Here is a 56,123-nt window from a genome sequence, read left to right on the forward strand (position 1 = left end):
GTCACCGTGCAGCTCAAGGACGCCAGCGGCAACAACCTGACCACCGGCGGGGCGACCGTGGTGATCACCACCGACCTCGGCACGGTCTCCGGGGTCACCGACAACGACAACGGCACCTACACCGCCACGTTGACCTCGGCCACCAGCGTCGGCACGGCCACGCTCGGCTTCACCGTCGCCGGCACCGCGGGCACCGCCACCGCCACCGTGGCCTTCGTGCCCGGGCCGGCCGACCCGGGCACCTCGACCATCGCGGCCGACCCCGGCTCGATCGTCGCCGACGGCGTCACGACCTCGACGGTCACCGTGCGGCTCAAGGACGCGCAGGGCAACAACCTGACCACCGGCGGCGCGACCGTGGTGATCAGCACCGACCTCGGCACGCTGAGCGCCACCACCGACAACGGGGACGGGACCTACACCGCAACGCTCACCTCGGGCACCGCCGGCGGCACGGCCACCCTCGGCTTCAGTGTGAACGCCGTGCAGGGGGTCGACACCGCCACCGTGGCGTTCGTGCCCGGCCCGAGCGCGATCACCTCGACCATCACGGCCGACCCCAGCTCGATCACCGCCGACGGCGCCTCGACCTCGACGATCACCGTCCAATCGAAGGACGCGGAGGGCAACGACCTGACCATCGGCGGGGCCACCGTGGTGATCAGCACCGACCTGGGCACCGTCTCCGGGGTCACCGACAACGACAACGGCACCTACACCGCCACGCTCACCTCGGGCACCACCGCCGGCACCGCCACGCTCGGCTTCACCATCGGCGGCACCCAGGCCGTCGCCACCGTCGCCGTCGCGCTCACGGCCGGCCCGGCGGACCCCGGCTCCTCGACGATCTCGGCCGCCCCAGGGTCGATCGTCGCCGACGGAGTCGCCACGTCCACGGTCACGGTCCAGCTCCGGGACGCGCTGGGCAACCCGCTGACCTCCTCCGGGGGGACCGTGGTCATCAGCACCGACGCCGGCACCATCTCCGTCACCACCGACAACGGCGACGGGACCTACACCGCGTCGCTCACCTCGGTCGCCCTCGGGACGGCCACGCTCTCGTACACCCTGGGCGGCACGCCCGGCGCCGCCACCGCCACCGTCGCCTTCGTGGTCGGGCCGCCCGACGCCACGACATCGGAGATCACCGCCTCGACCACGACCATCACCGCCGACGGCACGTCGACAACCACGATCACCCTGCGCGCCAAGGATTCCCAGGGCAACGACGTGGGCACCGGCGGAGCGGCCGTCGCGCTGGCCACGACGGCGGGGACACTCTCGGCGGTGACCGACAACGGCGACGGCACCTACACCGCCACCCTCACCGCGCCCACCACGGCCGGATCGGCGACCGTATCGTTCACCCTCAACGGCACGCCGGGCGCGAACTCCGTGGTGATCACGCTCGAGCCGGGTGTCGCGTCGCCGGCCACGTCCCGGATCACGGCGGACCCGACCGGCATCGCCGCCGACGGCAACGCGACGTCGACGGTCACGGTCCGGCTCATCGACGCCTACGGCAATCAGATCCCCACCGGCGGGCCGGCCGTGGTGATCGCGACCGACCTGGGCACGATCGGCGCCACGACCGACAACGGGGACGGGACCTACACCGCCACGCTCACCTCGGCCACGACCGCCGGCACCGCCACGCTGTCGTTCACCATCGCCGCCGTCGCCGCCACCGCGACCGCAACGGTCGAGTTCCAACCCGGCGCGGCGGTGGCGAGCACCTCAGAAGTCACCGCGTCGCCCGCGTTCATCGCGGCCGACGGAACGTCGACGTCGGCGATCACCGTGCAGGCGAAGGACGCGTTCGGCAACGACGTCACCACCGGCGGGGCCGTGGTCGTGATCGCCACCGACGCCGGCACCATCTCCGGCGTCACCGACAACGGCAACGGCACCTACACCGCCACGCTGACCTCGGCCACCACGCTCGGCACCGCCACCCTCACCTTCACCATGAACGGCGCCGCGGGCACCGACACCGCCACCGTGCGGTTCGTCCCCGGCCTCGCCGACCCGGCCCTGTCCGAGATCACCGCCGACCCGCCCGCCGCCGAAGCCGACGGCGTCACCATCGCGACGATTCTCGTGCGGTTGCGCGACTCCCGAGGTTTCCAACTGGAGGGCGGCGGCGCGACCGTCACCATCACCACGACCGCGGGCACGCTGTCGGCCGTGACCGGCAACGGCGACGGCACCTACCGGGCCACCCTCACGGCACCCAGGGCACCGGGGATCGCCACGATCGGCTTCACCGTCAACGGCAGCACCGGCCACCGCACCGCCACGGTGACCTTCACCGACACCGTGGCGCCCGCCCCGCCGGTCATCACCTCCCCGGCCGCCAACGCGTTCGTCCGGCCCAACACTCAGCTCGCCGGCACCGGTGAGCCCGGGGTGACCGTCACCGTGCGGGACGGCACCGGCAACGACGTGTGCGCCACCGTCGTGACCGAGGCCGGCGACTGGTCCTGCTTCCCGGGCTCGCCGCTGCCCGCCGGGGAGGTCGACCTCGTCGCCGTCGCCACCGACCTCGGTGCCAACGTGAGCCCGCCGTCCACGGCGATCACCGTCACGGTGGTGGACACCACGCCGGCCGTCGTCCTCAGCCTCACCGACGCTGCGCCCGGCGACACCCAGACCGCCCTCGGCACGGGATTCCTGCCCGGCGAGACGATCTCCGGCCTCCTCGAGTCGACCCCCGTCGCGCTCGGAACCCAGTCCGCGGGCGGCGACGGCCGGGTGACGTTCAGCATCACGATCCCGACCGACATCACGGTCGGGACGCACCGGGTCACCCTGACCGGCCAGGCCAGCGGGGCGGTCTGGGCGACGTTCGACGTCGTGCTGGTGGCGACCCCGGAGTCACCCGAGCTCGCGGCCACCGGGTCGGGGGAGGGTGATCTCGCGTTCACCGGCACGAACCTCGGCGCCCTGCTGCTCCTGGCGATCGTCGCCTTCGCGTTGGGTGCCCGGCTGGTGCTCGCCGCCCGGGTCCGGCGCCGGCGCACCGGGCCATGACCCGAATGCCGTCCAGGACGTCAGTCCGGTACCGGCTCCGGGCCGGTCTGCTCGACCAGAGTGGCGGTGACGATATAGCGGTTCGGCGTCGTGTAGCGCGCGTTCAGTGGCCAGCAGGTCACCAGGGCCAGGCTCGGAACGTGACCCCGGTACACCGGATGACCGACTGGGACAACCTGTTGCTCGGCGACCTGGTACACCCAGGTTCCGCAGGAACCGGCGAGCACGATCCGGTCGGCCGGCCGGAGCCGGTCGAGGACGCGGAAGTGGGTGATGTTGTGCCCGGCCAGCACGACCGCCGTGCCCTCTCCCGGCCAGTCGCTGCCGGGCACGTGGCCAACCACCCTGGCCAGGATGGCCCGGCCCACGCCCTCGCGCACCGGGACCGTCACGCCCAGCCGCGGAATCCGCAGCGTGATCGAACCGTCCCCGGCCGGCCGGCCGGTGCAGGACTCGAGCTCGTACCCGCGGACCGTGCCCGGGTACGGCTCGGCGTCGGACCCGGTCGCCGTCCGGTCCTCTTCGGACAACAGGTGCGCCGCCGTGGCCGGGTCGGCCGCGGACCCCACGCCGAGCAGGACCACGCCCAGGGTCACGGCCAGCCCGATCCTGGCCACGCCGGCCGGCGGCGGTCGCCGGTGGCGCCCGTTCATGTCGGCCCCTCGCAAGCTCGGTGCCGCCGAACCCGGCCGCCTCGCAGGCTCGGCTGCCGGGCAGTGCCCGATGGTTGGCTCGCAAGCTCGCTCATGTCGGCCCCTCCGACCAGAGCACCGGGACGATCTCCGAGTAGCCGAACGGGTGCGTGCCGGCCTCGTCGATCCACGCCTGGAAGTAGATGGGCCGGGCCTGGGCCTGGGTGCAGATGAGCTGGAACAAGGCGGTGCCGTCCGGCCCGGTGGTCGCGAACGCGGGGCTGCGGCCCTGGTCGAGGCCGTTGATCCGGGCCTCACCGGCCAGCGGTCCGCCCTGCGCGTAGCTGACCTGGCCGAGCGCGACCCGGACCCCGGCGCGGTGCACCGGACCACCCGCCGGCGACCGGAGCGCGGCGCTGACCGTGATCGCCTGGCCGGGCCGCAGCGGCACGTTCACGTACCCGGGCAGCAGCGCGACCCTGTACGGCTGCGGGGTGGCCAGCGGCGACGAGCTGACCGTGCGCGGACTGGCGGTGAACGCGTGCACCACGAAGGGGGTGGTCAGGCCGGGCATCGATCCGATGTTGGGCGCGACCAACTGGTATTCCGCGGTGTCGCCGCCGGGCAGTTCCACAGGGCCCTCGATGATGTTCCACCGGGTGCTGGCCTGCCCCGAGGGGTTGGTCGCGAAGTGCGGGTGCAATGTCCCCGGCGTGGTGTTGGTGGCCCTGACCCGCAGTTGCCACACCGACTGCAACTGCCCCCCGGTCTGCACCCCGATCACCTCCAACCGCAACGGTTGCGGTGTGCTCATCGCGACCGCGGAGGCGGCCAGGCACGGGGCGAACACGACGAGGCAGATCACCGCGGGCTTGCGCGTCCACGCCCAGCCGAGCCGTGGCAACGGCAGGCGCGCGGCTCGGGCGAACTCCTCCCGGTTGGTGGTGAGCACGGAAACCAGCCAGATCGGGGCAAGGATCATGAAATACCCGGCAAGGGACCGGCCCGACGGGAAGAAGGCCAGCCACGGCAGGATCCAGGCGGCCATCCCCAACCGCCGGAACCACGCCAGGTACAGCACGAACACGCCGAGCCCGGCGCACGCTCCGGCGTAGTTGAACCAGTCCACCGCGCCGCCGCCGATGCCGAAGAACAGGCTCAGCCCGACCAGGCCCTGGCCGTACGGGATGGCGTGCTGGGACAGCGTCTCGCCCACCCCGCCCCACCACAACCCGGCGTCCCACACCAGGAACGGCAGGTTCACCACGGCGAACGCGCCCGCCGCGACGAGCAGGTAGCGCAACGTCAGCGCGGTGGCCCACCGGGCGGGCAACTGCCCCCGGCGCAGCAGCCACAACCCGCTGATCGCGAACGGAACCGCGAACCAGACCAGCGGCTGGGTCGCCGCGGCCAGACCAAGGCAGGCCGCGCGGACAACGCCCGACCGGCCGAGCGCTCCGCTTTCGCCGACCCGGGTCCACCCGGCCACGGCCACGGTCAGGAACGGCAGTGCGATCAGCGCGGTCAGGCCTCCGATGGCCAGCCAGAACATCACCGGCAGGCCCACGCAGCTGACCACCGCCGCCGGCCGCCACGCAACGGGCAGCAGCAGGAACGCGAGCACCGCGGTGACGCCGAGCGCGGCCACCGTCACCAGCGGCACGGTCTGCACCCCGCCGGTCAGCGGGATGGCCACCGCGGTGATCAGGACGGACAGCGCGGGATAGCTCAGCGTGTCGACGGTCTGGCCGTCCATGGTCATCGTGGCGAAGTGGATCGGCACGTGGAACCGGCTCAGCGCGTCGGAAAGGTCGACGCCGTACGGGTTGACGCCCTGGAGCAGCAGCTCCGCGGACTGATGCACGAACGCGGCCTCGTCGGTGCCGTAGCCCACGTTGTAGAACAGGTGCGTCCGGGTCCACCCGGCGAGCACGCACAGCGCGGTCACCAGGGTGACGACGTCGATCCGGCCAAGCTGCCGGGAGGTGGACGCCGCCGCGGTCAGGACACCGAGCACCATGCCGGCGAGCATGGCGCCCATGCCCACCACCCCGGTCCAGTGCAGTTGGATCGTGGTCTGCCAAGCAATCCATGCCCCGCCGAACAGGCTGATCGCCGCCAGCAAGCTCAGCGCCTGGTGACCTCGCAGGCTCCGGTCCGGCGCCTCGGGCGTCGGCGGACCGGCGGTGGGGACGGGGCGGGTGGCCGCGGGTGCGCTCAATGCGCAACCTCGCTTACCGGAGCCGATGGGCCGGCCGGCGGCGCAGCGCCAGCGCGGCCACGGCGCACCCGGCAGCGGCGGTCGCCAGGATCAGGCCCACCGCGGCTCCGTTCCACGGCCCGGGCCAGGAGCCCGTCTGCGCCGTGGTGGCATCGGGGACCGCGCCGCCCGGCGCCTTGACCACGGCGAACGCCGGGTCCGCCGTGATGGTGATCTCGGCCCGGCCGTCGGTCACCGTCGCCGGCTCCGGGGTTGCCGAGGTGGTCGAGTCCATGCGCAGCACCACCTGGCCGGCGGTGATGGACGGGCCGGTGACGACGACCGTGACCGGACCGGAGAACAAGGCGGTGTTCTTGGTGCCGTCCGCGTTGTAGACCGCGACCCCCAACGTCGCCGAGACGCTGTAACCCGGATATCCCACGTCGTCGAGCCCGGCCGTCACCTCGGCGATGCTGGCGGTCGTGAGCCGCAGTTGCGAGCCGGCGGGCAGCGCGCCCGCGGGTGCCTGCACCTCGACGGTCCCACCTTCGACGGTGCCGGTGACCGTGCCGCCCTCCGGGCCCACCGTCGCCGCGGCCACCACCTGGGTGTAGCCGCCGAGCACCACCGCCCCCGCGCCCGGACCGGTCGGCGCGTACCCACCCCCGGGCTGTGCCGCCGCGCCCGCACCCGCGAACCCGCACACGGCGAGCCCCGCGACACCAACCACAAGCAAGCCTCGACTAGGAAAACGCACGGGAACCTCCCTGGTTCGGGGATATCCAGCCATCGACAGTAGGCCGGTCCCAAACCACGGCATCGCGATTACATTCGTTCGAGGCAGGAAGATCACTCCACCGTGCGAAGCTCCTCCGACCGGTGACCCTCTGCGCAGTCAACGAATCTGCGGAAACACTGGTTCCGTTGAAACAATCCGCGATACGGCGAAATCCGTTCCCGGATCGTGTCCACGATGGACCGGCACAAGCAAACCCAACAGTACCCGCCGCCCAGCGTTCGGCAAGCCTAGCCAGCACCAACCAGCAGCACCCGCCCCCTCGCCAATCAGTCCAATTCGGCCCGTCATCGATCGCGCGTTCGGGTTGCTGGCTCTGCTCCGCCATCCTCGCGCCCCTGCAAGGTGATTCCCCCCGATCGCAGCGTGTTCGGACACCTGGCACCAGACGTGAATGGATTGGCACCATCGCGCTGGGTCAGCGCCATCAACGCCGATTAAACCCTCCCTCGCCCGCACCACACCATCGTTGACGTTACAGCGCAGACGGGGGAAACCCGACCAGAGATCGCCCGCTACACCCACATCCAGTGACCACACATCAGCCAAGAGGTCACGTCGGCCAGGAATTGCCGTCCTAATTGAGGGGTGCTTCCATGGCAGGCGCCTTAACGCCCAACCAGGAAGGTCGTCTGTCATGGCTCGCCCCACCACCGTTGGAAAGCCCGGCGACGATCGCGAACTGCAAGTGGAGCGTTCCCTCCACTCAGGTGGCTGTCGGCCATAGGTATGGCCGCCATTGTCCTGCTGTCGACCGCCGCACCTGCCACGGCAGTTTCCCCACCCAGCACCGGAACCGATGCTGCCCAACCGAACGTGGCGACCGCGCCCCGAACACCCAGCCACCAGCGGAAGACAACCCCGCCCCACCCCCGTCCGAACCGGCCCCCACCCCAGCCGACCCCCAACCCGCCCCCACCCCCAGAGCCCAAGTCGAACCAACAGTGGCAGTCTCGGGCCCATCGACCTCCGGCCCATCAGGTGAGATCACCTTCACTGCCACCGTCACCGGCACCAACGACATCCGTCCAACCGGAACAGTCACCCCTCACCAGCTCACCCGACATCGGCACCTGCACCACCGACCCCCTGACCCCCGGACCCACCCCCAACGACGCCACCGGTTCCTGCACCCTCACCACCACCCCGGGTCAAGCCGTCACCGTCACCGCCACCTACACCGGCGACACCACCTACGACCCCGCCACAGCCACCACCACCTACCAGGCCGCCCAAGCCACCCCCACCGTGACCATCACCGGCCCCACCTCACCAGGCCCGTCCGGTGAGACCACCTTCACCGCAACCGTCACCGGCAGCGGCAGCATCCGTCCAACCGGGACGGTCACGCTCACCAGTATCCCCGCCTACCAGGCCGAGCGGCTCACGCCAACCGTGATCATTGTCAGGCCGGCCCTGCCGGTACCGACGGGCCCTCCTCAGGAAGTGCGGTTCGCCGCGACGGTGATCGGCAGCGGCGGGATCCGCCCGACCGGGACGATCACCTTCACCGGCTCGCCCGGGGACGCCAGCTGCACCTCCGGCCCGATCACGGCCGGTCCCGGTAGCAGTGAGGCCACCGGATCCTGTGTACTGCGGATCCGGCCCGGCGAGCGGCTCACCGTGACCGCCCGCTACAGCGGGGACATGGCCTACACCCCCGCCTCCTCGGTTTCGGTCATCTACGAGACCGCCAGGCGCACCCCGACGGTGGCGGTCACCGGACCCACCTCGCCGGGACCGTCGGGGGCGGTCACGTTCACCGCGACGGTCACCGGCAGCGATGGCATCCCGCCGACCGGAACGGTCACCTTCACCAGCTCACCCGACGTCGGCAGCTGCAGCACCGATCCCCTGACACCCGGGCCGGGCACCAGCGCCGCCACCGGATCCTGTGCGCTGACCATCGCACCCGGTCAGAGCGTCACGGTCACCGCCATCTATCTCGGGGATGTCGTCTACACCCCCGCCGCCTCGGCGCCGGCCACCTACCAGACTGTCCGGTTGACGCCCGCGGTGGCGGTCACCGGCCCCGCCTCGGGCCCGCCGGGACCGGTCACCTTCACCGTCGCGGTCACCGGCAGCGGCGGGATCCGTCCAACCGGGACGGTCACCCTCACCACGGTGCCCGGAGACAGCGCCTGCACCACCGATCCGCTCATCCCCGGACTGGGAACCAGTGACGCCACCGGATCCTGCGCGGTGACCATCGCGCCCGGTCAGCTCGTCACGATCGTCGCTACCTACAACGGCGACAGCGTCTACAGTCCGGCCAGTTCGACTCCCACCTACCAGGCCGGTCAACTGACCCCGACGGTGACCGTGGCGGGTCCGGCCGCGTCCGGCCCGTCGGGATTGGTGCCGTTCACGGCCACCGTCACCGGCAGCGGCGGGGTCCGGCCGACCGGGACGGTCATCCTCACCGGCTCATCCGACACCGTTAGCTGCACCATCGATCTCGACACGCCCGGACCCGGCACCAGCGACGCCACCGGAACCTGTGCGCTGCAGATCGGACCCGGGCAGGCCGTCACCGTGACGGCCGGCTATTCCGGTGACGCCGGCTACCTGTCCGCCACCGGTGAGACCACCTACCAGGCCGACTCAGCGCGCCGGGCCACCCTGGCGATGGGTCACCAGCAGCCATGACCGTTGGTACTGACAGCGGACCGGCCACCCCGCACCGCGACTGACCCCGGGCCGCGGGCGCACGCCAGCCACGCCACCGAAACGGCGACCGACAGCGCTGCCCGGTCCTGAGCCGAGTGCGCGCGACCCATCGGCGGCGGGGACAATTTCGGCGCGGGTGTCGAGTTCGGGTGGGTCTGTTCGTCATCCTCCGTGGACGGCCATCTGGGCCGTTCGACGTGACCGGGATGATGGGGCCGGGAGGGTCTGTGAAGTACCTGCTGTTGATCTACAACTGTGAGCCGCCGGAGCCGGGCGATCCGGGGTTTGCCGAGGCGGTGGCGAGGGTGAACGCGTTCGCCGATGAGTGCCGGGCACGCGGTGCGCTGGTGGCCGCGGACAAGGTGGCCGCTGAGCACACCGCGACCACGGTCAGCGTCCGGGAGGGCCGCACGATCGTCACCGATGGCCCGTTCGTGGAGACCCACGAGCACCTGGGCGGCTTCTACGTGCTCGACTGCGCCGACTTGGACGAGGCGCTGGAGCTGGCGGCGCTGTGTCCGTTCGCCGAGTTGGGCACGATCGAGGTCCGGCCGCTGGTCGTAGTGCCCGGAGTTGATCACCGGGTGGCGGTCCGGCCGGTCGACCGGGCGGCGGGTGCCGGCTGACCCGGATGAGCGGTCCGGTGACCGAGCCGGCGATGCTGGTGGAGCGGATCTTCCGGGAGCACCGGGCGCGGATGCTCGCCGCCCTGGTGCGGGTCCTGGGGGATTTCGAGCTGGCCGAGGATGCGCTGCAGGAAGCCTGCGCCGTGGCGTTGACGCACTGGCGGACGCGCACGCCGGACGACCCGATTGCGTGGCTGCTCACCGCGGCCCGCAACCGCGCGATCGATCGGTTGCGGCGCGCCCGGCTGGGCGCGGCGAAGCAGGAGCAGGTCGCGGGTGAGCCGAGGGCCGAGACGATGACCGGGTTCGACGAGAATCTGCTGGACGCCGTGGGGGACGAGCGGCTGAGCCTGATCTTCACCTGCTGCCACCCGGCGTTGGCCCCCGAGGCGCGGATCGCGTTGACCCTGCAAGCGGTGGTCGGGCTGACCGCCGGGCAGATCGCCCGGGTGTTCCTGGTCAGCGAGGCCACCCTGGCCCAGCGCCTGGTCCGGGCCAAACGCAAGATCCGCGACGCCGGCATCCGCCTCGCGGTTCCGGCCGACCATCGGCTGCCCGAGCGGCTGGCCGAGGTGCTGACGGTGGTGTATCTGATCTTCACCCAGGGCTACACCGCCACCGCCGACACCGCCGAGTACCGGCAGTTGCGGGCCGAGGCGATCCGGCTGGGCAAGCTGATCGCCGCGCTCATGCCCGACGAACCCGAAGCCCTCGGCCTGGTCGCGCTGCTGCTCCTGCACGACTCGCGGGCCGCCGCCCGCTACGGCCCGTCCGGCGAGGTGGTGCTGCTGGCCGATCAGGACCGCACCCGCTGGGACCGCGCCGAGATCACCGAAGCCATCGGGCTGCTCGGTAGGGCGCTGCGGCACGACCGACCCGGCCCGTACCAGTTGCAGGCCGCGATCGCCGCGCTGCACGCCCAGGCGGCCTCGGCCGCGACCACCGACTGGCCGCGCATCGCCGCCCTGTACGAAGAGTTGCTCGCGGTGGCGCCGTCACCGGTCATCGCCCTCAACCACGCCGTCGCGGTCGCCATGACCGACGGCCCGGCGGCCGGGCTGACGCTGATCGAGCAGATCGACGGCCTGGCCGGCTACCACCTGTTCCACGCCGCCCGCGCCGACCTGCTGCGCCGCCTCGACCGCACCGACGAGGCCGCCACCGCCTACCGGGCCGCCCACGAACTCGCCACCAACCCGGCCGACCGCCGCTTCCTGGCCGGCCGGCTGCTCGCCCTCGACACCTGAGGAGTCGCCGTGCGACTGTCCATTCTCGACCACGGTCACCGCCTGCGGGCCCGACTGTTCCTCTCCGCCACCTCGCGAGACGCGCCGGACGTGCCGCGCATGCTGCTCTACCGCCCGGACTTCGTCGCCCGACCACTGCTGGCCATCACCGCCCCGGCGATGCGCGGACCCTCCTACTGGACCGCCGCCGAACGCGAGTACCTGGCCATGACCACCGCCGCGCGCCACGAGTGCCCGTTCTGCGTGACCACCCACACCGAACTGATCCGCATCGCCGGCCACGGCGAGATCGACCCCGACGACCCGACCAGCCCCCGCCCCGAACTACGCGCGGTCCGCGCCTTCCTCGACACCCTGCACACCGCGCCGGACACCGCCACCCCACCCGCCGATCTCCCCGAGGAAGCGGTGCGCGAGGCGCTGCGGGTGGGCCTGGTGTGGGACATCGTCAACCGGCTGGCCAACGCCTTCGGCTTCACCCTGCGCGGCGACCAACTGCACAGCGGCACCCGCGCCCTGCACCGCTTCGGCTATCGCTTCCCCGGCTTCCTGCTCGCCGGCGGCGACCGCACCGACCACGGCGACCCGATCGCCACCCTGCGCCACGCCGTGTTCACCGCCCCCGCCACCACCGGCCCGGCCCTGCGCACCGCCGCCGGCACCGGCACCGAACTCGCCGAACCCTGGCAGACCTACACCGCGCTCGTGCGTGAGACCTCCCACCAGATCACCGACGCCGACCTCGACCGCCTCACCGCCGCCGGGCACACCGAGGACGAGATCTTCGAGGTGACCGTCGCCGCCGCAGTCGGCGCCGCCCTGGCCACCTACGACACCGGTGACCGGCTGCTGGCCCGGAAATCCTGACCCCGGGACGGTCGAGATCGCCGAGCACCGGGCCCCCGACCGGTCAGGCCAGGACCGGCCGCCAGGCCGCCCGCCCGAGATAGGCGAGCAAGCGGGTCTGCTCATCCGCCCCGTCCGGTGGGTCCAGTTCGGGCCCGAAGAACCCCGGCCGGCGCACCACGGAGGACCGGGCCCAGTCGAAGGCCACCGCCACCAACCGCGGATCCAACTCGACCGCCATCCCCAGCGCATGCCCGATATCCCAGGTATGCGCCACGGTGTCGGTCACCAACAACGGAACGACCGCGATCAACGGCACCTGCCCGATCCCGGTGATCGACACCGTCCGGCCCAACGCCTCGTCGGTCAACGCCGCCACCGACTCCGCCCGCGCCGCCCGCCAGGCCGCCACGGGGTCATCCCCGGCAACCGGCGCCGGATGCGGTGAGCCGGGCGCCCCGGTCGGCGGCGGATCCGCCTCCCCCGTGGCCCATGCCCGCAGCTGCCACTGCGCCCAGATCACGTGCCCGGCCACATCCCGCACCGTCCACTCCGCACACGCCGACGACGACTCCCACCGATCGGCCGGCACCGCGGCCAGCACCCCGTCGAACCCGTCCTGCGCCAACCGGTACCGCTCCATCGAGTCCGCACCATCCCTGATCACCACAGCACCCTTTCCTCGAAGGTCCGCACGACTCGAGGACGATCGACCACGGGCGAACTCGACACCCTCCAACCAACATTCAGCACAAGCCATACAACGCTGTTCCTTACGGCTGAACGTGCTCGTTGTGGTCGAGGCGGTTGGTCGGCGCCGGGCAGCAGTCGCAGCCGGGCCCGCACCCGCAGGCATCGGCATCCCGTTCGGCGGCCGTGGCACCGGCGTCGGCCAGGACCGGCACCGCGCAGCATGCCTCGCCGCGCCAGGCGTCGCGGCCTTCCTTGAGCGCGATCGCGGCGATGACCAGGGCGGCCACCGGGTCGGCCCAGGACCAGCCGAACAGGCTGTTGAGGCCGAGCCCGACCAGCAACACCGCGGACAGGTAGGTGCACAGCAGGGTTTGCTTGGAGTCGGCCACCGCCGAGGCCGAGCCCAGTTCGCGGCCGGCGCGCCGCTGGGCAGCGGACAGCACGGGCATCACGGCGAGGCTGACCGCGGCCAGGATCAACCCGACGGTGGAGTGGTCGGCCTGGGCGGCACCGAGCAGGGTGCGGATCGATTCGATGGTGATGTAGGCGGCCAGGACGAAGAACGACACCGCGATGATCCGCAGCGTGGTCTTCTCCCGCACCTGCCGCACGGCGTGCTCACGGGCCGAGAACTGCCAGGCGACCGCGGCGGCCGAGGACACCTCGATCACCGAGTCCAGCCCGAACCCGATCAGCGCGGTGGAGGAGGCGATGGTGCCGGCGGTGATCGCCACGACGGCTTCGATGACGTTGTAGGTGATGGTCGCGGCGACCAGCCACCGCACCCGCCGGGCCAGCACCGACCGCCGCGCCGGCGAGGTGGTGACCTGGGCAGTGGCGGCCATCAGCAGCACTCCTCGGTCTCGGCCGTGGGGCACGCCTGGGGGTCGACGGTCAACACGAGGCCGAGCAGGTCGCCAAGCGCATGGGCCAGCTTCGGCTCGGCCAGCTCGTAGCGGGTCCGGCGACCCTCGGGGACCGCGACGACCAGCCCGCAGCCGCGCAGACAGGCCAGGTGGTTGGACAAATTGGGGCGCGTCACAGCGAGGGTGTCGGCCAGCACGGCCGGGTAGGCCGGACCGTCCCGCAACACCAGCAGAATCCGGGCGCGGGTCGGATCCGACAGAGCGTGGCCGAACCGGGCCAACACCTCAGCATGGGTCGCGACTCTCAACACCCCGCGACAGTACATCAAACGCTGAACTCAGGAAGGGCTGAACAAGCTGACCGGACAGGCATGGGAGAGGTTCCTTCCGAGCGGGTCGGGTTACCTCATGTCATAACCGACCGCCGGAGCCCATACATGATCAATTCCAATATCGGGAAAATACTGGGCTCCACCACGGCTCCTGCGCTCGGCCGATTGTCCACTATTCGGGAAAGCCACGTGATTGCCTGCTGCGCCGCCCGGGTCGGCCGTTGATTCACCCCCGGGGGATGAGGAAGACCCGATGTGGCATCGCGACGATCGTCTGCACGTCCGGATCCGCACGGCTGGTCGCCGGCCCGGCCTAGTCCCAGGAGGCGCCCGATGCCCGCAGGCAGGCAGGGCCGGTGATGGGTGGATGACCAGGATTCGGATCCACGTTCCGGGAAGCAGCGCGGCTGTTGAGGCGGTCGGGGTTACATGACCGACGATGCGGGCACGGGCGGCGCTGGGCGGGAAGACGGTCACCAGCGGCGGCTTGCGCTCCTCCTGGCGATGGCGATGTTCGTGCTCGTCGTCGATACCTCGCTGATGAACGTGTCGATCTCGTCGGTGGTCCGTGATCTGGACGCGACCGCCAGCGGTGTCCAGTCGGCGATCGCGCTCGAGGCGCTGGTATCGGCCGCGTTCATCCTGATCGGCGGCAAGGTCGGCGATCTCATCGGTCGCAAGCGGGCGTACGTGTTGGGTCTGCTCGGCTATGCGATCGGCGCGCTGGCGATGGCGTTCGCCCAGAGTCTCGTTGCGGTGATCGTCTTCTGGGCGGTGCTGGGTGGAATCGGCGCATCGCTTCTGCTGCCGGGAATGCAGTCCCTCATCCACGGCAACTTCGTCGGCGCGGCGCAAACGAGGGTCTATGCCCTGGTCGGGGCGGCGGCAGCGATCGCCGCCGCGGTCGGACCGCTGCTCGGCGGGTTCATCACCACCTTCCTCTCCTGGCGGGTCGCGTTTGGACTCGAGTTCGTCATCATCGCGATCGTGCTGTCCGGTATCGGCCTGATCCGCGACGTGCCCTACACCGGCCCGCGCGCCATCGACACGGTTGGGGCGCTGCTGTCGGTCCTGGGCATGGGCGGCATCGTGCTGGGCATCCTGGTGTGGCAGGAAGGCGGGGAATACGTCCTGGCGCTCATCGGGATCGGAGTGATCGCGATGGGCGCACTGGTGTGGTGGCTGGCGCGGCGCAAGCGTCGAGGGAAGCCGACACTGCTTGACCCGGATTTGTTCACCTCAAGCATGTTCAAGCTGGGGATCTCCCAGCAGATGCTCCAACAGATCGCCCTGGGCGGCACGATGATCGCGCTGCCGATCTACCTGCAGATGGTGCTCGAGTACAACGCGTTGCAGGCCGGCCTGTCCCTCGCTCCGCTCTCCCTGAGCATGTTCGGCATCGCATTGCTCGCCGGGAAGAGAGCAGGAAAACGCCGCCCCAGCAGCATCATCCGGATGGGATTCCTGCTGCTCACCGTCGGCATCGCCCTGCTGATCCCGATCGTCCCCCGGGCCGAGTTCGGCTGGGCACTCGTGCTCCCGCTCGTGATCGCGGGATCAGGTCTGGGACTGCTGGTGTCCCAACTCAACAACTACACGCTGTCCCCGATCTCGGATGAGCGGGTCAGTGAGGCCGCCGGCACGAACTCCGCGGCCGGTTCGTTCGGGCTGTCCTTCGGCCTGGCGTTCGCCGGCGCGATCATGCTCGCGACCCTGTCCATCGGATTCACCGCGATGGCCGAAGACAGCACCGTGCTGCCCGCAGCCGACCAGCACCAGGTCGCACAGCGACTGGAAGAAGACGCGCAAGTCATGAGCAACACGCAACTCCAAGGACTGCTCGTCGACCAGCCACAGGAGATTCAGGACGAGATCATCCGCATCAACACCGCCACCCGACCGCTCGCCCTGCAGGTGGCCTTGCTCATTCCCCTCCTGGCCGGCCTCATCGGCTTCCTCAACTCATTCCGCATGATGCGCCTACCCGACCCCGCCTCCTCAAGTTCCAGCGAGGGAAAGACCCTCGGCTGACTCCGCGCCCGCACCCGGTCGGGTCAAACGGCGGTGAGCAGCGCGTCGAGCGGCCGAGGCAAGGTGTCCCGGCCCACCGCCGCCTCGACCAGCAGCCGGGCGTAGCGCAGGTTGCGGACCGAACTGCTGCGCACGAACCGGTACAGCTGCGCTCCGGGCTGCCGGCCGCGCCAGGCCGGCTGGCTTTGAAAAGACCGGAACGAGCGGAGGTCACCCTGCGCGTCGAAGAGTGCTTCCACTCCGGCGGTGCCCACCGCGCGAATCAGCTCCTCCTCCAGATCGTTGACGCAGCAGTAGAACCCGAGCTGCTCCAGGTCGGTCCGGGTGCGGGGGGAGCCGACCTGCAGCGCGACCAGACCGCGCCGGAATACCTCCTCCTCACGAAGGTCGTACAGACCGGCGAGTCGCACCCGGGTGCCCAGCGGGCCCAAATTCGTCAGCACCCGGCCGATCGCGTGCGCCCCGCCGATCGGCATGACCACGATCCGCTCCGCCTCGAGATCCCGGCCGCGGCCCACGGCGGCCGTTTCCAGTGCGATCTGGTCGCTGATGCCCTCGACGAGCACCACGGCCACGGCGTTGTCGACCTTCGCCACGGCCCGGGCCGTGGCGCGAACCGTGGCGTCAGGACCACTGTCGTAGCCGTCGAGCACCCTGCGGGCCAGCTCACGGCGCGTGGGGCGATCCATCATGACTCCGCTCCGGTTTGGCCAGGCTTGGGCTGGTCAGATGTTCGGGGTTCTTCGTGCGTCCTCTCTGTCGCTACCAGTGGATTCAACACTTGTGAAACGTTTCGCGCACCGCCGGTGGGCATGCTCTGGATCACCGCCGGCTCGCGGAGCGGGCTGCGGCACAGTCGCGTATTCGATTTCGGGAGACAAGGTATGACGTCCACACCTGACCGCCGCAGCTCCGGCCGTGCGCAGGCGACGGACGAGGGCTGGCGGCGCGGGTTCGCCGAGCCGGACTTCGAGGAGGACGAGGGCCGGCGCGGTGGCGCGAGGGCGGCGGCAGCGCGGTCCGATGTGGACGATGTCGGTCCCGGTGTGTTCGAGGGCGTCGACGACCACGGCGTCATCACGGTGACCGTCGACCGATCCGGTCGGGTGGCCGATGTGGTGGTCCCGCCGACCTGGCGCGGCGGCGGCGCCCTCGAACCACGCGAGCTGGGTCACGCCCTGTGCACCGCCGCGAACAACGCGCTATTGAGCCAACTCGCCGACACGCTGCGACGCCTGGATGCCGGTCCGGTCGCGCCGAAGAGAACGAGCCTGGTGCCGCCCGAGGTGTCGATGAGTGAGGTTGCCGACCTGTTCAACCGGTTCGAGCGGGACTTCGAGACCTACCGCACGCGGCTCGAGGAGGCGCTGAACGTCACCGGCGTCGGGACGGGCCCCAACGGCCGGGTGACGGTGACCATGGAACCGGGACGGGTCGTCGAGGTGACGGCCGACCCGCGGTGGGCGTCGCACTCCAGGCACACCGAGATCCGCGCCGAAGCCCTCCGGGCCTTCCGGTCCGCCGTTGCCAAGCTCGGCAACCCCGACCCGAACGCGGTCCCGCTCCCGCCGTCGCTCGCGAGACTCCGGGAACTGGCGCGGGGACCGGTCAACTGAGTCCGGACGACAGCCGAAGGGAAGGCGTATGACGCCGCCTGTTCAAGTCGCGTGTGACGCACTGGTGGGGGACGCGGACAAATGGAAGGCCGCCTCCGACGCGATGGCGGGCGCGGCGCGGGCCGCCGGGAACCTCGCCATGAACGAGGGCCAGTTCGGCCAGTGGGCCGAGCGGCGCGGGGTGATCCGGGCGTATTTGGCGCTGCAGCAGAAGTTCACCGCCTTGGCCCAGGGCGCGTCTGCCGAGTTCGACGCGATCTCCACGACGCTGAGGGAGGTCGCCCGCACTTATCTCGCGGAGGACGAGGCCGGCGCGCACGACATGCGCCGAATCGAGGAGCACCTCTGATGAGCGCCATCGACGCCGCCTACGACGAGGCCGTCAAGACGGTCGAGTCCTGCGCGAGGAAGATCGATCGGGCCTGCACCGACATCGCCAACAAGGTGAACTGGGCGCTGAAGTTCGTTCCGGACCCGCTTGACGGGCGGATCAGAGCGGAAATGGCCAAGCTCACCGAGAAGCAAAAGGACAGCGAGGTGATGTTCTCGGATCTGTGGCTGGAACGTGGTTCGGCCGGTGCGCTGCGCGACGCGGCCAGTGCCTGGACCGCCAACGTCGGTGCCGTGGCGAGCGAGCACAGCTTCCAGCTTCAGTTCGCGACGCTGCCGAGCAACGGCAAGTGGACCGGTCCCGCACAGCAGGCGTACCGGCCGATCGTGGACCTGAACAGCAGGGTGCTCGGCGATTTCAAGAACTGGACCGACGACCTGAACAGCACTCTGAACGACCTCGCCGACGCGCTCAAGGCCTACTGGATCGCGATCGGCATCGAGGCCGTGGGTTGCGCCGCGACGCTCGCCGGGTGCGCCATCGCCTCGGGTGCCGTGGCCACGTTGCCGGCGACGATCGCCACCGCGGTCGGGGCGATCATCGCGTTCTGGTTGGCCGTCGGCGGCGCCACCGTCCTGTACCACAACGTGCTGGACGCCATGCAGGCCAAGCTGGAGAAGATCACGGCCATCAACGGCACCCAGGGCCGCTGGCCGCATGCCGGGGCAGACCTGAGCGACGCCTCCGTCCTCGACGACGACGAGAGCGACTGGGAGCCCGTCCCCTGAGCCGATCCCGGGACCCGTGCGGTGTCCCGTGGCGTGGCCCGGTTCCGGGCAGCACGGCGCGGTCGGCCGCGACCGGCCATCGGTGGTGCGAACTTGTCCACTTCCCCGGGATCGTTGTGCGATGCTTCCGCCCGGGGGTGAGGCCGCGATGGACCTACGGCTTCTCGGCAGCGTCGACGCTCGCCACGCCGGTGCGGTGGTCGAAGTCGGACCGGATCGCCAGCGGTGCGTGCTGGTCGCGCTGGTCGCCGACGCCAACCGGGTGATCTCGGCCGAAGAGCTGATCGACCGCGTCTGGGGCGAGAATCTCCCGCTCAGATGCCGCGGCACACTGCGGACCTACCTGTCCCGGTTGCGGCAGGTGCTCGACCCGGACGCGGAGATCGGTCGCCGGGCCGGTGGATACCTGCTCACCATCGACCCGCTCGCGGTGGACCTGCACCGGTTCCGCGCGCTGGTGCGACGGGCGTCGGCAACTGAGCGCGACGCCGATGCCCTCGCGTTGCTCGACGAGGCACTGGGCCTGTGGCGCGGCGAAGCGTTCGCCGGCCTGGACACTCCATGGATCAACACCCTGCGGGACGCCGTGGCCGCCGAGCGACGGTCCGCCGAACTCGACCGGATCGACCTGCGGCTGCGCCTCGGCGACCACAACACGCTCGCGGCCGAGCTGTCCGGTCAGGTCGCCGAGCGTCCGCTGGACGAGCGCCTGGCCGGCCAGTACATGCTCGCGCTCTACCGCGCCGGGCGGCAGGCCGACGCGCTGCTGCACTACGGCGAGGTCCGCCGCCGGCTCGGCGATGCGCTGGGCGCCGACCCGACACCGCAGCTCGCCGCGCTGCACCGCCAGATCCTGGCCGCCGATCCGGCGCTGCGCCTGACGCATACGGCGGCCCCGCCCGCAGGCCTCGCCTGGCGACCCGTTCCCCGGCAGTTGCCGCCGGCGCCGGGACGGCTCAGCGGCAGGCGCCGGGAGTTGGCCCGCATCGACGAGGTGCTCTCGGGCGGCGGGCCGGGGACGATCGCGATCATCTCCGGCGTCGGGGGCGTCGGAAAGACCTGGCTCGTCCTGCACTGGGCGCATCGCAACGCGCACCGGTTCCCGGACGGGCAGCTGTTCGTCGACCTGCGCGGGTTCGCACCGGACGGGGAACCGATGCGGACCGAGCTGGCGGTGCGCGCGTTTCTGGACGCGCTCGGCGTCGGGCCGGACCGGATCCCGCTGGACCCACCGGCGCAGGTGGGCATGTACCGCAGTCTGGTCGCCGACCGTCAGCTGCTGGTCGTGCTGGACAACGCGCGGGACAGCCGGCAGGTGGTCCGCCTGCTGCCGGGCGGGTCGGGGTGCAGCGTGTTGGTGACCAGTCGGGACCGGTTGCCAGGTTTGATCACCGGCCACGGTGCCCGGCCACTGACCCTGACCGGGTTGCCGGACACCGACGCCCGGCAGCTGCTGGTCGACCGGCTCGGCGTTCGACGGGTCGACGCCGAACCGGACGCGGTCGCCGAGCTGATCGGCTATTGCGCCGGACTGCCGCTGGCCCTCGCCATCATCGCCGGGCGCGCCATCGTCGATCCTGGCCCGCGGCTGCGGACCTGGGCGGCGCAGATCGGTGACACCGCGACCCGGCTGACCGCGCTGAACGCCGGTGACGAGCTCGCCAGCCTGACCGCCGCGTTGTCCTGGTCCTCGGCCGCGCTCGACCCGGCCGAGGCGCGAGCGTTCCAGCTGCTCGGCTTCGCCGCCGGCGCCGACATCGGACTGCCGGCCGCGGCCGCGCTGCTGGGTGAGTCGGACGGTCGGGCGACCGCTCGGCTGCGGGCCCTGCACCGGATGTCGCTGCTTGACGAGCACGTCGCGGGCCGGTGGCGGATGCACGACCTGGTCCGGTTGCACGCGAGCGACGCGGCGCGGTGTCACCGCGGCGAAGACGAGCGGTTCGCCGCACTGCACCGGCTGACCGGCCACCACGTCCACGCCGCGGCGGCCGCCGACCGGCTGCTCGATCCGCACCGGCCGGCGATCGCCCTCGCCGCAGCGGACTGTCACGACGGCCGGCACGCCTTCGCCGACGAGGCGGCCGCGCTGGCCTACTTCACGGCCGAGTTGGACGGCCTGCTCGCGATTCAGCGGCAGGCCGCCGAGGTGGGCCTGCTACCCGCGGTATGGCAGCTCGCCTGGGGGCTGAGCACGTTCACCTGCCGGCAGGGCCGCCGGCAGGACTTGCTGACCGCCTGGCAGCTCGGGCTTGCCGCGGCCCGTGAGCTTGGCGACGCCCACGCCGAGCTCCTCGCCTGCCACCAGTTGGGCCGTGCCCACACCGAACTCGGCCAGCACGCCGAGGCGGTCGCCCACCTCGACCACGCACTCACCCTGGCCGAGCGGGCCGGGGATCCTGTCGGGCAGTCCTACGTGCTGTTGACGCTGGCCCGCACCTGGCAGGTGCACGGCGACGGGCACCGGGCGGTCGAACATGCCGAGCGGTCCCTGCGCGTGCTGGACGGCGTTGCCGAAGCGAACCCGGTGTGGCTTTCCCGGGTACTCAACGCGGTCGGCTGGTACCTGGCGCAGCTGGGCCGGTTCGAACCCGCGGCCGCCCACTGCCTGGCCGCGCTCGACATCTACCGCACGCATCCCGACCGCAACGCCGAGGCGGACACCCTGGACAGTCTCGGCTTCATCGCCCACGGTGCCGGCCGGTACGCCGAAGCGCTCGACTGGTACCGGCAGGCGCTGAATCTGCTGCGCGAGACGGGAGACACCTCAGGCGAGGCGGACACCCTGGACCGCACCGCGGGTTCGCTGGCCGCCCTCGGCGAACCCAGGGAGGCCGAACGCACCTGGCAGCAGGCCCTGTCCCACTACCAGGACCAGGGCCGCGCCGAAGACGCCGACCGGGTCCAGCGGGAACTCGATCAGTTGGCTGTCCCCGTCGCAGACTAACCACGGCCAGGCCGAGGGAAGTCGTGATCAGCAGACCGATCCGCCCGATGCGACGGTATCCGGCCGCGAGCATCCTCCCGACGACGCTCCAGAGCGCCATGACCGCGGCATAGTTCGGCAGGATCCGGTCCAGCGCCAAGAAAAATCCGCACCGAGCGGCGCCGGCCCGGTCCCGAAAGACGTCGTCGACCCGACCGTACAGCGTGGCGGACTTGTTCGGTCCCAACGACTTCGCACCGAGCACCCGCCACCCGTCGATCAGCCGGTCGACCTCGTCCGCGGGCGCAGTCACCGCGATCCCTTGGGAACGCAGGATGTCGGCGTCGTCGTGCAGGACCAGCCCACCTTCGTCGATGATCAGCCCCCGTTCGAACAGCGAGCCGATCTCCCCGATCAGGTGCGTGGCCAGCCGGATCCTGCACGGGTCCTATTCCCCGACGGCACCCACACTGAGACCCCTGACCTGCGGGTTTGTCGAGCCATCCCACCTGTCGCTTGGCTGCAAGCGTCTGACCTGCAGATACGGCTCACAGGGTGGTGCCCCGGCAGGATTCGAACCTGCGACCTACCGCTGAGAGCCTGTTCCTGAACCTGATCTTGGTTGGGCGTGTCGGTGCTGGTGGCGGAGGAACTCCTGGTAGATCGAGCGGTGTCGAAGCGCCGTCCTACCAGGAGTTCCGTTGTTATCGTGGCGTATTGCCTCGATGGAGGCTGGCCCGGACCAGGCATGTTGTCGGCTGGCGCCGTTTCATCAGGACGGCGGCGCCAGGCGGGTGCGGTGGTATCCGTCGGAGACCACCGATGCGCAGTGGGCGCTGATCGACCCGTTGTTGCCGGATCCGGTCTGGCTGGGCGAGCAGGCGGGCGTCCGGAGGAGCACTGCCGCCGGGTGATCGTGGACGCGATCTTCTACCTGGTGGACAACGGCACCAAGTGGCGGGCGCTGCCGGCCGATTTCCCGCCCTGGTCGACGGTCTACAACTACTTCGCCGCGTGGGAGAAGGCCGGCGTCCCGCAGGACGTGCTGGACGGTCTGCGCGATCGGGTGCGGCTGCGTGAGGGTCGCACCGCACAGCCCTCCGCGGCCGATCATCGACTCCCAGTCGGTGCGGGCCGCCGAGACCGTCGGCCAACCCACGCGGGGTTACGACGCCGGTAAGAAGGTCAACGGCCGCAAACGCCGCATCGCCGTGGACACCTTGGGTCTGCTGTTGTCCGTGCTGGTCACCGCCGCCAGCGTGCAGGACCGCGACGCAGCCCGGCCGCTGCTCGACGCGCTCGCCGCCTCCTATCACCGCATTCGCCTGGTCTGGGTCGATGGCGGCTACGCCGGCAAACTCCTCGGCTGGACCCGCACCAGCCTCACAATCGTGCTGCAGATCGTGAAACGCTCCGACGACACCACCGGCTTCGTTGTCCTGCCACGAAGATGGGTCGTGGAACGCAGCCTGGCCTGGATCACCCGACACCGCCGCTGCGTCCGCGACTACGAACGACTACCAACCCACCACGAAGCCATGGTCCACTGGAGCATGATCCACATCACCAGCCGCCGACTCGCCAAACGGGTTTAGGAACAGGCTCTGACACCTACGCTCCGGACGACCCGACCGATTCATGTTCCTGGTCCAGATGCTGGTCGGGCCAGCCGGCGAACAGGGTGAAGAGTCCTTCCAATTCGAGGTATGTACACCAGGATGGCTGGCCGAGCAGATCGAGCACGACGGACCGACCAACGGCCGCCACTACGTCGTTGTCAATCACTTCCACTGGCCGACCCTGCAGAACTACTTCGAACGACTCGTCACCAGGCACTGGGGCGCGGACTGGCACGAAGTCGCCACGAAACTCAGCCGCTACGGCTACTGGGAGTTCGAGGACTACGCCCCGGCGGCCGGCGAAACCACGCCCGAACGCCACTCCTGACGAGCCAACCGGTGATCCACGGTGGAGGTATTCGGACAGTTGCGATATCTGACGTCGCCAGAGTCCCCGGCTACGCCAACGATGCCATCATCGCCACCGCCGTCCTACGCAGTGTCGTGCGACGTGACGGCTTCGCCGCCGTCGTCCGCCTCACCGGACTCCACCGCCCAACACACTGATGCATGCGTCCGACCATGCTCGGCGCTTCAGGTGCTGTCACCGACCGCACCGGGTCCTGTTCGGACAGGGGTTGATCTGCGGAAACTCGCCATACCGGCTCGTTGTGGTTACGCTCGCCTGCGGGAGCGGGGAGCAAGACTGTGGCGGTGCTGCGACCACCGGTCGCGCCGGCGTTGGCCCGGGAGCAAAGAATCGTCCCCGGCGCCGAGTCCATTGTGGAGTTACGAGCCCAAGATGGACGGTTGGCTTTACTGCACTAGTCAAGTTGATCTTTGATCCGTCGGTAATTTCCGGCCCCACCCAGGCTGGTCGTCGATCGCCGGCTCCGCCGAGCCGCCCTCGGACGAGCCAGCGACCATGCTGGCTGTTCCCCGGCTTCGGCCCCAGGCACGCACCTGTCCAGCCACCACCTCAACGTCCGCCTCAAACCCTCGGCATCGATCCACAGCCCGCGCGCAACACCACCCTGCTCGATCTCGCCGCCCCGCTGCCCGCAGCCGTACATCAGGTGCCTGCGCGGCTCGGCTTCACCACCGCCACCGCCTGGACCCACCACGCCGGCCAGCACGGCGGCTTCGCCGCCGCACTGACCCGACGCCAGCGCCGTCACGCTGCTGCACATTCGGCCACCCCACCACCCGATGTCGATGGTCGGGTCCGCCTGAACGGCACCCGAAACGGCGAACCCGGCGAATACGGCCCGCCAGAATCACTTTTAGGCGAGGCATAGGTTTAGTTTCGGTTTCGGTCGAACCGCCGAGAATGCGCCTTCCGGCACGGTTTGGCAACCCCGTGTACCGCAACGCGGAACACTACTTTTATGCCCGCAACCGGCAGCGAAAAGTAGTGTTCCGCTGGGCGGTACACACTATTGCGATCACACGGGGCCCGGGTGTCTTCTCCACAGACCCCTTGAACGCGGAAAAGGATTTCATGAGGAGACACCAAAATGAGACGCATATTCCGTCAGCGATTACTAGGTGCGGCCACGGCGGTCATGGCCGCCCTCGGCTTCGCGGTTCTCGCCGCCACCCCGAGCTGGGCCGTGGCGCCGGCCAACGACGACTTCGCCAACGCCCAAGCCGAAACCGGCTCGTTCACCGACGGTCTCGACAACACCGACGCGACGAGGGAGGTGGGTGAACCCAGTCCTGACTGCACTGGTGAGGCGGTAGTCGGAACGGTCTGGTACGGGCTGACCATCAGCGCGGGCACCGAGGTCTCGGCCGTGACGGCGGGATCGAACTACGACACGATCGTGGCCGTCTACACCGGCGCCAGTCTCGGGTCACTGTCCCAGGTCACCTGCAGCGACGACGTCTCTTTTCCGAGCGACCTGACCTCCGCTGTGGAGTTCACGGCGAGCTCATCGACGACGTACTGGATCCAGGTCGGCGGTGTGTCCTGGGACGGAGACGACGGCCGCGGTGACCTTGCTCTCGATGTCGACGTGAGCCCGCCTGCGGATGTGTCGGTGTCGGTGGCCGATTCGGCCGATCCGGTGTCGGTGGGCGCTTCGCCGTACACCTACACGGTCAGCGTGGCCAACGGCGGGCCGACTGGGGCGACCGGGGTGTCGGTGTCCACCAGCCTGTCCGGGGCGTCCGGGGCGGCGTGGACGATCAACTCGGCCACCCCGTCGCAGGGGTCGTGCTCGGGCACCGCGCCGGTGGCGTGCTCGCTGGGCAACATCGCCGCCTCGGGTGGTGCGACGGTGGTGATCTCGGTGACGCCGTCGGCGACCGGGACGATCACCGCTACCTCCACGGTGTCGGCCAACGAGCCCGACCAGTCCTCGGGTAACAACACCGACGCCGAGTCCACCACGGTGAACAACGCGCTGGGGTGCAGCATCACCGGCACCTCCGGCAACGACACACTCACCGGCACCAGCGGCAACGACGTGATCTGCGGCCTGGGTGGCAACGACACCATCGACGGCGGCAGCGGCGACGATGTCATCTACGCCGGTGACGGTGACGACGCCGTGGGTGGCGGCAACGGCGCCGACACCATCTACGGCCAAGCCGGCAACGACGACAACGACGGCGAAACCCTGCTCGGGTCCCTGCTGCACCTGTTCGACAACGGCAACGACACCATCAACGGCGGACCGGGCAACGACACCCTCGACGGCCAGAACGGCAACGACACCGTCATCGACGAGGACGGCACCGACAGCCTGTCCGGCAACGTCGGCAACGACACCATCGACGTCCAAGACGGGGTCGGCGGCGACACCGCCAACGGCGGCCTGGGCACCGACACCTGCGCCGTGGACGGGGGTGACTCCAGCAGCGGCTGCTGAACCATCCCGCTCCGCCGCGTGGTCACCCCAGTACCGCGCGGCGGACCGGCAGCGCACCTTCGAGAATGGGAAAGGGAACTGTCCAATGTCTACGATCATCCGCCGGATCAGTGCCGCCGGCACGGCGTTGCTGATCCCGGTGACCGAGTACCGGCGCTGGAATGGATAGGACACCGGCCACCCGGACCATCGACCGACCGGCCAACCGCAACGCCATGAGCCAGCAGATGTGGTCGGCGTTAGGCAAAGACGCCGCAGGGGGCGGCGCGCTGCAGCGCGTCGGTGCGCGCGGATGACACTCTGACCCGTAAGGAGAAACAGCAATGTCCACAATCACAACCCGCGCTGGTGGCGGCAGGCGTCTGCCGCGCCGGCTGGTCGCGGCGCTCGCGGCGACCGTGCTGTGCAGCGCCGCTCTGGTGGCCCTGACGGGTACGGCCCACGCCGCCGGCCTGTTCGTGGTGACCAGTCTGAGTCCGAGCTCCGGCCCCACCAGCGGCGGCACGGTGGTCACCATCACCGGCACCGGCTTCCTCGGCGACGGATTCCTCTGTGAGGAGGTCAGTGTGGTGAGGTTCGGAACCACCGCAGCGTCGTCGTTCACCGTCAACAGCGACACCAGCATCACCGCGACCGCGCCCGCGCACGCGGCCGGCACCGTCGAGATCGACCTGCGGGACGCCTTCGGCAATTGCGATGACGACAACTCGGCCGATAACTACACCTATGTGGACGGCGCGGACCTGGCTGTGTCGGTGGCGGACTCGGCGGATCCGGTGGCGTTGGGCGATACCTTCACCGACACGGTGACCGTGACCAACAACGGCCCGGTCACCGCCACCACCACCGCCGCGTCGCTGACCCTGTCCGGGGCCGCCACCGGCATTCTGTCGGCCAGCGCCTCGCAGGGCTCGTGCAGCATCTCCGCCCCGACCGTGTCGTGCAGCCTGGGCACGCTGGCCAGCAGCGCCGCCGCGACGGTCACCGTGACGCTCTCGCCCACGGCCACCGGCACGGTGAGCGCCAGTGCCAGCGTCGATGCCGACCAGACCGACCCGAGTAGCGGCAACGACACCGACGCCGAGAACACCACCGTCAACAACGCGCACGGCTGCACCATCACCGGCACCAACGGCAACGACACCTCCCTGGACGGCACCAGCGGCGCCGACGTCATCTGCGGCCTGGCCGGCGACGACACCATCGACGCCGAATCGGGCAACGACACCGTGTGGGCCGGCGACGGCGCCGACACCATCGACGGCGACGCCGGCGACGACGTCATCCACGCCGGCAACGGCAACGACCAGATCGGCGGCGGCGACGGCAACGACACCCTCTACGGCGACGCCGGCAACGACACCAACCGCGGCGAAACCCTGATCGAGGCCCTGCTCGGCCTGTTCGGCAACGGCGCCGACACCATCGACGGCGGAGCGGGCAACGACAACCTCGACGGCCAAAACGGCGGCGACACCCTCTACGATCACGACGGCACCGACACCCTGTCCGGCAGCCTCGGCAACGACGACATCGACACCCAGGACGGCGTGGGCGGCGACACCGCCAACGGCGGCATCGGCTTCGACACCTGCACCGTGGACGGCGGCGACTCCACCAGCGGCTGCTAACCAACCCGACACCCACCCCGCCGCGCGGCACCCCAACCATACCCGCCGCGCGGCGGTTCCCTGCGCGGGTTCGGCCTGCCCACATCGACCAGCCTGGCCACGCTCCAGCAGGCGGTCGATCCCAGCCCGAAGCCGTTGCGCCGGCAGAGCTGGACTGTAAGCGGGACACCCCCAACCCCACCCGCACCGAGCGCCAGCTGGACATGGACGCGTTGGCTGTCGTCGAAGTGCAGCCACACATCGCTGCGAGCACGACCCGGCCGGCCGGGACGGCGGCGACTCCCGCAACGGCAAACGGGCCAAGACGGTGCTCACCGAGGCCGGCCAGGCGGACGCCGGGCAGGGGCCGAACAACCGCACCGGATCGCCGTGAGCGTCTCGCCAGACCTCAACCCGTTTCATGAAACCCTGTGTACCCGAACCCGGCGGGAGTACGTGACGGCCTGTGTCGGACGCGCACATCGTGGCCGACCACGGTGTTGGCCACGCGTCGTCGTCCAAAAAGGACTTTCGTGCCGCTGGTCGATGATGCGATTCGGTCGTCTGTGGTGTGGTGGCTGGACGTTGCGCGGGTGGGGATGCCTGTGCGCGGGGCCATGCGGAGATCGAGGCGGTGGGCCGGTCGCATTCAGCAGGCCGCACGGCTGTGGTCGGAGCGGCGTTGGTTCCATGTCGGGGATGTTGCCTGGGGTGGGGCGTTCGGTCATGGCACCGAAAGCGGGGCACCTCGCGGGGTGGCCTGGCGCGGTGTGCGGTTCGGGCGGGAGTGTTGGCGTGGATGATGCTGGGTTGGTTGTGGGGTGGCCGGGAACGGCCACCCCACGACGACCTTTCTGTTCAGTAACCGGCTGTCACTCTGGTGAAGTCCCAGTCGTTCTGGGCGATGCCGCTGCACGCGGGCGACACGCCGCCGCCCGGGCAGGGCCGGTCGCGGTTGACGGACCAGAAGGTGAAGCGGCCCAGCCCGCGCGGCTTGGCCCAGTCGCGGAGCTCGGTCCAGTGGTGGAGCAGGGTCTCCTCAAGTTCGTTGGACAAGCCGTTCATGCCGGAGATGCCGATGTGCGTGTAGGCCTCCGCGTCGGACAAGCCGAACGTGGTCTTCAGCAGGTTCTTGAGCCCTTCCGTCGAACTGATCGTGTCACTGACGATGTTCAAGCTGTTGAAGTTGAAGGTCATCTGCGACCACACGTCGACATCCGCTCCCAACGCCTTCGCCTGCGTGATCATCCGGGTGCCGTAGGCGTCGGGACCGCTCGCCAACGTGGGAAGCGTGACGATGGTCTGGATCCCCGGGTTGTCCTGTTTGATGATTCGCAGCGCCTCCAGGATGCGGTCCTGTGCGGTGTAGTTGTGGTACTCGGTGTGCTCGATGTCGATATCGATGGCCTTGAAATCGTAGGCGTCGATCACCTCCTGGTAGAACGCGGCGAGAGCCGTCCCGGTCGGGCAGATCTCGCCTGGTTTCTTGCCGTCGTAACCGCCGACCGAGACGATGGCGTCCCCGCCGGCGGCCCGGATGTCATTGATCCGTGCCACGTCGATGGGGTCGAGCAGTGGGCGCCAGCCGTCCCAGGTGGGCTCGCACGTGGGGATGGTGCTGTTGGAGAGGATGAAGCCCAGGGTGAACCACTTGATGCCGGTCGCGGTCATCACGTCGCTGGCGTCCGGGACGTTGCCCCAGCTGTACAGGTAGGGCGCGGCGGCCGCCCCGGACGGGGGCTGGGTCGGGCATCCGCTCGTGGTGGCGCTCACCGCACCGCTGTGCGGCGACTCACCGGCGTTGTTGAACGCGGTCACGGTGTAGCTGTGCTGCGTGCATGCGGTCAGGCCGCTGATGGTGGCCGACGTGGTCGTGCTGGTTTGCACGAGGGTGCCGTCCGAATAGACCCGGTATTCGATGACTTCTCCGCTTGCGGCGGTCCAGCCCAGCGAGATCGAGGTGTTCGTGGTGCCGGTGACCGTCGGGGTTCCCGGCGTTCCGGGCACGCTCGGCGGGCATCCGCTGGTGGTGGCGCTCACGGCCTCGCTGGGTACCGAGTCACCCTGAGCGTTGCGCGCCTTCACGACATAGCTGTTTGTCGTGCACGCGGTCAGGCCGGTGACGGTGGCCGAGGTGGTGGTGGACGTGGCCACGACGACACCATTCGAAATGACCTGGTATTCGATGACGTCCCCGCTCGAGGCCGTCCAGGCCAGCGAGATCGAGGTGTTCGTGGTGCCGGTGACCGTGGGGGTTCCCGGTTTTCCGGGCACCGTTGGCCCTGGCGGCGCGCCGGCGCAGTCCGCGCCGTTGATCGTGCAGTTCTGCGGGACCGGGTATCCGCCGGGGGTGCCCGCGATGCCGAAGGTCTTGGTCGCGCCGGCCGCCAGCAGCGGGTCCCAACTCGGGTTGGTGAACGTGTAGTGCTGGCCGTTGCGAGTCATCACCGCGTCCCACGCCGAGGTGATCTCCCAGCCTTCCGGCATGTCGATCTCCACGGTCCAACCGTTGATGTCCGTGTCCGTTCCGTTGTGCAGCGTGAACAGGCCGTTGAACCCACTGCCCCAGTCATCGGTGCTGGTGTAGGTCGCCGTCAACGTGCCTTGTGCGGCCGGCGCGGCGGTGGCCGGGGCCGCAACCAGTGCCATGGCCGCGACCGTGGTGATCGTGGCGACCAAAGCCGTCGCTCTCCTCATGTGCATGACTCATCTCTCCTGTGAACCAAATCGGATAGAGCTGCGAGATCGTTCGCTGACAGGTGTTCAACCGCCACACGACACCAAGGCCGAGAAACCACGCACGACATTGCCGTGCATCCCGTCGCATCGGCGGCGACGCGTGGCGGCCGGCGATGAGTTTAGACCGATGTGAACGGTTACACCCGGCATATTTCCGCCGTTCCCGGGAAAGCGGTGGTCATCGCCAAAAAATTACACCCGATCGGGTGCGGAGCCGGCCACATGAATGGGCGGTATCGTATGGTCTCATCGCGCACACAATCGGAGCAACGGGCGCACGGAATCCTTGTAATCATCCCGCGCGAATGGGACACAGACTACGCATTGTCCATTGAACGTTCGCGCAACGTTCACCTAGGTAACTCAGGCGGCGAAGCGATGAGACCAGACCGCCGAGAACGCCGAGACGATCGTCGAGCAGGGGATGCTGGACAGCGAAGTCACCGCCGACGGTCCGCTGTCCAGCATCGCTACGCCCGGGACACCCTCACCGCGAGCCGGGTGAACAGTGCACCGATCCGGCCACGAAGTCGCCGCCGGAGTTGGGCAGCGCGCTCGGGGACAGCTGGACATGCACGGCGTTCACCGTCAGGCTACGGTCCGGCGCCGGGGCGCGGACCTGTTCGTTGAGCACGATCCGGGCGAGCGGCGCGTCGGTCGGCAGCCGGCCCGGAATGACCATGGTGTAGTTGGGCGGGACCGGGTTGGGCAGCCATGCGCCGAGAATGTTGCTCACCCGCATGGTCGACGCCGTGCCCGACGGGCTGGCGGAGCAGGTCACCGTGTAGCGCCCGATCCGCAGCGGCGGCCCCCCGAAGGGGCGCAGCACGTTGATGAAATACACCGCGCCGGTCACCTCGACGTCGACATTGCCCCGCTCGTCCGTGCGGCACACGCTCGTACCCCAGCCGATGTTGACGAGGAATGTCTGCACACCTCGGGTGAAGCCGACCGGCGCTGCGTCGGTGTCGCAGTTCCCCAAGCGTGCAACGTTGATCGGTCTTCCCTGAATCGTCGCGTTCACGGAAGCGACATACCCGCTGCCGCTGGGCTGGTTCGCCGCCGGTGGCGGCGGGGGTGCCGGCGGATCCGCGGTAGCGGTCAACGGACCAGCTACTGCGACGGCGACAAGAGCGAGTGGGACAGCGAGTACTCCTCGGCTGAACGCCATGACCGGGCTCCTCCTTCAATACGGGTTTGCTTGCCAACCTTCGAGCTTTCAGCAACCCGGCCAGAAATGCCCCGCATGTCAGCCCATCGTAGACATGTGGACAACCCGTTGGGGTGCCACTCTGACCCGCAGTAAGCATCAAAATGCGCCGCCGGTACCGGGCGGGATTGATGACGCGTCAAATAGTGATTTGGCAACGACTGCACGAGCGCCATCCGGCGGGCCGGGCTGCCGCGAAGAGCGGTTTTTCGGCTCCCGGAACATATTCAGATTCCCCATCGGCGTCTCGCCGTCATATGCCCGCACCGTACCCAAACGGCGGGACGAGGTGCTCATCAAACGAGCGCTTGTACTGCTCTGCACGCCGCTGCTCGTGCTGCTGACATTCGCGCTGCCGGCCAGCTACGTGTGCGTCAACCGCGGCGGCGCCAATCCCAGCGCCGCCGAGGTGACATGATCACGCGATTTCTGTGTCGGGCTACGGAATCGCTCGAGGTGTCCGCCTGCGTAGACGGAACGATCTGTTTCAGGGAGGTGTGTCCCGCCGTCGCGTCTCCATCTGCCGGGCGTCAGGCGGTGTCGTCGTGCGACACAGCGACGAGGAAGACCGCGTCGAGGCCCACCACGGTCAGTTCGCGGCGGTGGACGGATTCGATGGCGCAGCATGTTACCCCGATGCGGTTCGGCCTGCGGGGGGTGTCCCTATGGATCTTGTCAAGCCGGTTGTGCTGCGGGTGGGTGGTAGAAGGTCTTGTTGCGGAGCATGGCGAACAGGACGTCGCAGCGGCGTCGGGCGAGGCAGATGAGGGCGGCGTTGTGTTTCTTGCCTTCGGCTCGCTTGCGGTTGTAGTAGGCGCGGCTGACCGGATCGGACAGGGCGGCGAACGCGGCGAGAAAGAACGCTCGCTTGAGCTTGAGCTTGCGGTTGCCGGTTCGGGCGGGGTGCTCGCCCTTGATGCTGCTGCCGGAGCTGTGGGTGGTGGGGGCGATGCCGGCGTAGGCGGCCAGATGGGCGGAGGACTTGAAGGCGGAGGCGTCGCCGATCTCGAGCAGGATGCGGGCGGCGGTCCTGACCCCGATGCCGGGCATGGAGGTCAGGACCCCGGCAGGAGGGTGCGCATCGAGTATCCCTTCGACCTCGCCGGCGACGGTTTTGCGTTGCTGGAGCACGGTCGTGAGGCTGTCGGCCAGTCTGGGCAGGACGGTGTCGGCGGCGGCGGCGGTGCCGGGCACGACGACGGTCTGCTCGCCGAGTGCGACCAGGATGGCTTCGACCAGCTTGGTGCCGATGCGCGGGGCGTGTTGGGTGGCGATCGTGGTGAGCGTGTCGCGTCCGACCTGCCGGATGCCGGCGGGGCCGCCGCACTGGGACAGGATCGCCAGCACGGCGGGGTGGTTGATCTTGGGGCCGATGACGCGTTCGAGGGCGGTGTGGATGCCGGGTGAGCAGGCCGCGGACGCGGTTGCTGATCCGGGTGGCCTCGCCGGCCAGGTCGTCATCGAAGCCGACCAGCACGTCCAGTTCGGCCAGCGCGTCGTCGCCGACATCGACCTGGCGCAGCGTGTGCGGCAGGGTGCGGGCGGCGTCGGCGATGATGAACGCGTCGCGGGCGTCGGTCTTGGCGCGGCCGGGGTAGAGGTCGGCGATGCGGCGTATCGCCAGCCCCGGTAGTAGGCCACCTGGTGGCCGCATGCCCGGGCCACGGCTACCGGCAGCGCACCGATCGTGGCGGGCTGGTCGACGACGACCAGCAGCGGGCCGTGCTGGGCGAGCTTGTCGAACACCGCTCGCGGCTTTGGCTCGGTGTTCGGCAAAGGCGCGTCATGCAGCCGCTTGCCCGAGGTATCCAGGCCCACGGCGTGATGGGCGCCCTTACCCACGTCCAACCCGAGGAACACGCCGTAACCGCCGCTCAACGCACCACAACTTTCATCGTCGCGTGTGGTCGCTGGTCAGTCCAAAGGTGCGGTTCTGCCCAAATCTTCTGCCGCGATGCTGGGTGTCATGCCGGCTCAGCGTCGTTTGACTGCGCGCCTCGCTGGCACAATGGGCCGAAGATCTCGATGCCCGACCCCGACCTGCTGGCGGCATTCGCGCGGGCGCGCGGTCGCGCCGAGGAGCATATGGCCGGGTGCGAGCGCGATGGCGGCTCGTGGCGTGAAGAGACGATATCGGAGCTGGTGTGGCAGGCCGCGCGACCATACGTCCTCTACGCCGACTTCACCCGCCACGAGGAGAACGTGGTGGGCGCGGACTGGCTGTGGTGGTGGGTTGACACCGGCGGCGAGTGCTTCGGGATGCTCGTGCAGGCCAAACGGCTGCACCGCCACGGCCGCAGGTGGCAACTCGACTTCCGCGCCAACGGCGGCGAGCAGATGGACCGTCTATTTGTGGCCGCAGACCTGTTCGAGGTGCCGGCCACCTACGTGCTCTACCTAGGCACCGCAGCATCCGGGCCGGGCTGGGCTGGACGGCCCGGCCAGCGACTACGAGATGGCCGACACCCGCGCACTCCTGATCCGCCTGATCCGGGACTACCCCGGCAGCACCCCGGCGGACCTGGCCAAAGCAGTCGACCTGCCGGCCGCCACCGTGCGCAAAACCCTGTCCCGGATGGCCGACAAAGGCCAGGTCCGGGTAGCGCCCGGCGGCGCCTACTACCCACCCGAACCCGAGGCCATGACCAGGGGACATGCCGCCCCTGTCACACCTGTCACTCAGTCACTCAACCCCCTCTGAACAGGGAGAACCGCTGTGACACCCCCAGTGGCAGCCACCCGACCCTGTCACTCCGACCTGAGGCGAGAGGTAGCCGAGATGACCGCCGCCACGCCGGAGCTGGCCGCCGTGCTCGCTCAACTGGCCAAGGTGCTTGTCGACCAGGCCGCGATCCCACCGGAACCCGCACCGCCGCCACGGCTCATGCCGGAGCGGGTTCTCCTGAAGGTGGAGGAAGCCGCCGAACGGCTGCGCATCGGCCGCACCCTTGCCTGGCGGCTGGTGCGGACCGGGGAACTCGAATCGGTGCGGATCGGCAAGCTCCGACGGGTCCATGTGGACGCCGTCCGCGCCTACGCCGGCCGGCTCACCGCGAAGGGAACTGCGTGATGAACGGCGACACCGGGACGGGCACCCGCAAGCCCAATGGCGCGTCCACGATCTACTACAGCGAATATGATGGGTGTTGGCATGGCCGGGTCACCGTCGGGGTAAAGAACAACGGCGCGCCGGATCGGCGCCACATCAAACGGAAGGCCGCCGGGGAAGGCGACAAGAAGGCGTACAACGCGGTACGGGAGGCCGTGCGGAAACTCGAACAGGAACGCGACACCGGCACCGTGCGCAAAGCGGGCCGCGCCATGCCAGTGGAGGCATGGTTGGTGCACTGGCTGGAGAACATCGCCCGGCCCACCCTGAAGTACAAGGCGTACTGCGCCTACCGAACGGCGGTGCACCGTCACCTGATTCCCGGGCTGGGCAAGCATCGGATGGACCACCGGCTCAAGCCGGAGCACTTCGAGCGGCTGTACGCGTCGATTCTGCGAGCCGGTGGTGCGCCGGGGACTGCACACCAGGTGCACCGCACCGCGCGCACCGCGTTCCGCGAAGCCGTCCGGCGTGAGGTCATCGCGCGGAATCCGCTCGCCCCTGGTGAAAGCTCCCCGGCTCAGCGAGACGGAAGTCGAACGGTTCGATGTGGATGAGATTCGACGGCTCATCAAGACCGCGCTCGGACGGCGCAACGGCACCCGGTTCGTGCTCGCGCTGGCGTTGGGCACTCGGCAGGGCGAAACCATCGGCCTGAAATGGGCGCGGCTCAACGAGAAGACGAAGATGCTCACGATCGCCAGCCAGTTGCAGCGTCACACCTGGGAACACGGCTGCGACGATCCGCACGTGTGCGGCGCGAAGCACCACAAGGTGGCGCCGTGCCCGCAGGGCTGCAGCCGGCACACCCGCCCATGCCCGCCACCGTGCCCGGCCGACTGCACCGGCCACGCCCGGCGGTGCCCGGGCCGGCGGGGCGGGGGACTGGTGGAAGTGGAGGTCAAGTCCCGGGCTGGGCGGCGCGGCATCGTCCTACCCGACCAGCTCTACACGCTGCTCATGGAGCACAAGGCCTCCCAGGAACGCGAGCGGGAACGCGCCGCGGACTTGTGGGTGGGCGACGGATGGATGTTCGCCCAGCCCACCGGCAGGCCGATCGACCCGCGCCGCGACATGGCCGAATGGAAGACCCTGCTCACGGCAGCCGGGGTCCGGGACGCCCGGCTGCACGACGCCCGGCACACCGCCGCAACGGTCCTCCTGCTGCTGGAAGTGCCCGAACGGGCCGTCATGGAATTCATGGGCTGGTCCAACAGCGGCATGACCAAGCGCTACCAGCATGTCACGGCCGTCCTCCGGGCCAGCATTGCGAAACGGCTGGACGGCTTCCTCTGGAACGACGACTGAGCGCCCGTCGTCGGCCTACCATCCGGGCATGGACATCAGCGCGGCGATCTCGGGTGTGCGTGCTCATGGTTACGACCACAGGCAGGGTCGAGATCAACCTGCTCAGAAGCATCTGCGTGAGGTGTTTCACCAGCTACGGCCGTTGGTTCCACCTGGGATGAAGGTTCTCGTGAGTGGCGCCGGTCGGAGTCTGCCTGTTGTGCCGTGGATCGCCATCTTGAATACCGACGTGACTAATACGGCGCAGGAGGGGCTCTACGTCGTCTACCTCTACCGTGGCGATCTGTCGCGGGTTTATCTCAGCATGAATCAAGGTGCGACTCAGCACCAAAAGAATGCCGTGAAGGGAGGTCTCAAAGGTGTCAAAGCTGAGCGGGCCGCCCTTGCTGAGTTGCGGAGCGAAAGCACGCTGATGCGCGGAAAACTGGATGAGGGGACGCTCGCGGGCCTTGTCGCGTCAATCGAGCTCGGGTCGGCTCTGTTCCTTCCACGTGGATACGAGGAAGGAAACGTTGCTGCCATGGAGTACGACTTATCAACGCTCCCTGGTGAGGCCGAGTTACGGGACGACTTATCCCGCTTCTTAGCCTTATATGACGACTGTGTTGCAATCAAACGGGACATACTGGCGACGTCGCCGGGTCTCATCGCGACGACGGCCGGTTCTGAGAAGACGAAGACTTCGTTCAAGCCTCGTCCTCCGGCGTTCCGCCCCAAGAGTTCTGCTGAATACTTAGCGCGGGTACCGGCCCAGGAGCAGACCAAGGGACGCCGACACGACGACCTACTTAATCTCTTCGCAGCCAGGGCCAGGACCGCGGGCCTCACGCCAGCAAACAACGTCCATCCGTGCGATCTCACCGTTGACAGCACGGACACCCATTGGCTCGTCGAAGCTAAGACCGTCGGTGCCAACGCCGAGCTAGCAGTACGCGAAGCTATCGGACAACTCTTCGCTTACCGCCACTTCTGCTACCGCGAGTTGAAGCGGGAGGACCCTGCCCTAGTCGCGTTGTTCTCCGAACCGGTCGGTACGGCCTTTGTTGACCTCCTAGTGTCGCTGGGGATCGAGGCATTATGGCGCGACAGCGGGACATGGCGGGGAGTTGTGGGGTCAGCACAACCGGGCCTCCTAGCCGCGTCAGAGCCGCCGCCCAGCGTCGCGGGGTTCGCTGGACCCTGATCTGAGACCCGAACTGAGACCCGACAGCCCCGGTGATCTTCGCCGGGGGCTGTTTTGCCTGGTGCCCCCGGCAGGATTCGAACCTGCGACCTACCGCTTAGGAGGCGCTACTGTGGTTAGCGCTGCGCTACCTGGCGTTTCCCAACTTTACTCACGAGCGCAACTCGTCGAGTTGTGCGCTCCGAGACCGATCATGCGCCGGGAGGGTCGACGGCCCGTAAGTGCCGGAGCGGGTGCGCAGCGCCGGGGAGGGTGCCGTCGGCGGCCGGCATCGCCGCGCCGGTCGGCGGCGCGAGTGCTTCGACGGCGGCGCCGAGCGCGGCGAGGAACTCGGTGAGCCCGAGCTGCGTGTCGAGATAGATGGTGTTGGTGGCGGTGTCGATCACTGCGGGCGTCCCGTCGAGCTTGCCCGCCGCGATGGTGATGTTGTGGCGGGTGACGGCCTGGTGGAGGTTCGCGAGGAGCCCGAGGAGATCGCTCATACCGGACGTATCCCCGGCGATTGTTGAGGCGTTAACAACGTTCCGTGAATAGGGTCACGTTAGGGCCTTTCGGCCTACCCCCCGTGCGCTTTGCCCACATACGGTTGCGTATTGCCGCAGATAGATCCCCGTTTACCTGGTCTTTCGGCGCCGCGATGGAGGACTTTCGCCCCTATCCGGAACGCTGACTGGCCGATATCTGTCCGGTTGCTGGGCCTGCTCCTCGGCGCTGATCGGTCGCGCTCCGTCACCGGCCATGCGGCGCTCCACCTCGGCGAGCAACTCCCTGTTGGACAGTGCTCCGGGGTCGGGTGGCGCGCTGGTCCGTTGCTTGGCTTCCTCGGCAGTGAGCAGCGCCGCGGCGACCATGACCTCGAGCACCGGCCGGCGGGTGGCGGTGGCTAGGGTGCGCACGTTGTCTATGGACGGCCCGGTTTCGCCGCGAAGCCAGCGGCTTACGACGCTCGGCGCTACCCCCGTGTGGCGCGCCAGCTCGGCTTGGCTCCAGCCGTGCTGGTCCATCTGGGCCCGCAGGTAGTCGCCGAACGCCCCCTCGTTCGGTTGCATGCGCCCATGGTAGGTGCATGCATGCAAGCCGGTAAAGCGGCAACACACAAGTTGGACCGGTCGGCTTAATTACACCAGTGCAACGCTATTGCATGCATGCACGCCACTAGATAGCATGCATGCATGGCAATCCCGCCCATGCACGCCACGCTCATCATCAACCCCGAGACCCTCGACGCGCTGCGGGGACGCGCCGGGATCACCACCAACGCCGCTCTCGCCGAGGCCATCGGCGTCGACAAATCCACCGTCGGCCGGGTCCTCGCCGCGCGCACCGAACCTTCCGCCCGGTTCATCGCCGGGCTGTTCGAACTGGCCGCGGCCCACGACATCGACGTGCGCGACCTGATCAAGACGAAGCCCGCCGCGTGACTGGCCGGTCTGCGGCGGGCTCCTGGATACGAATCCCACCACCAAGGAGGATCCGATGACCACATCGTACGCGGAGATCGCGGCCGACTCGGAAGCCCTGGCGTTCCTGCTCGACCCGGCGCTCGACATCCACGGGGCGCACGTGCCGGCCGGGCCGTGCGGCTGGTGCGACGACACGGACGCGGTCGCGACCGTGCGGGTGTACGGCCAGCCGCGCGCCGACGTGTTCCGCCCGGTTGAGCTGGTCGAGTGCTGCGCCCGCTGCGCCAACACGGTCACCGATCGGGCCGTCGCCGAGCGCGCCACCGACACCCCGATCGTCGTCGAGGTGTCCCGTGGCTGAACAGGCCGTGTTGACCGATCTCGGCCGTGACGTGCGCGCCGACCTCGTCCGCCGCCAAACCACCACTCACTGACAGTCCAGAAAGGACAACGCTGTGTCAAACCCAGGAACCGAGATCCAGCGCACCGAGCAGCAGGCCCGCGGGGTGCCGGTCGCGCTGAACGGCAGGCAGGACAACTTCGACGCCGCGTATCGGCTGGCGAAGAACCTGGCCATGTCCGGCATCATCCCCCGCGAACTGCAGGGCAAACCCGCCGACGTGCTCGTCATCGTGCTGTACGGCCAAGAGCTTGGGCTTGCGCCGATGCAGGCCATGCAGGTCATCGACGTGGTCAAGGGTCGGCCGGCGCTCCGCGCGAACCTGTGGGTGGCGCTGGCCCGAAAGGCGGGCCACAAGGTCCGGGTGACCGACGAAACCGCAACGTCCTGCACGGTCAGCGTCGTTCGTCACGACGACCCCGAACCGTGCGTCGTCGAGTACACGCTGGACGACGCGAAGACCGCGGGGCTGCTGTCCAACGACAACTACCGCAAGAACCCGAAGGCGATGCTGTACGCGCGGGCCGCATCGACGGCGATCCGCCGCGCCTGCCCCGAGGTCGCTCTGGGCTTCTCCGACGAGTACGAGTTGGCCGAGCCCGAGCCGGCCCGCCCCACGCTGGCGCAGGTCGCCGCCGAGCGCACCGACCGGGGCGCGGACATCGTCGCGGCCAGCACACACGGCCGGCTGAACGGCGTGCCCGACCCGGTGCCGGCCGCCGAGCCGGAAGTCGACGAAGACGCGGCGATGGCCGCCGAGATGGCGGCGATCGAAGCCGAGCACCAGGCCGAGTACGGCGAGGCCCAGCCCGACACGCTCGACCTCGGCGGTGAGCACTGATGGGCTACGAATCCACACTCACCGGCGAGATCACCATCCGACCCGCGGTCCGGTGGGTCGACTACCGGGACAGCATGTTCCGGGAGGACGGCGACCGGACCCTTTCGATCCGGCTGTCCGAGTCGGTCAACAAGTCCAGCAACGACGACGGCGAGGTGCTCACCCGAACCGCCACGGCGATCGTCCCACGCTCGATTGACCGCGGGGTCTACTACAACCTCGCCAACGAGCTGCGGGTGCTGCTCGAGCAGATCCCCGCCGGCAAGCACCGGTTCGACGGCTACCTGACCCGCAAAGGCGAGGAGCAGGGCGACGTTCAGCGGTACTGGATCGACGCCGACGGGACGGTGCAGTCCGAGACCGCAGACATGCGTTGGCCTGACGGGACAGCGGTCGAGCCATGACCGCCGTCGACCGGCCGGCCGAGCGCACCACCGCCGACCTGCTGCTCGAATGGGACCGGCAGCGCCCCCGGTCCCGGCAGCGGGAACTCGGCTGGTCCGAGGTCGGCGGATGCCGACGCCGCGCCGGCTACCGGCTGGCCGGCGCCGAACCCACCAACCCCGGCGGGTCGGTGCAGGCCGTGCTCGGCACCGCCATCCACGACGCCGTGCAGCAGCGGCTCGTCGAGACCGCGGCGCCCGAAGACCTGGTCGAGTACCCGGTCGAGTTTGCCGGCATCCCCGGCCACCTCGACCGGTACGAAGCCGAGCACGCCCGCCTGGTCGACGTGAAGACCACCAGCTCGAGGTGGCTCGACCACATCAAGGTGCACGGCCCCGAGCGGTCACACCTGTGGCAGACCAACGGGTACGCGGCGGCGCTGATCGGCCAGGGCCGGCCGGTGCGCGAGATCGTGATCGACTACATCGCACGCGACACCGGCGACCTGCACCGGTGGACCGGCCGGCCCGACCCGCTGCAGGTGAAGGCCGCACTCGAATGGATCCGTGCGGTGCGATCGGTGCCGGTCGACATGCTCAACCGGGACTACGCGCCGGACGGCCCGTTCTGCCAGCACTGCCCGTTCTTCAACCGGTGCTGGGACGGTGCGACACCCGGCCGGGATCCGCGGTCGGTGCTGCTGGTCGAGGACCCGGACGCCGCCGGGTGGGCGGCGAAGCTGTGGCAGGCCCGGCAGGACATTGCGGCGGCGAAGGATCGGGAGGCGGAGGCGAAGGGCGCGCTCGACGCGCTGCGCCCCAACGAGGCTGGCGGCTCCGATGTGCTCGACGTGGGGTTCGAGCTCGGTCTGCTGTGGACGATCACCGATTCGGAGCGGCTCGACACCACCCAGGTCCGCGCCGAGTACGCCCGAGTCGGCGCCCGACCCCCAACGAAGACCAGCACTAGCACGAAGTTGTCGTTCGTGCCGTTGCCGGACGGGCCTGCCCCGTGACGGCCCGCATCCTCCGCGCCGGGTGTGAGCGGACCGGGAAAACCCGCTACCGGAACCGGAAAGCGGTGATCGCGGGGATCGACAAGCACCGGCAGCGGTTCCGCCGGTACCACGGCCGGGATGCACCCCCGCTCTACCACTACCGCTGCCACCACTGCCGCGGCTGGCACATGACCCACATCGACCCCGAGGAATACCAGCAGCAAAGGAAATCAGCATGACCGAGACCCCCACCACCACATGCACCGTCACCACCGGCGGACTGCGCACCCTCCTCGCCACCGTCGCCCGGTTCGCCGGCACCGACGACACCCTGCCGATGATCAAATCGGTGATGTTGCACACCGCCATGCACCGGCAGGTGCCGCAGCTCGTCGCGACCGCGACCGACCGATTCGTGCTCGGACAGATGCACATTGAGGCCACCGGCGCCCTGCCCGGTGACAAGCTGGTGCCGCTCGACGAGGTGAAACGGGCGCTGGCCATGTTGAAACTCGCCGACCCGCTCAGCCTGATCGAACTGTCCGTGGTGGACGACGGGCTGCGCCTGGCCGGCAACCGCATGACCATCACCCTCGAGCTACGGGACGACTCGTTCCCGAAGGTCGGCAAGCTGTTCGACACCCCGAAGCCGACCGAGCCCGTCGGAGAAGTTGCGTTCAACGGGCCGTTCCTGGCGAAGTTCTCCGCCGTGGCCAAGGAGATCAGCGAAGGCATGCCGGGCCGTCACAGTATGCGTGTCGAGCACAGCTCGAAGACCCGCCCGGCGTTCATCACCATCGGCGACTGCTTCCGTGGGCTGATCATGCCGATGCGGATGCCCGACGAGGGTATGCCCGAGGTGCCGTTCTTCATCTCTGCCACCGAGCAGGCTCTGCTCGACGACGCCACCGCCGAGCGCGCCGAGGCCGAGCAGAAGGCCAAGCGGTCGGCCGCCGCGAAGAAGGCCGCCGCCACCCGCCGCGCCAACGCCGCCGGCAAGCCGGCCGGGCGCAGCGGGAAGGCCGCAGCGTGATGGCCCGCTATCCGCAGTTCGATGTGTCCTGGATGTCCGAAGGCGACATCCTCGTGCGCGGCACCGAGGACCCGATGCGCGCGCTCGAACTCCTCGTCGCCCACCTCGACGAGGACTATCGAGGCGACGACATGCTCGCCGGCGTCGCCCCGCCCCGGCCCGGCATCGAACCGGACGATTACGAACTCGACCCGGCCGCGATCCAGGCCATGGCCGACTGGTGCCACACCTTGCTGGCCAATGCCCGACCCGGCTGGTACCGCAAGATCCACTGCCTGCCCCACTCGGAAGGCGACTGGGAAGGCTGGTCCTGGCAACTCGGATACGCCAACGGCCCGGCCCGCGGCGCGTTCCAGGGGGTGTACTTCCGTGACCTCTGACCAACTCGCCCTCGCGTTCGAGGACCGACACGCCGGGCAGGCCGCCAACTTGGCCGCCGGAACCAGCGTGCTCCGCGACGACCGCGGCCGCGTCGAAACCGCGGTCGCCGAGCTGGCCAGGTTCGGCACGCCGTTCACCGCCGACCACGTCCACAACGCACTGCACGGCGGCGACCCGTACGACCCGAACCTCGTGTCAAGCGTGATGGGTGTGTGGGCGCAGGACGGTCGGATCGTCGAGCATGACTCCCGGCCCACCGCCAGCGAACGCCGCACCCGCCGCGCATCCCGGAACCGTTGGTGGGTTGGTGGCGCCAACATCCCGGAGGCCCGCCAGGGATCGATGGCGGGTGAGTCTCGATGAGCGAATCCTTGCCGATCGTGAAGTCAGGTGGCGTGTTTGACGACACAACCGTCAATCCAGCGGGCGAGGATGCTGAAGGCGGCGAGATATTCGAGGGCCATTTGCTCGTCCCATTCGGGCGCATGTTGATGGGCGGCGGGATTTCGGATGCCGGCGAAGCAGCCTTCGGCATATGGGCGCAATGCTCTGTTGCGGGTCTTGATTGTTTGGTCGTTAGGATCACCGGGCAGTTGCAGGAACACTTGTCCGGGCTTGGGCTTGTCGGTGAGTACCGCGTTCATCAGCTCGGTGTCGGCGATGTCGGTCCGTCCGACCTTCGTTTGTGTGTATGCATTGATCGCGGTAGCGGCCGCGTGGACGGCGGCGCGATAGTGCTTGCTGTCCCAGAGTGTGCTGGCGGATGTCCAGACCCAAGGATGGAACTGGTCGGCACGCAGGGTCGGGGAATCGGGCGCGAGGTTGGTCGCCCATTCATCCATATCGTCGAGGATGCCCAATGCGCGCTGGGCCTGGTTACGAGCATAAGCCGGACCCGTCAGTGGGCCGAGGTCGATGTTCTCGGCGAGCGTTGGCTCAAGAAGGTGCAGGATCTTCTTGGTCGTCGCCTCGGCTCTAAAAAGTTGCTGGCGGAGTTCCTTGTTGCCGATCCCACCTTCTGCGCGCCGGGTCTGAAGGTAGCGGTCGACGAGTTCGCTGAAGGCTTCGAGTTGCTCCCGCATCCACTGCCGATTCATGGCAGGACTGTAGAACGTCACGTCGACCAGCTCGCGAGCACCTGCGGCGTCACCTGACACCACCACCACACCATCACCCACGTGCACGGGCCGCGCCCCAGAACCACCGGCGGGACGCGGCCCGACCCACACACGCAAGGAACCACCATGACCCGAGAGCAATACTGTGAAGCCCTCGCCGCCCTCTGCCTGCGGCTCGTCGGCGCCGTCCACACCGACGGACCCAACGCCACCGTCGACACCCTTACCGCCATCCACCACCTACCCGTCCCCGACGGCTGGTCGGTCGACATCGCGCTGCCCGTCGTGCTCGCCGCCATGATCAACCCCGACCGGCGGCTCTCCGAACTGCTCGGCTGGACCGAACAACTCGACGGCGGACCCGCCGACCTCATCCCCACCGAGCCGCCCCCCTGCAACCCGCTCGGCGTCGAAATGTGCGTCGCCGGACACCTCCCCATCGACAGCCTCGAACCACACGAACAGGAACGGGTCGCCCGCATCCTCAAAGACCGCGGCTGGCAACCCGCCGACATCGCCCTATGGGTCGACAGCGACACCCAAACCATCAGCGACGCCCTCAAACGCGAACGCAGCCGACCAGCCGCACGCCGCATCCGCGCCGCCAAGAAAGCCGGGGTCGCGGCATGAACTGGAGAGAAGACGCGGCCTGCCGCGACATGGGATCCGAACGGTTCTACCACACCAGAAACGTCGGAGTCACCGCAGCCAAACGCATCTGCCAACCCTGCCCGGTCCGCGCCGACTGCCTCGCCGAAGCCCTCGCCCGGCCCGAATACTACGGCGTCTGGGGCGGCACCTCCGCCAACGAACGCCGCAAGATCCGGCGCGGCGAAGCACAACGAACCCTGAACGGGCAGCGCCGCAATCCGCGCCGGCTCGAACCCGACTTCGACAGCATCGTCGAGCAATACACCCGGGCCGGCCACACCGGTGTGGCGATCGCCGAGCGACTCGGCGTCCACAAACGAACCGTCGAACGCGCCCGCGCGCGCAACAGAAACCGGAGCGTCGCAGCATGATCACCGTCACGGACCTGTTCTGCGGCGCCGGCGGCTCCGGGCTCGGCGCGACCGCCGTGCCCGGCGTCGAGCTGTACCTTGCGGCCAACCACAGCCCGCGCGCGATCGAGACGCACGCCCTGAACTTCCCCGACTGCCGCCACGACTGCGCCGACATCTCCCAAGTGGAGCCCCGCCGCTACCGGCGCACCAACATCCTGTGGGCCAGCCCGGAATGCACCAACCACTCGGTTGCCAAGGGCCGCAAGCGGACCGCCGCGCCCGACGGCGACCTGTTCGGCGAACCCGTTCCCGATCACGTCGCCGAGCGATCCCGGGCAACCATGTGGGATGTGCCGCGGTTCGCCGAGGTCCACCGCTATGACGCGATCATCGTCGAGAACGTGGTCGACGCGGCGATGTGGCCGGCGTTCGCCGCGTGGCTCATGGCCATGGACGCCTACGGCTACCACCACCAGGTGGTGTTCCTCAACTCGATGCACGCCCCGGCGATCAACGCGCCCCGTGCTCCGCAGAGCCGTGACCGGATGTACGTGGTGTTCTGGCGCAGGGGAAACCGGGCGCCGAACCTCGACATTCGGCCGCTGGCCTGGTGCCCGTCGTGCGACCGGGAAGTGCGGGCGGTGCAGGTGTTCAAGCCCCGCGGCAAGACGTGGCCGCTCGCCCGGTGGGGCCGGTACCGAGCGCAGTACGTCTACCGGTGCCCGACCCCACGCTGCCACGCCGACGTGGAGCCCTACGCCCTGCCGGCCGCGTCGGCGATCGACTGGGACACGCCCGGCGAACGGATCGGCGACCGCGACAAGCCGTTGTCCGACAAGACCCTCGCCCGGATCCGAGCCGGCTTGGCGCGCTACGCCCAGCCGGTCACCCTCGAAGCCGCCGGGAACACCTTCGAACGCCGGCCCGGTGTCCGGTGCTGGCCGGTCGACGGTCCAACCCCGACCCTGACCACGACGGCGACCCGCGCGCTCGCGTGCCCGCCGCTGCTCGTCCCGGCCGGCGGCACCCGCAACGACACCGCCGCCCCGGTCACCGACCCGTTCCGGACCCGCACCACTACCGAGAACGAAGCCCTGCTTGTCCCGGTCGAGGGACGCGACGGGCTGCGCGCCGCCCCGACGGCTGAGCCGATGCGAACCCAGACCGCCCGGCACGAAACCGCGCTCGTCGTGCCCTACTACCGCACCGGGCGTGCGCAGCCCGACACCGAGCCGTTGCCGACGCTCACCACCGTGGACCGGGCCGGCGTGGCGTTCATCGCCGAGCTACGGGGCGGCGGATCCACCGCGCGCACCGTCCGGGAGCCGCTCGCCGCGGTGTGCGCGCAGGGCAACCATCACATGCTGGTGCGGCACAACAGCACGCCGGTAGGCGACCCCGGATACCTGTGCACGCCGGCCTGCGAGCCGGCCCGCACGATCACCACCGCCGGGCATCAGTCCCTCGTCGGCTGGCCGGCCGAGCCGCCCGAAGTCGAGGACTGCACCTTCCGGATGCTCACCGTCCCGGAGATCCAAGCGGCCATGGCGTTCACCCCCGGCTACCAGATCACCGGGTCCAAACGAGAGCAGGTCAAGCAGCTCGGCAACGCCGTCACCCCGCCGGCCGCCGAGTGGTTGATCCGGGCCGTCGTCGAAGCGCTCGAAGGGACCGCCTGATGCCGTTCTTCCCTGTCGACGACGGGTTCGCCTTCCACCGCAAGGCGATCAAAGCCGGCAACGCCGCCATCGGACTGTGGACCCGCGCCGGCTCCTGGTCCGCTCAACAGCTCACCGACGGGTACGTGCCCGACGACATCGCCGCCGTGCTCGGATCGCCCGCGCAGGCCAAGCGGCTCGTCACCGCCGGGCTGTGGCACGCCGTCGAAGGTGGCTACCGCTTCCACGAGTGGAACGACCCCGGCAGAAATCCGACCCGAGAAAAGGTCCTCGAAAGGCGCCGCACCGAGGCCGACAAGAAGGCCCGAGCCCGAGACGCGAAATCCGGAAAGCAGCAGGCCACAGCCCGTAGTCCCCAAGGGAGTCCCGGCAGTGTCCCCGAGGGACTCCCGGAGGGAGTCCGCTCTACCCCTCCCCTCCCATATACAGATACTCACCTTGACACCAGAGCAGCAACTACCAGCACGCGCGAAAACGACGAACCCGACGACCAGCCCGCACCCGGACCCGGCATCACCGGACCCCGCTCGGTCGACGCGAAGCACCTCGTCGCCTCGGTGATCCCGATCGAACTCGGCAGCGCCGTCCGCACCGCCCTCGCCATCGAGACCGCGAGCCTGCTCCGCGAGTTCGACGAACCCACCATCCGCGAAGCCCTGCAGCTCTGGGCCAGCCGCACCGGCATCGGCCCCAAGGTGCTGCCCAGCCTCGTCGCTGATGTGGTCAAGAGCCGAAACGCGAACGAACGCGAACACGTACGTCCTCCCGGTCGGGCGCACGATGGCGCACGTTCGGGGATGGGTGGGAAGGCGCGGGCGTGGGCCGAGTTGGGGGAGCGTGTGCAGGCCGAGATCGACGCTGGCGGCGGTGGGTTGCGGCTGATCGAGGGTGGTCGGTCGGCGTGAACGAGCTGGACCGGTTGGAGCCGATGACGGCGCAGCAGTGCGCCCAGGTGCTCGGCATGGCGGCGGCGACGGACCAGCGGATGCCGCAGCCGGACGAGGTGGTGCTGCGGATGTGGTGGGCGATGCTGCAGCGGGTGCCGTTTTGGGCGGCGCAGCAGGCGATCGTCGAGTGGTACCGGTCGGAGCGCTACCGGGAGACCCGCGACAGCATCTCGCCGGCGGACATCGCCGGGTGGTGGCGGGATCGGCGTCGGCACGAGCAGCTCGCCGAAGCGCGGCGGCCGGCGGGGGAGTTCGATCCGGACCGGATCCACCGCGGCGTGGATGCGGTGGTGGCCGCGCTCGCCTCGTCGAAGGGTCTGGATCCGGACGCGGCGGAGGGTGAGGCGGGCTGGCGGCGGGCGGTGTTGGCGGAGCCGTGCGAGTGGCAGCCGTGCGGGGCCCGGCCGGGGGCGCCGTGCACCGGGCCGGGTGGTCGGCCGTTGGTGAAGCGGTTGGCGCATGAGTGCCGGGAGGTGCGGGCGCGGAAGGCCGCGGGTGTTTCTACGCCATAGTTGTTGCGTGCATGCACGAACGTTGCTACCGTGGGAGCACCATCGAGTCAGGTGACACGAGGAGACGAGATGACCACCACCACCCGAACCAGCCGCCCGGCCAGCGGCGTGACGCTCGCCCACCCGAGCGACAACGGCGACCCGTTCGCCGGCATCCCCAACGCCGACGACGAGCAGAACCGGGGGCCCGTCGACACGCGCACATGCGCCTTCCCCGGCGACCAGGAGCACGACCACGCCATGTGCCAGGACGCCGTGGCCGACTACGAGGTGCCGGTCCCGCTCGACGAGGCGCTCGCCCCGTACACCGCGAAGACCGACGCCCGCCGCAAGGCCCGGCGCACCGTCGCCGAGCTCGTCGCCGAGACCACGCCGAAGCTCAACCACCAGCAGTCCACCTACGGCGTGTCCGTCCTGTTCGGACTCGGCGCTCCCGGCCGCGAGAAGCACGTCTACAGCGGCACCGTGCCGGCCGCGACCGTGCGCCGCCGCCGCGCCAAGAACCGCACGGCCCGCGTGTCCCGCCGCATCAACCGGAAGGCGGCAGCGTGATGGGCGACCCGGACCTCAGCTACCACGCCTGGTGCGGCATCCACCACCGGCACCACGGCATCTGCGACCCGGCGTCGACCATCGACCTGGACGGCACCAACGCGTCCAACCGGGACGTGGCCGGCTGGCTGCCCGAACTGCGCGGCGACAAGCCCACCGTCCCCTACCGGCCGCGGCGCCGCCCGGCGCTGCACTGGACCACGTTGGTCGCCGCCCTGATCCTCTGGGCCGCGATCGGCCTATGCATCTGGTGGGGGCTGTCATGAGCAACCTCGACACCCGCACCTGGCTGGCCGCGCTGCTCGGTCACCTGAACCGGTACCCGCAAATCGAGTCCAGCGTCGCCAATATCTCGCTCAACTACGGCCGGCAGATCGTCGCGTACCCGTTCCACCGCGCCGACAGGAGCGACCTCGCCACGCTCGCCCAGTGGGCCCACACCCTCGCCGAGGCCCTGCCGATCGAGGTCACCGCGGCCAACGACGAAGACCGCCGAGCGCACCTGAGGTTGACCGGCCGCATGGTCGACGGCACCGAGGTTCGCGTGGTCGTGATCACCGACCCGGGCGAAACCGACCTGCTCGCCGCGAACACCCCGGTCGAGGTCGGCGCGAAGTTCCCGGTCGAGCTGCTGCACCGCCTCGTCGACCAGCCCGCCGAGGTGACGTCATGACCGAGTACCAGCACGGCGACAAGGTGCGCATCGAGTTCGATGCCAACTACTACAGCCGGGCGTTCATGGGCAGCCACGTCGTGGACGCTGACCGCGACCACCGATGCACCGTCCCGGACAACGCCGTCCAGCCGCGCCGACCCAGCCGGGCAACGGTCGATCTGCCCCAGCCGACCGCCCGAGACGGCGACCACCACGCGTGGCACCTCGGCGTCAAGTTCGACGAGATGTGGACCGTCCACACCTACCTCGACCCGATCGGTCGGCCGGTCGTGGAGGTCCACGACGAGAACGGCGACGTGCTGCTGTCGTTCGGCCCGGATCGGGCGCGCGAACTGTTCGCCGCCGGCCTGGCCGCGTGCGACCGCGCCGAGCAGTCCGCCGACGCTCTCGCGCTCGCCAAGCAGGACGCCAAGGAGGCCGAGCGGGGGAACGACGACTGGAAAGCCGCCGCCGATGCCTTCTTGGCGGTCTTCCCGGAGTGCGCCGCAGGAACCTGCGACTGCGACGAGGAGCCCGGCGCGTGACGGCCGCCGAGAACCTGGTGCCCGCGACCGACTTCCCCTCGGCCGCGGGCACCAGCCTGCCGGCGCTCCGGTTCCAGATCGAGGTGCCGATGCTCCGGCCGCCCCACGCGCACGGACCGGCCAGCGCGGTGTGCGAACCGCTCAACGCCAACTGGCGGCTGCACTGGCAGTCCCGCCGCGAACGGGTCGCACTCGTCCGCCACGGCGTCATGGTGGCCGCGAAGAACGCCGGCGTCCCCGCCGGCCGGCACCTCACCGTCACCCTGCACTACCAGCCCGGCGACAACCGGCGCCGCGACGCCGACAACCTCGTCCCCACCCTCAAAGCCGCCTGTGACGCGCTCGCCCGCGGGCGCCGGCGGGACTGGGTTGGGCTCGACCTGGTGCCGGACGACACCCCCGAGCACATGACCAAGCGCATGCCCGTCATCCACCCCGGCCCCGGTGTCCGGCGGCTATGGCTCGAAATCGAGGTAACGAGGTGAGGCGCGTGATCTGGTTCCTGCTGGCCTGTCTCGCCGGTGCGCTCGCCGTGGTCGCTTGGAGGTCCGCGCCGATGGACGACCCGATCGTGTGCCCCGAACTGCCCGACGGCAACGAGTACGGCGACGACCTGCTCGACTGGGTGCGGAAACACGGCAACACCGCACCCGACGACCTGTCCACCTTGGACGGTGCGTGATGGCCAGCTTCGTCGACAGCATCACCACCGAACAGGCCGGGCCCGACCCGTGCCCCCGCTGCCATCGAGACAGCGCGGTGCACCTGTTCGCCGCCCGGCTCGGGTCCGTCCTGCTGCACGTGCTCGTCGTGTGCGTGTTCTGCGACCGCGACGACGTGATCGAAGGGCGGTACTTGCCGTGACCCGCGTCGAACTGTGGGGCGGCCCGGCCGACGGCCACACCCTTGACCTTCCCCGGCCGCTCGAGACCCTGCGGGTGCCGCACTGCCCGAACTGCGCCCCACTGGTCACCGAACGGCACCTGTACCGCCGCGACGGCGACGGGCCGCGGTACCGCTACGCCGGGCAGATGTTCGTATGAGCGCCTGCGCCCTGGCCGGCTGCGGAACTCTGGTCCTGTCCTGGCTGGACAGCAGGTTCTGCTCCGCGAACTGCCGCGGGATCGCGCTGCACCCCGAGCTGTGCCGATTCGAAGGCGAAACCCTCGACCAGGCTGTTGAGCGGCACAAGCGGATCAACGCCTGGCACCTGGCCCAGCAGCTTCCGTGCCAGACGAGCCTGATCGTCGATGGGGTAGTCAGGTCCGTCAAGCGGGGCCGCTGCGAATGCAGTGAATACCCGGGCGCCGTGGTCGTCACCCTCGACGAGCTGCGGGCCCGCCGCGCCGCATCGGGGGCCGCGCTGTGACCGCCGCGTTGGCCCGGATGCCCAAACGGGTGCCTGACTGGCACGAACTCGCCGCGTGCAAGCTGTTCCCCGAACTGGACTTCATCCAGCCGGGCGGGGACGGCGCCAAGCCCGCCCAGCGGGCCGCCGCCGAACTCGCCTGCCGCACCATCTGCGCGGTGTGCCCCGTGCGGCTGCAGTGCGCGGTCGGCGCGCTCGAACGCCGCGAACGGTGGGGGATCTGGGGCGGCATGGACTACCAGGACCGGAAGCTCGTCGCCGCCCGGTTCGGGTACGAGCCCCCCGGGGATCCGCCCGAGCACGGCACACACTCCCGCCGGGTGAAGTGGGGGTGTGCGTGCGTCGAATGCAAGGCAGGGCACGCGCTGTACGAGGCGTTGCGGCGGGAGAAGCGGCGCGCCGAGGCCCGAGCCCGGAACGTGTGGGCGGTGCCGCTGGTGCTGGCCACGCCGCTGCGGGTCGGCCGCCGGCTGCTGCCGGCTGGACAACTCCTGCTGCCGCTGCAGGTGTGCACCTTTTAGTCTCAATTTGAGCGTTTCGCAAGTTGTCTCGCATAGCGTCGCGCCCTCACCCCGAGCATCCACCTCAGAGATGGTCTGACGGGAGCGCGACATGGGTCAAAGTTGCGGATCTATCCACAGCCCCCTGACATATCCACAGGTCGTTCACCAGTCCTTGACACGCACACTGCGGCGCCGGAACTGTCTTAGAAGACCCCTGACCCCCGACTCTCCAGCTTCGGCTTAAGGAGAGGTGGGTGTCGCGTGTCCGTTGTGCTGGTGGCTGGCGTGTTGGTGGCCGTCTGCGGCGTGCTGAGTCTTTGGCTCTTGCTGCGGTTCCTCAGGCACGTCTACGACAGGGGCGGGGCCGATGACGTGCGAAAAGTGGCGGCAGCCCTTCGTGTCGCCCGGTGGCGGCCGGCGGCGAGACTCGCCTTGCCGCGCCGACTGCGCCGCGGAGATGACGAACCGACCACAACCGCCAGCCCGCATCGTGACCGCCGGCAGCAGCTCAGATCGGACCGTGGGTGAGCGGCGCGATCGGGCGTTGCAGCCGGAAGTAGAAGTCCCCGACGCTGGCCGCCTGGCACGCCCGGCACAGGTACTCGAACCAGTCGATCTCCGGGGTGCGGTCCGACTCGCCGAGCGGGTGACCGTTTCGGCACGCGACCGGGTGGATCGGCTGGCCGGCCCGGTCGAAGGCCATCACCCCGTCCATCGCTGGCCGGGGCCGGTACCGCCGTCTCGAACCCATGTTCGACACGGTACAGACTGAAAACCGGGATTACCAGGTCGCTCTATTTCCGGCGCTATAGCACCATGGCACGATGCCTATGTGCAGCGTGGACGCCGCGTCATCGTCGCATTGGCGATGTGTCTCGCTGCCCTCTCTCAGGTCGTCGCTGGCTTTGCCGCCCTCCCTACGCTCTGGCAGCTCATCTGGATGTCTGTTGCCGGTGGCTTCGCGCTGCTGGTCGGCCTAACGACGCAAGATCATCAAAAAAATCTCAAAAAAGGGTGCAAGTTGCAGTCCTAACGCCATGGCTTAGTGATCCGAGATCTGTAGCGGTGACATTGATCCGCTGACTATCCCCTCGTGGCAGATCTCATCCGCGGCCTGGACGTGTCTGAATACCAGGGCGAAACCGACTGGCTGGCCGTCCCGCTGCACATCCGGTTCGGCGTGGTGCGGCTCGCCGAGTGGCGGGTCGACCGCGGCGGGCCCCGCCTCGACCAGCAGGCCGTTGCGAACATCGCCGGTCTGCGCGCCACCGGCCGGACGGTCGGCGGCTACCAGCGCGCCAACCCCGTGCGCAACAGCCCGCAGTTCGAGGTGTTGCTGTTTCGGGCGCTGCTGGCGGTGCTCGGGCTGGACCAGCCGGGCTGCCCCATCCCCGCGATCGACATCGAACCCACCGGCACCGACGACGAGCTCGTCGACTGGCCGAAGTGGGTGCGCGAGTTCATCGCCTGCTACCAGAAGATCGCGCCGGACCCGCGGCTGCGCTGGTACACGTCCGGGTCGTTCTTCGACTCCCGGTACGGCGGGGTGCTGGACATCCCGCTGAACGTCACCCTGTGGGTCGGGCACTGGTCCGGGGCGTACTCCAAGCCGGCCAACCCCGGGTTCGATCCGGCGCTCGCCGAGCAGTACGCCGGCCGCACCACCTACACGTTCGCCGGCCGAACGCAGATGCACCAGTACTACAACCGCGGTCAGGTCCCGGGGATCGGCGGGCCGGTCGACCTGAACGCGCTCATGCCTGGGTTGGGCCTCGCTGACGTGACACTCTGACCCTCGCTGAGCGAGGAACGATGGCATGGTTCAATGTGCACCGTGCAGATCGGACGCCGTGCCGCCGCAGTAGGCGTGTTCATGGGCGTCGCTACTGGGTTCCAAGTCGCTGCAGGGTTTACGGGTACTCCCAATCTTTGGCAGAGCAGTTGCCTGATCGGTGCTGTCGGGGCGGCGGTGATTGCCGCAGTGATCGCATCGCCAAAAAGAAAAGCTGGCAGGCAGCCTAGTGTCAAACAACTGCAGAGTGTATCGATCGTGTGCACAGTCGTCATCGTGACCGCAATGACTAGCGCGGGACTCGCATCGCCAAAAGAAAAAACTGCCGGCGCGCACGACTACCACGTGAGGCCGATACTCGCCGTGCTGGTGAGCGCGGGCGAGGTCAACACGCATTCAAAAAAAATCCCAAGGTGTCAAGTCGACAAGAGATCGTTGGCGCCAGCGTGACATCGCTAGACGCTAAGGTTTCAAGTTCCCCAGGCAGATAGTCCACACCGTGGTGACATCTCGATCTGACCATGCCGTGTATGCCCCGCGGCCACGGCATGAGCGACGAGTTGCGCGCGGCGGTCGCAGCGGACATCGAGGCGACCGCCGGCACCCCTGACGGCTCGTACCGGAAGATCGCCGGCCGGCACTCCTGCTCCGTGGCCACCGTGCAGAAGGTCGCCGAGCAGGCCGGGCTGAAGGACGCCTGGCAGGCCGGACGGGCGCAGACCGCCGCCGCCACCGAGGTCACCCGCACCTCCGCGGCGGCGAAGCGGGCGCAACTGCAGCTTGACCTGCTCGACGACGCGCAGGCGTTGCGCAAGAAGCTGTTCGGCGACGTGGTGCACCTCAACGTCGTCAAGGAAGGCGGCCAGTTCGCTGGCGAGTCCGTCGAGGAAACCGTGCTCCCGGCAGGCCCCCGGGACTGGCGGGACACCATGTCGGCGATCGGCGTGGCCACCTCGAAGGCCGTCGAACTCGCCCGGCTCGAAGCCGAGCAGGCCGGCACCGGGCAGGTGTCCGGGTTGCTCGAGGCGCTCGAGATCGGACTGCGGGATGCGCGGCACCGGCGGGAACAGCAGGCCGCCGGCGAGCAGCCGTGACCACCACCACGGCGAAAGCCGCTGTGCTGTCGGTCAAGCAGCAGGACTCCATCCTGGACTCGACCCGCCGCCTGAACATCTGGGAAGGCAGCATCCGGTCGGGCAAGACGATCGCGAGCATCCTGCGTTGGCTGCTGTATGTGCGTACCGCGCCGCTCGGCCCGCTGGCGATCATCGGCAAGACCAAGGACACCGTCGCGCGGAACGTGCTCGACGTGATCGCCGACATCGCCCCCGGCGCGATCTCCTACAGCCGCGGTGCGCCGACGTGCCGGATCCTCGGCCGCCTGGTGCACGTCATCGGCGCCAACGACGCCAAGGCCGAGAAGGTGCTGCGCGGGTTGACTCTGGCCGGGGTCTATGTGGACGAGATCACCGTCCTGCCCGAGGCGTTCTTCACCCAGCTACTCGGCCGGCTGTCGGTGCCGGGGGCGAAGCTGTTCGGCACCACCAACCCGGACGGGCCGTCGCACTGGTTCCGGAAGAAGTATCTGCTGCGCGCCGCCGAACTGGACTTCGTGTCGTTCCACTTCGTGCTGGCCGACAACCCGAGCCTCACCGACGAGTACAAGCGGCAGGTCTCCAGCGAGTTCACCGGCCTGTGGTTCAAGCGGTACATCCAAGGGTTGTGGGTGGCGGCCGAGGGCGCGATCTACGACATGCTCGACGAGCGCAAGCACTGCGCGAAGGCGCCGCCGAAAGACCTGTGGCGGGCCGCGTGGATCACCGTCGACTTCGGAACGTCGAACCCGACGCACGCCGGGCTACTGGTGCTCACCGACCAGCAGGTCGAGGGCGACCGGATCGTCGCGCCGGATCGGCTGCACATGGTGGCCGAGTGGGAGCACGACGGCCGAGCCAAGGGTCAGCTCACCACGGCGCAGCAGTCGGCCCGGCTCCGCGACTGGGCCGACCCGCTGCTCGCCGACACCGGCCTGACCCCCGTCACCGTGCTGGACCCGTCGGCCGCGCCGCTGCGCGCCCAGATGCGCGCCGACGGCTGGCCTGGTCTGCGCGGTGCGGACAACCGGGTCGACGTGGGGTTGCAGGCCACCGCGAGCCTGTTCGCCGGCGGCCGGCTCGCCGTCGACAACGAGGCGTGCCCGGTGCTGTGGGACCAGCTCTGCGGGTACGTGTGGGACGACACGGCGCTCGAACGCGGCGAAGAGAAGCCGGTCAAGGAGAACGACCACGGCCCCGACATGACCCGGTACGGGGTGATGGCGGCCCGGCAGGTGTGGCGGGCGTGGCTCCCCGAGCTCGCGGCGAGCGCGGCGTAGTTGCGCATGAACGCAGCTGGCGCGGGCGTCGGCGACGCTTCGGTGGCAGCCCTGGCCCCTCTGCCCGGAGTCGACTCCGGGTGACTGGGTTAGCCTCGATAGATTTGGCGCAATCGACGCAAACGCTGACGTGCCTTGCTGTCAGTTCCGACGTCAAGCCTGGCTTGATTGGTAAAGGCGGAAAGCGGGGGGCCAATTGGGCCTCCGGGGCGCACTGCGAGTCTTGCGAGATCCGCGAACCGTTCAACGGCCTCTGGTGTCCCGGCTAACCGGACGCTTGCTTCTGACTCTAACACCGCGCCGACCGCGTCACGGTGTTCGTCATCGCTAGCCACCTGCAGCCGCAGGAAACTGCCGAGGCCGTTTTCGTAAGCCTCGAGCATTAAATCTCGGCGCCTGGCCTTTCGAGC

The 56,123-nt window shown here is 69.3% G+C and carries 57 protein-coding genes and 4 pseudogenes; 47 read left to right on the forward strand and 14 right to left on the reverse strand.

Features of this window, described 5'->3' with window-relative positions; all coding sequences use genetic code 11:
• Positions 1-3,033 (forward strand): invasin domain 3-containing protein (locus VFV67_RS33765; protein WP_326474781.1); only part of this gene is annotated, 3,033 nt, incomplete at its 5' end.
• A 20-nt stretch (positions 3,034-3,053) separates the two neighbouring features.
• Here VFV67_RS33765 and VFV67_RS33770 read toward each other — a convergent pair.
• From VFV67_RS33770 to VFV67_RS33780, 3 genes are all read right to left on the reverse strand, one after another.
• On the reverse strand, positions 3,054-3,686 hold the full coding sequence (locus VFV67_RS33770) for a class D sortase (RefSeq protein ID WP_326474782.1): 633 nt from the start codon (positions 3,684-3,686) through the stop codon (positions 3,054-3,056).
• A gap of 91 nt (positions 3,687-3,777) precedes the next feature.
• Positions 3,778-5,886 (reverse strand): hypothetical protein, encoded by a 2,109-nt coding sequence (locus VFV67_RS33775; protein WP_326474783.1) that lies wholly within the window; start codon positions 5,884-5,886, stop codon positions 3,778-3,780.
• A gap of 13 nt (positions 5,887-5,899) precedes the next feature.
• On the reverse strand, positions 5,900-6,595 hold the full coding sequence (locus VFV67_RS33780; RefSeq protein WP_326474784.1) for a hypothetical protein: 696 nt from the start codon (positions 6,593-6,595) through the stop codon (positions 5,900-5,902).
• Positions 6,596-7,642: 1,047 nt separating this feature from the next.
• Between VFV67_RS33780 and VFV67_RS33785 the strand changes: the two genes are divergently transcribed.
• From VFV67_RS33785 to VFV67_RS33800, 4 genes are all read left to right on the forward strand, one after another.
• On the forward strand, positions 7,643-9,310 hold the full coding sequence (locus VFV67_RS33785; RefSeq protein WP_326474785.1) for an Ig-like domain repeat protein: 1,668 nt from the start codon (positions 7,643-7,645) through the stop codon (positions 9,308-9,310).
• A 248-nt stretch (positions 9,311-9,558) separates the two neighbouring features.
• Positions 9,559-9,957 carry a YciI family protein gene (locus tag VFV67_RS33790; protein ID WP_326474786.1) on the forward strand — a complete coding sequence of 133 codons (399 nt, stop codon included), beginning with the start codon at positions 9,559-9,561 and terminating at the stop codon, positions 9,955-9,957.
• Between the two features lie 5 nt (positions 9,958-9,962).
• On the forward strand, positions 9,963-11,204 hold the full coding sequence (locus VFV67_RS33795; protein ID WP_326474787.1) for an RNA polymerase sigma factor: 1,242 nt from the start codon (positions 9,963-9,965) through the stop codon (positions 11,202-11,204).
• 9 nt (positions 11,205-11,213) lie between these two features.
• Positions 11,214-12,071 carry a hypothetical protein gene (locus VFV67_RS33800; protein WP_326474788.1) on the forward strand — a complete coding sequence of 286 codons (858 nt, stop codon included), beginning with the start codon at positions 11,214-11,216 and terminating at the stop codon, positions 12,069-12,071.
• A 43-nt stretch (positions 12,072-12,114) separates the two neighbouring features.
• Here VFV67_RS33800 and VFV67_RS33805 read toward each other — a convergent pair whose 3' ends face one another.
• The 3 genes from VFV67_RS33805 to VFV67_RS33815 form a co-directional block, all read right to left on the reverse strand.
• A complete protein-coding gene (locus VFV67_RS33805) occupies positions 12,115-12,717 on the reverse strand; it encodes a TIGR03086 family metal-binding protein (RefSeq protein ID WP_326474789.1) in 603 nt (200 codons plus the stop codon).
• 106 nt (positions 12,718-12,823) lie between these two features.
• Complete coding sequence (locus tag VFV67_RS33810; RefSeq protein WP_326474790.1) at positions 12,824-13,588, reverse strand: cation transporter; 765 nt, start codon at positions 13,586-13,588, stop codon at positions 12,824-12,826.
• Positions 13,588-13,935 carry an ArsR/SmtB family transcription factor gene (locus VFV67_RS33815; protein WP_414636399.1) on the reverse strand — a complete coding sequence of 116 codons (348 nt, stop codon included), beginning with the start codon at positions 13,933-13,935 and terminating at the stop codon, positions 13,588-13,590. Before VFV67_RS33815 ends, VFV67_RS33810 begins: the two co-directional genes overlap by 1 nt.
• A 435-nt stretch (positions 13,936-14,370) precedes the next feature.
• Here VFV67_RS33815 and VFV67_RS33820 point away from each other — a divergent pair, with 435 nt between their 5' ends.
• On the forward strand, positions 14,371-15,972 hold the full coding sequence (locus tag VFV67_RS33820) for an MFS transporter (protein WP_326474792.1): 1,602 nt from the start codon (positions 14,371-14,373) through the stop codon (positions 15,970-15,972).
• A gap of 23 nt (positions 15,973-15,995) precedes the next feature.
• On the opposite strand, the gene VFV67_RS33825 is transcribed toward VFV67_RS33820, so the two are convergent.
• The gene (locus tag VFV67_RS33825; RefSeq protein WP_326474793.1) at positions 15,996-16,661 is read right to left on the reverse strand and encodes a TOPRIM nucleotidyl transferase/hydrolase domain-containing protein; all 666 of its coding nucleotides are present in this window, start codon (positions 16,659-16,661) and stop codon (positions 15,996-15,998) included.
• Positions 16,662-16,856: 195 nt separating this feature from the next.
• Here VFV67_RS33825 and VFV67_RS33830 point away from each other — a divergent pair, with 195 nt between their 5' ends.
• From VFV67_RS33830 to VFV67_RS33870, 8 genes and pseudogenes are all read left to right on the forward strand, one after another.
• Positions 16,857-17,588 (forward strand): hypothetical protein, encoded by a 732-nt coding sequence (locus tag VFV67_RS33830; RefSeq protein ID WP_326474794.1) that lies wholly within the window; start codon positions 16,857-16,859, stop codon positions 17,586-17,588.
• A 28-nt stretch (positions 17,589-17,616) separates the two neighbouring features.
• The gene (locus tag VFV67_RS33835) at positions 17,617-17,937 is read left to right on the forward strand and encodes a hypothetical protein (protein WP_326474795.1); all 321 of its coding nucleotides are present in this window, start codon (positions 17,617-17,619) and stop codon (positions 17,935-17,937) included.
• On the forward strand, positions 17,937-18,707 hold the full coding sequence (locus tag VFV67_RS33840) for a hypothetical protein (RefSeq protein WP_326474796.1): 771 nt from the start codon (positions 17,937-17,939) through the stop codon (positions 18,705-18,707). The genes VFV67_RS33835 and VFV67_RS33840 overlap by 1 nt, the downstream gene beginning before the upstream one ends.
• A gap of 148 nt (positions 18,708-18,855) precedes the next feature.
• Positions 18,856-21,651: an AfsR/SARP family transcriptional regulator gene (locus VFV67_RS33845; RefSeq protein WP_326474797.1), complete on the forward strand. Its 2,796-nt coding sequence runs from the start codon at positions 18,856-18,858 to the stop codon at positions 21,649-21,651.
• A gap of 773 nt (positions 21,652-22,424) precedes the next feature.
• Positions 22,425-23,225: pseudogene (locus VFV67_RS36930) on the forward strand (IS5 family transposase).
• A 40-nt stretch (positions 23,226-23,265) separates the two neighbouring features.
• A pseudogene (locus VFV67_RS33860) lies at positions 23,266-23,577 on the forward strand (Imm8 family immunity protein); the annotation flags it as partial.
• Positions 23,578-24,706: 1,129 nt separating this feature from the next.
• Positions 24,707-26,065 carry a hypothetical protein gene (locus tag VFV67_RS33865; protein WP_326474800.1) on the forward strand — a complete coding sequence of 453 codons (1,359 nt, stop codon included), beginning with the start codon at positions 24,707-24,709 and terminating at the stop codon, positions 26,063-26,065.
• 323 nt (positions 26,066-26,388) lie between these two features.
• A complete protein-coding gene (locus tag VFV67_RS33870; protein WP_326474801.1) occupies positions 26,389-27,696 on the forward strand; it encodes an IPT/TIG domain-containing protein in 1,308 nt (435 codons plus the stop codon).
• Between the two features lie 837 nt (positions 27,697-28,533).
• On the opposite strand, the gene VFV67_RS33875 is transcribed toward VFV67_RS33870, so the two are convergent.
• Together VFV67_RS33875 and VFV67_RS33880 are read right to left on the reverse strand one after the other, a co-directional pair.
• On the reverse strand, positions 28,534-30,372 hold the full coding sequence (locus tag VFV67_RS33875) for a cellulose binding domain-containing protein (protein WP_326474802.1): 1,839 nt from the start codon (positions 30,370-30,372) through the stop codon (positions 28,534-28,536).
• A gap of 529 nt (positions 30,373-30,901) precedes the next feature.
• On the reverse strand, positions 30,902-31,585 hold the full coding sequence (locus tag VFV67_RS33880) for a choice-of-anchor P family protein (protein WP_326474803.1): 684 nt from the start codon (positions 31,583-31,585) through the stop codon (positions 30,902-30,904).
• A 328-nt stretch (positions 31,586-31,913) separates the two neighbouring features.
• Here VFV67_RS33880 and VFV67_RS33885 point away from each other — a divergent pair, with 328 nt between their 5' ends.
• Positions 31,914-32,042 (forward strand): hypothetical protein, encoded by a 129-nt coding sequence (locus tag VFV67_RS33885; RefSeq protein ID WP_326474804.1) that lies wholly within the window; start codon positions 31,914-31,916, stop codon positions 32,040-32,042.
• 257 nt (positions 32,043-32,299) lie between these two features.
• On the opposite strand, the pseudogene VFV67_RS33890 reads toward VFV67_RS33885, so the two are convergent.
• Positions 32,300-33,502 (reverse strand): annotated as a pseudogene (locus VFV67_RS33890) (IS110 family transposase).
• A gap of 577 nt (positions 33,503-34,079) precedes the next feature.
• Between VFV67_RS33890 and VFV67_RS33895 the strand changes: the two are divergent.
• From VFV67_RS33895 to VFV67_RS33910, 4 genes and pseudogenes are all read left to right on the forward strand, one after another.
• Positions 34,080-34,325 carry a winged helix-turn-helix domain-containing protein gene (locus tag VFV67_RS33895; protein ID WP_326474805.1) on the forward strand — a complete coding sequence of 82 codons (246 nt, stop codon included), beginning with the start codon at positions 34,080-34,082 and terminating at the stop codon, positions 34,323-34,325.
• A 78-nt stretch (positions 34,326-34,403) separates the two neighbouring features.
• Positions 34,404-34,694: a helix-turn-helix domain-containing protein gene (locus tag VFV67_RS33900; RefSeq protein ID WP_326474806.1), complete on the forward strand. Its 291-nt coding sequence runs from the start codon at positions 34,404-34,406 to the stop codon at positions 34,692-34,694.
• A pseudogene (locus VFV67_RS33905) lies at positions 34,694-36,041 on the forward strand (site-specific integrase). The gene VFV67_RS33900 and the pseudogene VFV67_RS33905 overlap by 1 nt, the downstream one beginning before the upstream one ends.
• 28 nt (positions 36,042-36,069) lie before the next feature.
• The gene (locus VFV67_RS33910) at positions 36,070-37,224 is read left to right on the forward strand and encodes an MrcB family domain-containing protein (RefSeq protein ID WP_326474807.1); all 1,155 of its coding nucleotides are present in this window, start codon (positions 36,070-36,072) and stop codon (positions 37,222-37,224) included.
• A gap of 191 nt (positions 37,225-37,415) precedes the next feature.
• Here the strand turns inward: VFV67_RS33910 and VFV67_RS33915 are convergent, their stop codons facing one another.
• Both VFV67_RS33915 and VFV67_RS33920 read right to left on the reverse strand, forming a co-directional pair.
• The gene (locus VFV67_RS33915; protein WP_326474808.1) at positions 37,416-37,706 is read right to left on the reverse strand and encodes a hypothetical protein; all 291 of its coding nucleotides are present in this window, start codon (positions 37,704-37,706) and stop codon (positions 37,416-37,418) included.
• A 132-nt stretch (positions 37,707-37,838) separates the two neighbouring features.
• Entirely contained in the window at positions 37,839-38,273 is a 435-nt protein-coding gene (locus VFV67_RS33920) for a helix-turn-helix transcriptional regulator (RefSeq protein WP_326474809.1), read from the reverse strand.
• A gap of 123 nt (positions 38,274-38,396) precedes the next feature.
• Between VFV67_RS33920 and VFV67_RS33925 the strand changes: the two genes are divergently transcribed.
• The 8 genes from VFV67_RS33925 (at position 38,397) to VFV67_RS33960 (ending at position 43,026) form a co-directional block, all read left to right on the forward strand.
• Positions 38,397-38,645, forward strand: coding sequence for a helix-turn-helix transcriptional regulator (locus VFV67_RS33925; protein ID WP_326474810.1), 249 nt, complete (start codon positions 38,397-38,399; stop codon positions 38,643-38,645).
• A 55-nt stretch (positions 38,646-38,700) separates the two neighbouring features.
• Positions 38,701-38,988, forward strand: coding sequence for a hypothetical protein (locus tag VFV67_RS33930; RefSeq protein ID WP_326474811.1), 288 nt, complete (start codon positions 38,701-38,703; stop codon positions 38,986-38,988).
• A 94-nt stretch (positions 38,989-39,082) separates the two neighbouring features.
• Positions 39,083-39,868: a hypothetical protein gene (locus tag VFV67_RS33935; protein WP_326474812.1), complete on the forward strand. Its 786-nt coding sequence runs from the start codon at positions 39,083-39,085 to the stop codon at positions 39,866-39,868.
• Positions 39,868-40,272 carry a DUF6205 family protein gene (locus VFV67_RS33940; protein WP_326474813.1) on the forward strand — a complete coding sequence of 135 codons (405 nt, stop codon included), beginning with the start codon at positions 39,868-39,870 and terminating at the stop codon, positions 40,270-40,272. Before VFV67_RS33935 ends, VFV67_RS33940 begins: the two co-directional genes overlap by 1 nt.
• Positions 40,269-41,267: a CRISPR-associated protein Cas4 gene (locus tag VFV67_RS33945; RefSeq protein WP_326474814.1), complete on the forward strand. Its 999-nt coding sequence runs from the start codon at positions 40,269-40,271 to the stop codon at positions 41,265-41,267. Before VFV67_RS33940 ends, VFV67_RS33945 begins: the two co-directional genes overlap by 4 nt.
• A gap of 217 nt (positions 41,268-41,484) precedes the next feature.
• Entirely contained in the window at positions 41,485-42,282 is a 798-nt protein-coding gene (locus VFV67_RS33950; RefSeq protein WP_326474815.1) for a hypothetical protein, read from the forward strand.
• A gap of 32 nt (positions 42,283-42,314) precedes the next feature.
• Positions 42,315-42,662 (forward strand): hypothetical protein, encoded by a 348-nt coding sequence (locus VFV67_RS33955; RefSeq protein ID WP_326474816.1) that lies wholly within the window; start codon positions 42,315-42,317, stop codon positions 42,660-42,662.
• The gene (locus VFV67_RS33960; protein WP_326474817.1) at positions 42,652-43,026 is read left to right on the forward strand and encodes a hypothetical protein; all 375 of its coding nucleotides are present in this window, start codon (positions 42,652-42,654) and stop codon (positions 43,024-43,026) included. Before VFV67_RS33955 ends, VFV67_RS33960 begins: the two co-directional genes overlap by 11 nt.
• Before the next feature lie 23 nt (positions 43,027-43,049).
• Here the strand turns inward: VFV67_RS33960 and VFV67_RS33965 are convergent, their stop codons facing one another.
• Positions 43,050-43,847, reverse strand: a complete 798-nt coding sequence (locus VFV67_RS33965) for a TIGR02391 family protein (RefSeq protein ID WP_326474818.1) — start codon at positions 43,845-43,847, stop codon at positions 43,050-43,052.
• A 60-nt stretch (positions 43,848-43,907) separates the two neighbouring features.
• On the opposite strand from VFV67_RS33965, the gene VFV67_RS33970 reads away from it, so the two are divergent.
• From VFV67_RS33970 to VFV67_RS34040, 15 genes are all read left to right on the forward strand, one after another.
• On the forward strand, positions 43,908-44,411 hold the full coding sequence (locus VFV67_RS33970) for a hypothetical protein (protein WP_326474819.1): 504 nt from the start codon (positions 43,908-43,910) through the stop codon (positions 44,409-44,411).
• Positions 44,408-44,803 (forward strand): WhiB family transcriptional regulator, encoded by a 396-nt coding sequence (locus VFV67_RS33975; protein WP_326474820.1) that lies wholly within the window; start codon positions 44,408-44,410, stop codon positions 44,801-44,803. Before VFV67_RS33970 ends, VFV67_RS33975 begins: the two co-directional genes overlap by 4 nt.
• Positions 44,800-46,464 (forward strand): DNA cytosine methyltransferase, encoded by a 1,665-nt coding sequence (locus tag VFV67_RS33980; RefSeq protein ID WP_326474821.1) that lies wholly within the window; start codon positions 44,800-44,802, stop codon positions 46,462-46,464. The genes VFV67_RS33975 and VFV67_RS33980 overlap by 4 nt, the downstream gene beginning before the upstream one ends.
• Positions 46,464-47,369 (forward strand): hypothetical protein, encoded by a 906-nt coding sequence (locus VFV67_RS33985; RefSeq protein WP_326474822.1) that lies wholly within the window; start codon positions 46,464-46,466, stop codon positions 47,367-47,369. The genes VFV67_RS33980 and VFV67_RS33985 overlap by 1 nt, the downstream gene beginning before the upstream one ends.
• Positions 47,366-47,923 (forward strand): hypothetical protein, encoded by a 558-nt coding sequence (locus tag VFV67_RS33990; RefSeq protein WP_326474823.1) that lies wholly within the window; start codon positions 47,366-47,368, stop codon positions 47,921-47,923. Before VFV67_RS33985 ends, VFV67_RS33990 begins: the two co-directional genes overlap by 4 nt.
• A gap of 69 nt (positions 47,924-47,992) precedes the next feature.
• Positions 47,993-48,475: a hypothetical protein gene (locus VFV67_RS33995; RefSeq protein WP_326474824.1), complete on the forward strand. Its 483-nt coding sequence runs from the start codon at positions 47,993-47,995 to the stop codon at positions 48,473-48,475.
• Positions 48,475-48,741 (forward strand): hypothetical protein, encoded by a 267-nt coding sequence (locus VFV67_RS34000; RefSeq protein ID WP_326474825.1) that lies wholly within the window; start codon positions 48,475-48,477, stop codon positions 48,739-48,741. The genes VFV67_RS33995 and VFV67_RS34000 overlap by 1 nt, the downstream gene beginning before the upstream one ends.
• Complete coding sequence (locus tag VFV67_RS34005) at positions 48,738-49,148, forward strand: hypothetical protein (protein ID WP_326474826.1); 411 nt, start codon at positions 48,738-48,740, stop codon at positions 49,146-49,148. The genes VFV67_RS34000 and VFV67_RS34005 overlap by 4 nt, the downstream gene beginning before the upstream one ends.
• On the forward strand, positions 49,145-49,675 hold the full coding sequence (locus tag VFV67_RS34010) for a hypothetical protein (protein WP_326474827.1): 531 nt from the start codon (positions 49,145-49,147) through the stop codon (positions 49,673-49,675). The genes VFV67_RS34005 and VFV67_RS34010 overlap by 4 nt, the downstream gene beginning before the upstream one ends.
• The gene (locus VFV67_RS34015) at positions 49,672-50,160 is read left to right on the forward strand and encodes a hypothetical protein (RefSeq protein WP_326474828.1); all 489 of its coding nucleotides are present in this window, start codon (positions 49,672-49,674) and stop codon (positions 50,158-50,160) included. Before VFV67_RS34010 ends, VFV67_RS34015 begins: the two co-directional genes overlap by 4 nt.
• Positions 50,161-50,165: 5 nt before the next feature.
• On the forward strand, positions 50,166-50,357 hold the full coding sequence (locus tag VFV67_RS34020; RefSeq protein WP_326474829.1) for a hypothetical protein: 192 nt from the start codon (positions 50,166-50,168) through the stop codon (positions 50,355-50,357).
• Positions 50,357-50,539, forward strand: a complete 183-nt coding sequence (locus VFV67_RS34025; protein WP_326474830.1) for a hypothetical protein — start codon at positions 50,357-50,359, stop codon at positions 50,537-50,539. Before VFV67_RS34020 ends, VFV67_RS34025 begins: the two co-directional genes overlap by 1 nt.
• A complete protein-coding gene (locus VFV67_RS34030) occupies positions 50,536-50,718 on the forward strand; it encodes a hypothetical protein (protein WP_326474831.1) in 183 nt (60 codons plus the stop codon). The genes VFV67_RS34025 and VFV67_RS34030 overlap by 4 nt, the downstream gene beginning before the upstream one ends.
• Positions 50,715-51,044: a hypothetical protein gene (locus tag VFV67_RS34035; RefSeq protein WP_326474832.1), complete on the forward strand. Its 330-nt coding sequence runs from the start codon at positions 50,715-50,717 to the stop codon at positions 51,042-51,044. Before VFV67_RS34030 ends, VFV67_RS34035 begins: the two co-directional genes overlap by 4 nt.
• Positions 51,045-51,073: 29 nt before the next feature.
• Positions 51,074-51,565, forward strand: coding sequence for a WhiB family transcriptional regulator (locus tag VFV67_RS34040; RefSeq protein ID WP_326474833.1), 492 nt, complete (start codon positions 51,074-51,076; stop codon positions 51,563-51,565).
• Positions 51,566-52,055: 490 nt separating this feature from the next.
• Here VFV67_RS34040 and VFV67_RS34045 read toward each other — a convergent pair whose 3' ends face one another.
• Complete coding sequence (locus VFV67_RS34045) at positions 52,056-52,298, reverse strand: hypothetical protein (RefSeq protein WP_326474834.1); 243 nt, start codon at positions 52,296-52,298, stop codon at positions 52,056-52,058.
• Between the two features lie 81 nt (positions 52,299-52,379).
• Between VFV67_RS34045 and VFV67_RS34050 the strand changes: the two genes are divergently transcribed.
• The 5 genes from VFV67_RS34050 to VFV67_RS34070 all read left to right on the forward strand — a co-directional run bounded on the left by VFV67_RS34050 (position 52,380) and on the right by VFV67_RS34070 (position 55,713).
• A complete protein-coding gene (locus VFV67_RS34050) occupies positions 52,380-52,580 on the forward strand; it encodes a hypothetical protein (RefSeq protein ID WP_326474835.1) in 201 nt (66 codons plus the stop codon).
• 60 nt (positions 52,581-52,640) lie between these two features.
• A complete protein-coding gene (locus VFV67_RS34055) occupies positions 52,641-53,339 on the forward strand; it encodes a GH25 family lysozyme (protein WP_326474836.1) in 699 nt (232 codons plus the stop codon).
• Positions 53,340-53,381: 42 nt separating this feature from the next.
• Positions 53,382-53,789 (forward strand): hypothetical protein, encoded by a 408-nt coding sequence (locus VFV67_RS34060; protein WP_326474837.1) that lies wholly within the window; start codon positions 53,382-53,384, stop codon positions 53,787-53,789.
• Positions 53,790-53,869: 80 nt separating this feature from the next.
• Positions 53,870-54,433 (forward strand): hypothetical protein, encoded by a 564-nt coding sequence (locus VFV67_RS34065; RefSeq protein WP_326474838.1) that lies wholly within the window; start codon positions 53,870-53,872, stop codon positions 54,431-54,433.
• Positions 54,430-55,713: a PBSX family phage terminase large subunit gene (locus VFV67_RS34070; protein WP_326474839.1), complete on the forward strand. Its 1,284-nt coding sequence runs from the start codon at positions 54,430-54,432 to the stop codon at positions 55,711-55,713. Before VFV67_RS34065 ends, VFV67_RS34070 begins: the two co-directional genes overlap by 4 nt.
• Positions 55,714-56,123: the final 410 nt, after the last annotated feature.

Origin of the sequence: Actinophytocola sp. (assembly GCF_035762905.1) — a bacterium.
Taxonomy (GTDB): domain Bacteria; phylum Actinomycetota; class Actinomycetes; order Mycobacteriales; family Pseudonocardiaceae; genus DASYTH01.

Bases quoted from the DNA above. Each gene is read 5' to 3' on its own strand.
- VFV67_RS33770 (WP_326474782.1), bottom strand. From the start codon at position 3,686: ATGAACGGGCGCCACCGGCGACCGCCGCCGGCCGGCGTGGCCAGGATC.
- VFV67_RS33795 (WP_326474787.1), top strand. From the start codon at position 9,963: ATGAGCGGTCCGGTGACCGAGCCGGCGATGCTGGTGGAGCGGATCTTC.
- VFV67_RS33810 (WP_326474790.1), bottom strand. From the start codon at position 13,588: ATGGCCGCCACTGCCCAGGTCACCACCTCGCCGGCGCGGCGGTCGGTG.
- VFV67_RS33815 (WP_414636399.1), bottom strand. From the start codon at position 13,935: ATGTACTGTCGCGGGGTGTTGAGAGTCGCGACCCATGCTGAGGTGTTG.
- VFV67_RS33820 (WP_326474792.1), top strand. From the start codon at position 14,371: ATGACCGACGATGCGGGCACGGGCGGCGCTGGGCGGGAAGACGGTCAC.
- VFV67_RS33825 (WP_326474793.1), bottom strand. From the start codon at position 16,661: ATGGATCGCCCCACGCGCCGTGAGCTGGCCCGCAGGGTGCTCGACGGC.
- VFV67_RS33830 (WP_326474794.1), top strand. From the start codon at position 16,857: ATGACGTCCACACCTGACCGCCGCAGCTCCGGCCGTGCGCAGGCGACG.
- VFV67_RS33835 (WP_326474795.1), top strand. From the start codon at position 17,617: ATGACGCCGCCTGTTCAAGTCGCGTGTGACGCACTGGTGGGGGACGCG.
- VFV67_RS33840 (WP_326474796.1), top strand. From the start codon at position 17,937: ATGAGCGCCATCGACGCCGCCTACGACGAGGCCGTCAAGACGGTCGAG.
- VFV67_RS33845 (WP_326474797.1), top strand. From the start codon at position 18,856: ATGGACCTACGGCTTCTCGGCAGCGTCGACGCTCGCCACGCCGGTGCG.
- VFV67_RS33865 (WP_326474800.1), top strand. From the start codon at position 24,707: ATGAGACGCATATTCCGTCAGCGATTACTAGGTGCGGCCACGGCGGTC.
- VFV67_RS33870 (WP_326474801.1), top strand. From the start codon at position 26,389: ATGTCCACAATCACAACCCGCGCTGGTGGCGGCAGGCGTCTGCCGCGC.
- VFV67_RS33875 (WP_326474802.1), bottom strand. From the start codon at position 30,372: ATGAGGAGAGCGACGGCTTTGGTCGCCACGATCACCACGGTCGCGGCC.
- VFV67_RS33880 (WP_326474803.1), bottom strand. From the start codon at position 31,585: ATGGCGTTCAGCCGAGGAGTACTCGCTGTCCCACTCGCTCTTGTCGCC.
- VFV67_RS33895 (WP_326474805.1), top strand. From the start codon at position 34,080: ATGGCCGACACCCGCGCACTCCTGATCCGCCTGATCCGGGACTACCCC.
- VFV67_RS33900 (WP_326474806.1), top strand. From the start codon at position 34,404: ATGACCGCCGCCACGCCGGAGCTGGCCGCCGTGCTCGCTCAACTGGCC.
- VFV67_RS33910 (WP_326474807.1), top strand. From the start codon at position 36,070: ATGGACATCAGCGCGGCGATCTCGGGTGTGCGTGCTCATGGTTACGAC.
- VFV67_RS33915 (WP_326474808.1), bottom strand. From the start codon at position 37,706: ATGAGCGATCTCCTCGGGCTCCTCGCGAACCTCCACCAGGCCGTCACC.
- VFV67_RS33920 (WP_326474809.1), bottom strand. From the start codon at position 38,273: ATGCAACCGAACGAGGGGGCGTTCGGCGACTACCTGCGGGCCCAGATG.
- VFV67_RS33925 (WP_326474810.1), top strand. From the start codon at position 38,397: ATGGCAATCCCGCCCATGCACGCCACGCTCATCATCAACCCCGAGACC.
- VFV67_RS33930 (WP_326474811.1), top strand. From the start codon at position 38,701: ATGACCACATCGTACGCGGAGATCGCGGCCGACTCGGAAGCCCTGGCG.
- VFV67_RS33940 (WP_326474813.1), top strand. From the start codon at position 39,868: ATGGGCTACGAATCCACACTCACCGGCGAGATCACCATCCGACCCGCG.
- VFV67_RS33945 (WP_326474814.1), top strand. From the start codon at position 40,269: ATGACCGCCGTCGACCGGCCGGCCGAGCGCACCACCGCCGACCTGCTG.
- VFV67_RS33950 (WP_326474815.1), top strand. From the start codon at position 41,485: ATGACCGAGACCCCCACCACCACATGCACCGTCACCACCGGCGGACTG.
- VFV67_RS33955 (WP_326474816.1), top strand. From the start codon at position 42,315: ATGTCCGAAGGCGACATCCTCGTGCGCGGCACCGAGGACCCGATGCGC.
- VFV67_RS33970 (WP_326474819.1), top strand. From the start codon at position 43,908: ATGACCCGAGAGCAATACTGTGAAGCCCTCGCCGCCCTCTGCCTGCGG.
- VFV67_RS33975 (WP_326474820.1), top strand. From the start codon at position 44,408: ATGAACTGGAGAGAAGACGCGGCCTGCCGCGACATGGGATCCGAACGG.
- VFV67_RS33980 (WP_326474821.1), top strand. From the start codon at position 44,800: ATGATCACCGTCACGGACCTGTTCTGCGGCGCCGGCGGCTCCGGGCTC.
- VFV67_RS33985 (WP_326474822.1), top strand. From the start codon at position 46,464: ATGCCGTTCTTCCCTGTCGACGACGGGTTCGCCTTCCACCGCAAGGCG.
- VFV67_RS33995 (WP_326474824.1), top strand. From the start codon at position 47,993: ATGACCACCACCACCCGAACCAGCCGCCCGGCCAGCGGCGTGACGCTC.
- VFV67_RS34000 (WP_326474825.1), top strand. From the start codon at position 48,475: ATGGGCGACCCGGACCTCAGCTACCACGCCTGGTGCGGCATCCACCAC.
- VFV67_RS34005 (WP_326474826.1), top strand. From the start codon at position 48,738: ATGAGCAACCTCGACACCCGCACCTGGCTGGCCGCGCTGCTCGGTCAC.
- VFV67_RS34010 (WP_326474827.1), top strand. From the start codon at position 49,145: ATGACCGAGTACCAGCACGGCGACAAGGTGCGCATCGAGTTCGATGCC.
- VFV67_RS34025 (WP_326474830.1), top strand. From the start codon at position 50,357: ATGGCCAGCTTCGTCGACAGCATCACCACCGAACAGGCCGGGCCCGAC.
- VFV67_RS34035 (WP_326474832.1), top strand. From the start codon at position 50,715: ATGAGCGCCTGCGCCCTGGCCGGCTGCGGAACTCTGGTCCTGTCCTGG.
- VFV67_RS34045 (WP_326474834.1), bottom strand. From the start codon at position 52,298: ATGGGTTCGAGACGGCGGTACCGGCCCCGGCCAGCGATGGACGGGGTG.
- VFV67_RS34065 (WP_326474838.1), top strand. From the start codon at position 53,870: ATGCCCCGCGGCCACGGCATGAGCGACGAGTTGCGCGCGGCGGTCGCA.